The sequence below is a fragment of the Caballeronia glebae genome, from assembly GCF_001545035.1.
In the GTDB taxonomy this organism is placed as follows: domain Bacteria; phylum Pseudomonadota; class Gammaproteobacteria; order Burkholderiales; family Burkholderiaceae; genus Caballeronia; species Caballeronia glebae.
Genome location: NZ_FCOJ02000045.1, coordinates 1 through 57,671 on the forward strand (window position 1 = coordinate 1; position 57,671 = coordinate 57,671).

Here is a 57,671-nt window from a genome sequence, read left to right on the forward strand (position 1 = left end):
CCCGAGGGACTCGCTACAGGCTTTTATGCGCGTCCGACGATCTTCTCCGACGTACACACCGGAATGAGCGTGGCTCAGCAGGAAATCTTCGGGCCGGTGCTGGCGATCTTGCCTTATGACACGGTAGACGAAGCCGTCGCTATCGCAAACGACACCGTCTACGGACTCGGCGCGCATGTGCAAGGCACGGACAGGGCGCTGATGCGTTCGGTTGCGTCGCGTATCCAATCGGGTCAGGTGCATCTGAACTATCCGGCGTGGGACCCGCAGGCACCGTTTGGCGGCTACAAGCAATCCGGCAATGGCCGGGAGTACGGTGTCGAAGGCATGGAAGAGTATATGGAGATCAAGTCGATCCTCGGTTACTACGATTGAAACCATGCGGGGCATCTGGCGTCACATTACGTGACGTCAGATTGCGTCACCTCGAGCGCCCGAAACCGTTCGCCCTCGAAAGGTGTTGAATTGGAATTCGCCGATATTGTCGAGTCATCGCTGACCACGCATCACGTGCTCTGGGAGAAGTTACGACGCGATCTGCATGCCCATCCCGAACTACGTTTCGAGAAGCACCGGGAACGGCCCGGCACCTATGTACTGATCGGCAACGCAGGCGCCGATTCGCCGGGTTTGCACAACCCGAAATACGACTTCAACGACGACATCATCCCGACCGCCGTTGGGTATTGGGTCGCGCTGGCGCAACGTTACTTCTGTACGCGGCAGCAGAAGTGGTGAAAACGCAGCATCGGCGTTTGCCTGCGGCTCGAGAACGACAGGCTTATCGTGCAAAAATTCGGCAATGCCGCGCTTTGGAATCGCGCCAACAGCCGAAAGCCAAGTGTCGGAGCGATACCACCATCTCACCCCCCTCGCTCAACTCCCCACACTGTCGGAGTGACGAGTTTGAACCTCGAAGCGCCGCAAAATCATACGGTTAACTCGCAATTTCGGAAACGTCGCACTCGATTGGCGCGTTCTGTGCCTGGAACTGGCCGTGGAGAGTCAGTTGCCATCGGCCTTGAACGCTCGACAACGTCGTCAGACTTCGAACCTACCCGAACCGAAGCGCGTCGCATGCGCATCCGCAAGCTGCGTCGTCTGCATCGTGAGTTCAACGCAGGCCACTGCCCTCACCTTGACGAAAGCTGATCCAGGGAGATCGCGATGAACATCAAACAAGTGCTGTGCGCTGCCGTGCTCACAGCAGCCGCCGGAACGGGTCACGCCGAGTGGCGATATCCACGTACCTCCTCGCCGGCGATCGGCGCGGATGGCTCGGTCTATGTGGTCGCGGAGACAAGAGTTCTAGTCGCGGGAGAGACGAGCGTCTATCGCTATGAATCCGCGCTTCACAAGTGTCGATGGCGGTCAGTTTCCGCGCTTTTCGGGCGGCATCGTATATCGGCGTCGCGGCAAAGGGCGAACAATCCAGCTAGCGGAAGCAGTAAATGCGCTGTGAGTGATATGACGACGATGCGGGTCGCGGCGTAGAGAGCCCGTAGGGCGACTGGAGACGCGACTCGCATCGCGTCGCGGCAGCGACATGGTAGAAAGGCGTTTGCCAAGGAAGAACAACAGGCGCGACGCCGGCCTCAACTGCCAGGTCCAGTCCGGCACCGCGCCTCCACAGGGTTTCCATGTGGCAGGCCTTCTGGCCGGCCGGAGAGCCGTGTGAGCTGCCAGTATGGCATTGCTCGCGCGGCCCGTCGACTTCACTGGACCCGTCTCTTTGGCGTTCCAGGGGAACCGCCAATGCAGCCGCCTTCAGGTCGCCTGTACCTGTGCGCCCGTTGTCGGGCGCAGGTCTTCGTCTGCCGCCAGTGTGACCGTGGCAATCGATACTGCCGCGACTGCGCCGCTCATGCACGCCGCGACAGCGTGCGCGAAGCCGGGCAACGCTATCAGCGTTCCCGCCGCGGACGCTTTGCACATGCCGCACGCGCCCGGCGCTATCGGGTCCGGCGGCAATTCGTGACGCATCACGGTTCACCTGACTCCCCCGCCGATGGTGTACTGCAACCGGACCGCGACGACGCCGTTGCACTCGCCAACGCCGCCGTTCGCCCGGCGGCGCCGCCTCAGTTGAACTGTCGTTTCTGCGGCACCTTGCTCTCACCGCTGGATCGCGCGATGACCGTACGTGAGGCATTTGTTCAGGAGCAGTCGTTGTTACTCCCGCTACCTGCCAATCCGTTTCCGGTCGAAGAGCAAGTGGCCGTGAAGGTCGGCAAGACGCCCTACGTGCGCTTCGATCTGAACGACTACACGGTACCCCACACGCACGTGCGTCGCACGCTGAGCGTTCGTGCTGACCTCAACCAGGTTCGCGTGTTCGACGGCGCCGAGATGATCGCCAGCCATCGGCGCAGCTACGACCGAGCTGAACAGATTGAAGACCCACAGCACCTGAAGACGCTCGTCGAGTTCAAGCGTGAAGCGCGTCAACACCGCGGCATTAACAGCCTAACTCGCGCCGTGCCCTCCTGCCAGCTCTTACTGATGCGCGCGGCTGAGCGCGGCGCGAATATCGGCGGGCTGACGACCGCGCTGTTGCGCCTGCTCGATCGCTACGGCGCTGTCGAATTGCAGGCGGCAGTCGAGGACGCGCTGCGCGCGGGATCGGCGCATACGAACACCGTGCGGGCGGCGCTCGAACGTCGTCGCGCGGCGCGAGGGGCACCACCGCCCGTCGTCATCAATCTGCCGGAGCACGTGCGACGTAAGGATGCGCCCGTGCAGCCGCACCGGCTCGATACCTACGATCAACTGACAAGGGAGGAAGGCGATGACGTCGACCACGATCAACAATGAAGTCCTGCGTCTGCGCGCAAAGGCGCTGCGCTTGAATGGTCTCGTCGAGCACTGGGGCGAAATCGACGGCGCCGCATGGCTCGCGCCGCTGCTGCAGTGGGAAGAGGACGAGCGCGCGCACCGCTCGCTGCAGCGACGCATCCGGGCGGCGAAACTGGGCAAGTTCAAAGCGATGGCCGACTTCGACTGGAGCTGGCCCGCGAGAATCGACCGCGCGGCGGTGGAAGACCTGATGTCGCTAACATTCCTCGCCGACGCAACCAACATCGTGTTCGTCGGCCCGAACGGCGTGGGTAAGTCGACGCTTGCGCAGAATATGGCGCACCACGCACTTATCCAGGGCCACACGGTGTTGTTCAAGTCAGCCAGCGAGATGCTCGGTGAGCTCGCTGCGCTCGACAGCGATTCGGCGCTGCGTCGGCGTCTGCACCACTATGCGACGCCGGACATCCTGGTGATCGATGAGGTCGGCTACCTCTCGTACTCGAATCGCCATGCCGACTTGCTGTTCGAACTCGTCAGCCGCCGGTATGAGGCACGCTCGACAATCATAACGACCAACAAACCGTTTAAGGAGTGGTCGGACGTGTTCCCGAACGCGGCCTGCGTGGTGTCGCTGGTCGACCGCCTCGTGCATCGCGCCGAGGTGATCTCAATCGAGGGCGAATCGTATCGGCTCAAGGAAGCGCGTGAGCGCAACGAAGCCCGGGCCAGGCAGCGCAAATCCCGCAAGCCCCCCACGAAGAAGGAAACCGCGTGATGACCCGCCCCTTATTGCCATCGGGGCGCCTTCGCGGATTGCCGTTCACCGTTCCCGACGACTGGACGCCTGAGCAGGCACTCGCCGTGTTCGAACTGCTCGAGGATCTCCTCGTCGTCGTGACCGACTTCTATGGCGCTCAGCTTAACGACCTGCTGCACGAGCAGCGCTCTTCAGAGGCGCACGCGCGTACTCACGAACGCGACCCGCCGTTCTGACATAAATACAGTGCATCAAAGCGAAGGGGCCTGCGAGGCCCCTTCGTGCTTGAGCAAATCACTCTGACTTGCGCCGCCCAAAAAGCGCGGTTTTACAGCGCCGTCAACAACAAGTTCTCCGCGAGCGGAGCATGGCTGTATCTGGCACCCTTTCCGCAGCGCTGGGGCGGAACAAAATACAGTAGTCGCGGCGATGCCTCACCCATTGGCCCGCGGGCAACTGGCGACTCCAGGCAGGCGTGCCATCAGGATGAAAAGCCAGCACTTAACCATTGAGGTTGCCGATGTGCGGCACCAATGCCCCACCGAACATCTGGAGCAGCAACGGCACCGGGTCATCGTGGTGCCGGCAGTCTACGGCATACCGGCTTACACCGCGTTGCGCCTCGTCGCATTTGCCACCAGCGGTGCTGTGCTGGGCGATACGCTTGGATCGGAACCGTCGCCCGGCACGGTGACAGGTGGGGCAAGTTGGCAGGATCTGCTCGGTCTGCTGCCGCCCTATGGGTTCCACGGTACATCCGTGACAGTGTGCACGGATACTTCCGTCTGCCTACCGGATGACACGACCTGGCCCCTCTCCAACGTGGCGATCTGGCAGAGCGACAAGGGCGAGACGCCAACAGTCATGATCTCGGACGCGATGCAGGATCTCGTCGGCTTTACATTCGATCCGGCTCAGGGTTCCACCGAGCGATTCCGCGTGCATGACACAAGCCGATTCGCATCTTCGGGTCCGCTCATCATGCCCGACGGTCGAACAGGCTCACGTTCGCGGGCCCGAACTTCACGCCTAAGACCGACTCCACGGGTAACCTCGGTGTCGTCGCAGCCGATCCGACGCGTCTGCCCGACGGCCGGTTGATCGCCGTCGAGCATAAAGGGGCGTTAGCGGGATTTTCGGTTGCCGATGCGCTGAACATCCACGTTGAACTGGCGGGCGCGTCGATTTCCGCGGCGGCGGCCTCTTGCAATCTCGTGTAAGTCGCGACGGCCGGGGCACTGACCACATTCGATATCGCGAGTTTGCAGCCGGTAGCGATGCTCAAATGGCATGGCGGCGGACGCTCGTCGCCTGTAATTGGCTCGGCGGGTTACGTATATTTAACGGCGGCGACCAGCAGCGATGCGACCAATTGCATGTTCGTCTTTCCGCCGCTCAGCCCACCCGCGACTAGTTTTCATGGTACCGCCTGCGACACAAACAACACGACGTCGGGTGGCCCCACAACGAGGTAGGATCGACGACGTGGCATTTAACCAAAGGGCTGGCCGGCTCGCTCGATCAGCCAGTCGATTTCGCTAATGCTCGATCAATGCCGATCAGGGATCGACCGTCGGTACATCGGCCGAAAGCGCTTCAGCCCGAGCGACGACCGAGGTGCTCGGGAGCGTGCCCATGAATGCGCTGAGCGTCGCCGACGCACTGCAGCAAAGAAACAGCCGACGGGACGGCCAACCTGCATGCATGCATTGCGGCATCACGACCTCCTCCAAATTTTCAGAGGCGGCCATCTGGAACGCAGTCTAGCCGATCTTCCGATGGCATGTCAGGGCCGCTTTTCGCCAACGAGCGCAGGCCGGTCGCCGTCATTGTCTGGGGCTAATCGTCAGCGACTTAAGAATTGAACCACTTGAAACCATTCGAGCTTTTGCGGTCCGGACAAGGTGAATTAGCTCCGCTCGCATGTACCACGGCCACCACGCGAGGCGGTAAAACCAAAGAAGCCAGCCGCGGACACCCTTCTGCCAACGCCGGGGAACTCCCTCGGTAGGGAAGCTCTCCAGGTCGCGATGGCCGATGCAGACCGCTCCGGCGAAGATAGTTGTCGCCCGGGCGGCGCATTGACTCAGGTTTTTTGTTACCAGACGAGGGTCGTTGCCTCATGTAATTTGCTACCTTCCAGATGGCTGGCAGGGGCGACTTATGACGAGGCGACTCAGCATGGCGACAAGACGGGAATTGATTGAGGCGGTCGGCGAGCGTTACCGACGTTCGGACCGGAGCGGCAAACGCCAGATTCTGGACGAGTTTCTCAAATTGACGGGCTATCACCGCAAGCACGCGATCCGCGTGCTATGCAATGAAGCGCAGACGTCGAAGGCGAGGCCTGGTCCGCCCCGGCGCTACACCGACGAAGTGCGTGCGGCGCTGATAACGCTCTGGGAAGCCGCCGACCGAATCTGCGGGAAACGGCTGAAAGCGGTGATTCCGACGCTGCTCGAGTCGATGACCCGGTATGGTCATCTGTCGTTGTCGGACGGCCTACGCGAGAGGCTCCTGGGCATCAGTCCGGCGACCATCGACCGGCTGCTCGCCGACGTTCGTGAACAGGCCTTCGGTGGTCAGCGCAAGCGTGCCGGAGGAGTTGGCAACGCGATTCGCCGCGCCGTTCCTGTTCGGACCTTCGCCGACTGGCATGACCCGCCGCCCGGCTATCTGGAAATCGACCTCGTCGAGCATTGCGGCGGTGTCAAGATCGACGGCGACTTTTCACAGCCTGGTGATGACTGACATTGCGACCGGCTGGACCGAATGTCTTGCGATGCCATTCCGTAACCACGCATTCGTCATTGAGCACGTGGAGCGTGTACGGGCCGCGCTGCCATTTCCACTGCGTGGTCTCGATAGCGATAACGACACCGCCTTCATGAACGAAGCCGTGTTCGACTTCTGCAAAGCGACGGGCATCGAGTTGACGCGTTCGCGTCCGTACAAGAAGAACGATCAGGCATGGGTCGAGCAGAAGAACGGTTCGATCGTGCGGCGGCTGGTGGGATACGGAAAACTGCGCGGGCTGGCGGATACGGAAGCGTTGGCCTCGCTGTACCGGATCTCGCGACTTTACATCAACTATTTCCAGCCGTCGTTCAAGCTTAAGTCGAAGACACGCCACGGGGCGCGCGTAACGAAGCGCTATGAGGCGCCGCTGACGCCACTCGAGCGTGTACTCCGTTCACCCTCTGTCCCTGAGGCGACCAAACTGGCGCTGCGCGAGCAGTTCCGCTCGCTCGATCCTGTCGACCTTTTACGCCGTATGCGCGAAGCGCAGCGACGTATCGCCGCATGCACCGCCACAGAAGTAGCTGCAGCAGACGCCACGTTAGAACGCGACGTGACGATGGATGACTTTCTGGCGGGTTTGGCCACAGCGTGGCAGGGGGGCGAAGTGCGGCCGACGCATCGCAGGAAGGCCACGGTCGCGCACGATTGGCGCACACGTCCCGATCCGTTCGAACACACATGGCCGAAGATACAGCAATGGCTGGAAACGGAGCCCGCGATCACCGCGAAGCAACTGCAGAACCGGCTGATTGTGATGGCGCCGGAGATGTACTCGGGCGCTCAGCTTCGAACGCTGCAGCGACGCGTTGCAGCATGGCGATCAAACCGCGCGAGGGAGCTGGTTACCAAAATCCTTGGTGAGCCCGCTGCGATGGAGGCTGGCGCCGCTACGCAGCGCCAGCCTCCATCGCAGAACAATCCCGAGGTGACGACTACACCGGAGTAACATCATTCCGTGAGGCAACACGGGCGGCCATCGTAATTGACAATCTACAATCACGGAACTCGCGAAAGAACCTCAGATGTCTCTAGGCTATATCATTCAGAACTTAGCCGCACGCCATTCATGGCCCGCCTGGGTTGGCGATGACGAGTGAAAACCTGCCTGCACGTCCAGAACGCTGAGTCTATGAAACGGAGATCGACGGTCATTTGTGAGCACGACGGACGAGTTCTTCTCGTCGCACGAGCGCGAGGTCGGTGGGCCTTTCCCGGCGGCCGAGTGAAGCCCGGCGAGGAGCTTACCGATGCAGCCGTCCGCGAGTTGAAAGAAGAGACCGGGCTCGACGCTGTACATGTGCGATATGCGTTTCAGTTTCGCGGCTTGCAGACTCGGCACTTTGTGTTCGTCGTGAGCGTCGGTCTTAAGGCGGAGCCGGTGCCCGCGAACGAAATTGCACGATGCAAATGATGCCGTCTAGAAGAGTTGCGTCACATTGAAGCCAGCATTCCCACCAAGGGAATTGCGGAGATTTTCCTGAGGCAGGCGCGGACCAGCCATCGCGTTACGCTCAAGGGTGCTATTGACACCGCGTCGGCGAAGCTGAGGCCACGAACGACGACCGCGGCGACAATGAAGGCCCATGGGCACCACAGGAGAAAGTGTTCAGACGAGGTGGCTTTCGACATCAACGCTCAATTGAGCAAGCTAGCCAGTGCCTTCGCCATTTCACTCGTGGGCGGTCGCGTCGGCGAACGACGTTGGAGGGAACTACTTGGACAGCGATAAAAAACCATAAGGGCCGGAAATCCAGCCCTTGTGGCACGCGCCTGGCGTCATAAGTGCTCTTCACCTCTGGTCGTCTACTCAGCGCGTTAGTACTACAGCCTCATCCCTACGTGGGCGGGGGCAGGGTCGGGCGTATTCTCTAACGTGTTAATCGAGTTGATGACACGGTAGGCTTCCACAAGCGCTTTTTCCTTGTCTACATCATGCCCGCCAACGACACGGGCCATCTCGGCATGAGACAGTTCCTTTTCCTGTGAGAGGTCAACAACAGTCAGTGTGCTCATTTCGATTCACCCATTACGAGTAGTGTGGCGGCAAAAGGCCGGGACTGTGATTGAGCGGTTTGAAGCAACGCTCACTAAACGTTAATCACGTTCCGTGCCAAGCCCGACCTTGGAGCTTTATTAACCTAACTGATTGTTTATAAACATAAAAATTTATTTTATCTTCTGGGTGGAGAGGCCTCAGAAATAGTGTGTCGGAGTGCGTCAAACACACGGCAGGACATCTGTTGGTATTGACGATGAAGGATGATGCGAAGACGAATTTGCAATTCGACCCACACATGTCTTGCGCACTGCCGACTGAACCGCGTGGCCCGAGATCGGAGACAAGGCTAAGTGCCGCGCTCTAGACAAGGCATGACCACGTCAAAAATCCCTACCCAATCTGAAAAAGAATGTCGCGGTCCGGAGACAACCGTCGTCAGCGGCGTTGGCTGCATTTTTTCTCGCTGACGCCCTCACGGACGTCGAATTCGTCTCGTGAACTGTTTTTGGCGGCTGCGATGCTTGAACGCATGCGGCACGCCTAGATCGCCTGCCGTGCGTCGGGATGATTTTGGAAACGGGAACGAGCAGTCAATTTAGTAGCACGGGTGACGGTGAGTCAACCTCCGTCCGATGCGCGGAGGCAGCCAAGTGCTGCTGTTCCCGTCTGCGGATCCCGGTTGGGGTCGCAGTACCTGCGCGTGATTACGGCGAGCGGGATGTGCTGGCATGTACGCGCGAAACACCGTGGATCCTCGGTAGCGTACCTCCGGTCGAGCGCAGCTTCTCCGGGGTGAGCTTTTCCGGCGTGAGCTTTTCCGGGGTGAGCGTAGATTGCGCACCGCACCAATCTTTTACATCACACCGTGATATATTTTGGCCGACGTTCGCAAGGATTGGAGATTGAGCGTCGTGTTCGCACTGGCCGGCATAGTCCTGGCAATCTTGTGTGAGCGCGGAGGGATGACGATTTGACTCGCGGTAGCCTGAAGGTTGCGCCAATGAAGCGCACAGAAACGCGAACTGTTGTTGTCGAACCTCGTGATCACGCGTCGCGGCACGAAATCGGCACGACGCGACGTGACTCTCATGTGTTGCTCGCGCGTCGACCGCTTCAATGTTGTCTTGATGAACTCGGCAGAAGATCAAGGAACACCCCGCCGAGGCGGGAGGTTGGATTCTCGATGAGATGGCCGACGCAGTCATCTTTGCGGACCAACTTGGAACGATCGTGCGCTGGAATCGCAGCGCAGTCGCCCTATTCGGATACGCTTGGCGCAGAAGCGTTGGGGCAAAGCCTTGACTTGATTATTCCGCCCCGCCTGCTAGATGCGCATTTGGCGCAATTTCGAGAAAGCGGTGGCAGCGGGCGCGACTAGACTGAATGGACGAGCGACCTTCACCCGCGCGTCTCATAAAGACGGTCGCGAGCTTTACGTCGAGATGACCTTTGCATTGGTTTTGGATCCACATTGCGGCGTATGCGGCTCGACCGTCGTTGCGAAAGACGTGACCGCGGGTGTGGATCCGAGAACAGTGCCGTCCTCCTTCGTGATGTCGACTAGCTGAGCTTGGACGCGGCACTTGTACGACTTAAATTCAGGAGCAACCCACATGCTGACTCAGCGAACGAAGGATATCGTTAAGGCCACGGCGCCGGTCCTCGCGCAGCACGGCCCATCATCCAACGCTTTTATTCTCGACTCTTTGAAGCCCACCCAGAGCTCAAGAATGTGTTCAACATGGCGCATCAGGATCAGGGGCAGCAGCAGCAAGCGCTTGCTCGAGCCGTATACGCCTATGCGGAGAATATTGAAAACCCGAGCAGCCTCGCCGCTTCGAGCGGTACATCGGTCATTTAATGCCGCCCGATAGCGGGTAGACGTGACGCCCTAACGAAGGATGAGACGTTCTGCGAGAACTGCGGCACCCCGGTCCGCCGCGCGGACCAAGTGCCAGAGACATACGTCGACGCACTTCGCGCATGTGCGGGGCACCGAACTGTCGGTACGCCGCGGACATCCAACGTCTAGGCTGTCGGCGCGCCATCGCCACTTCACGGATCGCAGTCATGCCCGCGGCTGCCGCGGAGGCCCGATTCGATCTTGCAACGCCGTCTGCCGCCTAGGGCGCGGCACACGGCGCGAACATGGGCACACCCGGTACGGTAGAGACCGTTGGTCCGCAATGCTTCGCAAAAGAATCAACCGCCGCCAAGGTAATCTGTTTTGGCACCGCTTAGCGCACAGAACTCAAACGGATCTCCTTCGAGTCGACGAATAACATTCCTCCGCCGAGCGTTCACCAAGGCGGTTGGGTAGCTCAGACCGCCCCCAAGCAGAAAGCTCTCTATTCGTCCTTCACGGTTCTGCGGCGTCGCCGATATGCTAAGCTCTAACGCAGTGCGCGTAGCGCGCGATCAATTGCTTTTCTCTGATGTATGAAGAGGGGAAGCGACCATGAAAATCCTATGGGTCGATGACCACGAAATTCTTTGCGTTGCGCTTTCCGAATATGTCCAAACACACGCGTCGGAGCTCAGCGCCCCCCCAATCGACATTACGCCCGTTTTTACGCTTGCCAGCGCGCTTGAAGAAGTAAACAAGACACCTTCCCCGGACCTGGTATTCCTGGATCTCAATCTGGATGGTGAGAACCGTGGCGCCACGACAATAGAACGTTTCCAGGCGGGAAATCCATCCAATATTCCCGTGGTCGTCTGCACGGGACTTGCTCCGGGAAACGATCATGAAGTTGAAATTTTGCGCATGTGCATGCGTGACTACGCCGCTCGAGGAATCCTTTTGAAAGGAGGCGCGCACAAAAAAATGTTCATCGGACTGAGCAGGATTTTAGGAGGTGAACTCTGGATTCCGGAAGAAGTCTTGCTTCGCTTTGCCTGCTCGACACAAGCGCCCTCAGCTAGCAGGAATCAACATCATCTTGGACTTTCTCCACGAGAGTGGGACCTTGCGCGTTGCATTGCACGTGGGCTCTCAGGGAAACAGATCGCAAGAGAGCTTAACGTTTCCGAGGGACATGTGAGACAGGTTTCCTGTGTTATTTACGACAAACTCCAAGTCAGAAACCGGGTTGAAGCTGCACTTAGAGTCAATGCCGAGCTGACCCTTGGAAGGGGGGCAACAGATAAGGGATCGTCGTGAAGATCTCTGCTACACCGCTCTTTATGTTCCGCTGCCATCACTTTCACTCGCCTTTGGTGAATGGTTTTGGCTTATGTTTTGCAAGTATGGTCAATAAAGTTCGTTCCGAAACCGGTTTCGACAAAAGCTTCATGCCACTGACGGCTACTTTTTTGAGCACGGCCGATGACGTGTCTCCCGACCATAGGACCGCGGGGATCCAACGGTCGGTAGCGGCGCGGACCGCCGCGATCGCAGCAACACCGTCCTCGTTTTCCAGCCGGTAGTCAGAGAGGATGAAGTGCGGACCACTTGACAATGCCTCAATGCGCAACTGCTCGATCACGTCGTGTGATGATTCCCCCGCCACGACGTAGCATCCGTGCTCGATCAGGCGCATCGATATTTCGATTCTCAGGTCGCTATTGTCCTCAATGATGGCCACGACCATATTGGTCAAGTCCGGGGCGCTGTTTTCGACCGTTTGAACCTCGAGCAACTCCGACGGTATGAGTCCCATGAACGGGACCGTAACCGAGAAACGCGATCCCCGCCCTGGGGTCGAGTCCATGTCCAGCTTGTGGCCAAGAAGGTTCGCGAGACCCTGGACAATGGACAGACCCAGTCCGAAGCCTTTTTCCCGATTCCTCTCGGGGTTGGCGACCTGTACGTAGCTTTTGAAGATGTCCTTTTGTCTGCCTTCGGGGATACCGATGCCGTTGTCCCAGACGCTTACCGATATGCGGTCGCCACGCCTCTGGCAACTCACCAGAACATGTCCCTTCTTTCCTCCCTGTTCGGAAGGCGTGTAACGGACCGCATTGATCACCATATTCCGCACGATCCGGTCCAACGCGTGTCGATCCGTACGGACCAGATAGGGCCGGCTATGGAGCCTTAACTTCAGCCCCTTCGCCCCGACCAGCGGCTGCATATCCGCAACGATGCCGTGTAAAAGGGAGGGCAGCGCCACCTCCTGGATTTCAACATTCCAGGTGCCGGACTCGAGGCGGCAGATATCCAGTGCGCCGTTAATCATATCTTCCATCGCATCGACTTGCCTTTGCGCAAGCGAGACGTCTTCGACCAGATTGGTCGATTTAATGCTCCGCTCGATGTAATTTAACTTCAGGCCGAGCGTTGTGAGCGGTTGGCGCAAGTCATGGCTTATTGCAGCGATAAGCAGGTTCTTCTCTGCTTTTGCAGCTTCGGCCCGCTCTCGCGCCTCCGCGAGAATAATCTCTTTAACCAATGCGCGTTTCTGGCTGTAAAAAATAAACCATGCGAGGAAGCAATAGCCAATCAGTTGAGCCGTATAAAAACCCAGCATTGCTGGCCGGTAAATGAATAAAGGCGGTCCCAGACTAACTCCGAACGGGATAGCGCCGAGTACGAATGAACCTAAATTCGCACGAAGACTGGGTGCGAGCAGCAGCAATGTAAATGTATGGCTGATTAGCGTGTACTCAAGGAAGCCAGAACTGGCCAGTTTGACATAGGGAGCATGGCCCGAGAAATCGGGTGGGGTTAGCCCAAAGCTACCGGCGGCCCACCAGAACGATGTCAGTGTGACCAATGCAGCCCATGCCCAGTGCAATCGCTCGACCGCGTTGACGCCGGCTCGCTTTGGGAGCGCGGCGGTCTTTTTCAACAAGTATGCTGCCATTGGAGTTGCCACCCCCCACAGTCCCACGACCCAAGCGACACGGAACCAAAGATAACGATCCGACGTTTTGATCCACGATCCATATATGCACAACAGCGAGGCTCCGACTGACACTAGCACGATCCAACATACCGCTCGACGGGACAGCGATTTCAATAACTCGCGTTTGACAAAGAGATTCTGCTCGGCACTGAGTGCTGCAACAGCTCCCAGAAAAAGATTCATAAAGTCAGCGAATCTGCGGTGCCCGATTGTGTGAGCCGGTTCACCCGCGCGCGGTGATGTTCTGGCCCCGGGCTTTTCGCCGGCGTCAGAATCACGTCGTGTTTGAATACTGGACGCCATAGCATGCCTCGGGAATCAGGTGCAGCTACGCTGGCGATCGCTTTCGTCCACCTTCGGCGATGTTTTCGGCTTGTGTTTTGCAAGTATGGTCAATAAGGTTCGTTCCGAATCCGATCTCGACAAAATACCGATACCACTTGCGGCTACTTTTTTGAGCACGGCCGATGACGTGTCTCCCGACCATAGGACCGCGGGGATCCAACGGTCGGTAGCGGCGCGGACCGCCGCGATCGCAGCAACACCGTCCTCGTTTTCCAGCCGGTAGTCAGAGAGGATGAAGTGCGGACCACTTGACAATGCCTCAATGCGCAACTGCTCGATCACGTCGTGTGATGATTCCCCCGCCACGACGTAGCATCCGTGCTCGATCAGGCGCATCGATATTTCGATTCTCAGGTCGCTATTGTCCTCAATGATGGCCACGACCATATTGGTCAAGTCCGGGGCGCTGTTTTCGACCGTTTGAACCTCGAGCAACTCCGACGGTATGAGTCCCATGAACGGGACCGTAACCGAGAAACGCGATCCCCGCCCTGGGGTCGAGTCCATGTCCAGCTTGTGGCCAAGAAGGTTCGCGAGACCCTGGACAATGGACAGACCCAGTCCGAAGCCTTTTTCCCGATTCCTCTCGGGGTTGGCGACCTGTACGTAGCTTTTGAAGATGTCCTTTTGTCTGCCTTCGGGGATACCGATGCCGTTGTCCCAGACGCTTACCGATATGCGGTCGCCACGCCTCTGGCAACTCACCAGAACATGTCCCTTCTTTCCTCCCTGTTCGGAAGGCGTGTAACGGACCGCATTGATCACCATATTCCGCACGATCCGGTCCAACGCGTGTCGATCCGTACGGACCAGATAGGGCCGGCTATGGAGCCTTAACTTCAGCCCCTTCGCCCCGACCAGCGGCTGCATATCCGCAACGATGCCGTGTAAAAGGGAGGGCAGCGCCACCTCCTGGATTTCAACATTCCAGGTGCCGGACTCGAGGCGGCAGATATCCAGTGCGCCGTTAATCATATCTTCCATCGCATCGACTTGCCTTTGCGCAAGCGAGACGTCTTCGACCAGATTGGTCGATTTAATGCTCCGCTCGATGTAATTTAACTTCAGGCCGAGCATTGTGAGCGGTTGGCGCAAGTCATGGCTTATTGCAGCGATAAATTGGTTCTTCTCCGCCGTTGCCGCTACGGCCTGCGATCGCGCCTCCTCGAGAATAACCTCTCTTATGCATGCGCGTTGCTGATCGTTGCAAATGAACCATGCGATGACACAATAACCAATGAGTTGAGCCGAATACCAGTCAAACATTCCTGGCCGGTTAATAAATAGCAGTGGCGCTATGTTAAATCCGAATGGGATAGTGCCGATCACGAGTGAACCTAAAGCCGCACGAAAACTGGGTGCGAGCAGCAGCAAAGTAAATGCTTGGCCGATCATCGTCATCTCCAGGAAGCCATACCTGGCGAATCTAAAGAAATAACCATGAAGGACCACGAAGTTGGGCGGGATTAACTCAAAGCTAGCCGCCGCCCACCAGAACGATGTCAGCATGACCAATGCAGCCCATGCCCAGTGCATCTGCTCGACCACGCTAACGCCTGCGGATTTCGGGAGCGCCGAGGTCTTTTTTAGCAAGCATGCCGCTATGGGCGCGGCTATCCCCCACAGTCCCAGGATCCAGACGATACGGAACCAAAGATAACTATCCGACGTTTTGATCCACGATCCAAATACGAACCAGAACGGGCTTCCGACCAACAGTAGTGCGATCCAATATACCGCTCGCCGAGACAGCGATTGCAATAACTCGCGTTTCACGAGGAGGTTCTGCTCAGTACTGAGTGCTGCAACCGGGCCCGCAAAAAGATTCATAAATTCAGGAAAACTGCGGCGGTCGATCGTGTGAGCCTTTTCACCCGCGCACAGTGATGTTCCGGCCCCGGACATTTCGCCCGCGTCAAAATCACGTGTTTTTTGAGTACAGGACGCCAAAACAGGCCTCCAGGAATCAAGCAGCTGTACCGTATTGTGCTATTGGTGCGCCAGCAAGTCGATGGACAAGTGTTCAGTTTTTTACCGAACAAAAGTTCGTGATCCACACGGTGATCCCTACCTAAAATTTGTGCCAGCTGTGCCGAGCATTGGGTCGAAGACCGCCAAAGCTGTCGAACGAGGGTAAGTGTGAGGCTGATCTCTCGCCCTGGGCAGTATCGGTCGCTCTTGTTCTGCTCAAGCAGAGTTGGCCGATTGCGATATTGGGTGCTCGCTCCGTGTGTGCCGCGTCGAACTGCATTCACAATTCGGCGCACGCCCTACCTTTGAAAAATCACTCTAGCGAATAATCGTAAAGCGACACAGAACATTTATCGCCCACAAAGGAACATTTAATGCCGAACATAAAATTGCCGACATAACCACAACTGCCACGGTTACACGGCGTAAGAATGCACCATAATTCGACACAAGGATGGCGTCACGTTTTCCTCTTGTCAAATGTCTAATTACGAGTACAGCTCATAACAGGCCGATGCGGAACCCCCGTGCTACGTGCGCGACGCTTTCCACCTCACGTCCAGGGAGATTGACATGATCCGCAGCACAACCCCGAGTTAAGCGAGCTGAGTCGCGGACGACCTCGTACCCCCTTTCAACCAGAACTTTCAGTTTGTCTGCGTAGCTGGCCGCAATGCCCAGTTAGGCATCCTGATTGCCACAGGCAATCGTAAATCAAGGAGCTCCGTTATGAAACCCCTTTCATGCCTTGTCCTCGCTAGCTGTGCATTCGCCAGTCCAGTCGTCAGCTTCGCTCAGAGCACCGCACCCGTCGCCCGGGCGCAGGTGCGTGCGGAACTGATCCGAATCGAGCAGGCCGGCTATCGCATGGGCGACGGCGACCAGACGAAGTATCCCGAGCAAATTCAGGCTGCTGAAGCGAAGATCGCTGCACAGGACAGCCTGCAGGCGGGCAACAGTGAAGTTGGCGGCACGACGACCAACGGCACCTCAGCTTCCGGCAGTGTCCAGCATGTGTCGGAGCCCTCGCCATCGTCGTGCGTCGGCCCCGCAAGCTACTGCAACGTTTTCTTCGGTAATTGACCGCCGATGGCTCGCACGACACCGCCCCGACGTAGCACGAATAGCACGAATAGCACGAATAGCACGAATAGCACGAATAGCACAGTTAGCCAGTGACATGATGAACCCGCGCCCGATGCGCATTGCCTGCCACATGGTGTTGACGTCGTTGACACTTTACGTCGACGACGTATTGCTGCGCACTAACAACAGCGTTGCTGACGCGATGATGCCGATTCTCGGGACGTCGGTCGCACATTTCCTTCGCCGCTTAAACCATCCGAGCATCAAGCCGTTTTCGATGCGCTTTCGCGAGCTATCGTCGCGTGAATGGACGGGCGATCTAGAGTCCACGCGCCTTTTCACTCGCGGTTATGCTTTAGGCAGCATTCAGATTGGTGCATTCGGGCGCCTATGCAAACCGAGGGCTTCTATTTGTTCTCGAGTAAGCCCCGCGAAATGAAAGGCGTATGCGCTGCAGAGACCCATCGCGACACTGCCGGCGGCACAACAGCTTTACCACGAGCGAGCGCGAAGAACTCGCGCGCCTTCACCACTAGGTTCGCCGGCCCGAGATTGAGCGTGAGATGCCGGTGGACACCGATGTCACCAACGTGATCACGGCCGCCAAGGAAGACGAGGGAGATCCAAATGACCGCGAGTGTAAGTCGGTTCTTTCGGGCGGAGCGGACGTTCACACCTCCGAGTTAACGTCTGGTTGAACGTCTCGTCCTCCCGCAAAATGCGCAACCCGCCCGGCGTCCATACAATCGAAAGGGGCACTTACATGGCGATGCCGAGCTATGCGGCGCCGGATAAATCTATGATTCTCAGGAGGCTGCGGTCTTTTTACGCATAAGCGTTATTCAGGAACTTGTTCCGGCGAGTCTCGATCGGTGTTTTGCGCTCGGCATTGAGAGCATCCAGCACAGCCAGGTTCGCACCCACATTTTTCGATTGTCACCGTCTCCGGCTGGCCATTTTGGTCGACTGACTTTTCGAAGTAGTGCCGCGCCGCGGACTAGTCACGATCGGCGCGCAGGAAATCATCCGTTTTAGCCTCCTCGACTGCGCGATACAAATAATTCCGCTGGCTTCGGACCTCGATATACGTTCCATCCATTCGCCAACGGCGGCCGGACAGCTTTCTTGTGGCGGCCAAAGCCCCTTTCCAGAACCGGCAACAACTGATGACCCCGTGGTGCCCGGTCGAATGGCCACTGCAGAAGACGTTATCGGGCATCCCCGAAATTTGGTCGCTCGCCGCAACAGACGCACAGGTCGCATCTGAATGAGCTGCCACGTAGCGCGCCGTTATGACCGCCGCCAGCCGATACCTCTGATCACTCATTTAACCGGCCAGGCGGCAGAATGAATATTGATGCGCTCTTCTGGGCGACCCTTTATCGCGCCGAATTTCCGAGAGGGAGGGCGGTGTCCATTCCATCTCGGCCGAGACGCGTCTAACCGTGGACGGGGCAGCGGCACTGAGAGGCCTGCTTCAAAAGCGCATAGCAGACACCTTGGCCCACAGCCGCCCCCCCGTCCCGCCTGCACCTTTTCGAAAGGTGTCGTGGCAAGGGTCAACCGCCCTACCGCCGCGGTTACGCGGCGCCGCGCATAGGCTTGGCATGAAGACGACTATCTGCTCACGCGTCTGCGGAGCCGCTCACCCTGTCGCCGTGGATCTTAACCTGCGGTCTGCGATGACGCGATCCACGGCTAGCATCAGAAAGTTGTTGCGTATTCACGCATAGCGCGTCTAATGAGATGTATGAGCAACGACCGTGTCAGCGTCTGCACGCGCGCTCGAAGCACCTGTTGCGCAGCCTGCGCAGCAATCAGCGGGGCGAAACCATGCAATATCCTCATGTCCAACGCAGCGCTGACGCGGTCTTTCGTGCCAGCTTCCCCGATTTTCCGGTGTCGATGTTACGGGCAATTCGATCGAAGAGCGGGAGTGCAACGCGCCAGAAGCTGTGGAACTGATGTACCACAACACCGAGCAACTCACGCCTGCCCCTACCTGCGATACCTCGGAGTTGCGTGAGCTTGAAATAGACGGCGAGGAAGGAATCTGGCTGTTTGTGCTGTCTGTGAAGATCAATATGTAGCGGGCGACCTCACGAGCGATAGGTTTCGGACTCAGCCTGAGCGAGAGTCGTCTGGAGCAAGTCAACGCCGCCGCTCGGGATCGGCATTTAGCTCGCTCCGCGTTTTTGCGCCCGCTGCCCTACACGAACTGGACACGCAAAAACGACGATGACAGTCTTCGAAGCCCGAAATGAAATTGAATTGGCGTTCGTCGTGCATTAACCCTCAATGCTCGCGGCTTTCGGTTCGTACGCGGACGGTTCGTCGACGCGAGGCAACCCTTGCCTCGAAGCGCTTGGTCGCCTGTCAATGTGCCGTGCGCACCGTGCTCGCGGACAGGCACCGTTGTGCAGGCGTTCCTTGTTCTCGTTTCGATCAGCCGTGCCTTTGCTATGCCGACGCTACCTGCCTGAGGAGGGCATATGAGCTTCACCCAGGGATTTCCCTTGAAAGACAAAGAACCACCGTCCGTTGCTTTAACGGCGCTCCAGTTGGCCGCCGACGCCACGCGCCGATCAGGTCCGAAGCCTTCCGGCGAGCCATCCTTGTCGCCGTCCGAAGCCGCGCGAGATGAGCATGAAAACACCGTCGCACACACAATGCCAGACGACCCAGAAGGAGATTTCGCCTAGTCATTTGACGAGGCCAATCCCGTTCGCATTTATGTCACGGCGGGCGCACTCGTGCGCGCTGCACGTGTTCTGCCACGTCCTCTTCGAGATGTTCGCGTGCCGATCGAGGGCGACGGACACCATTAAATCGTCGCCCTACGTCAGGAGGAAATCGTGAAACGCGATATGAATCGCGTACTGGCAATATTGAAAACTTTGGAGGGAAACAAGACTCCTCATCTGAGCGAATCTGACGTTGAAGCCGCGCTCGAGGCAGCGTTCGATTTCCCCGACCGAGAAATCGGGTATCACTTGAACTTGTTGGCCGATGCATATTTCGTACGCTCGACGGGTAACGACTGGCGTGACCGGGGCCCCCCACGATGTTGAAGGCGGAGGTTCTGAACGCCTTCGAAGCCCCCTGAAATGGGGTTGAGTTCCCTAAACGTCATTCCGCGTTCATGAACGCGGCACGTGAGCCAGTCGAGACACAGAACCACCAGAGGGTTCTCGCGGTTCGCCGAAGCGCGCACCGTTCCACAACACGACGAGCGGGCGTGACGGTCGAGTCATCTGGTTTCATAACAACTCCCCGGGCGACCATTCTTGGGCAGAAAGCAGCATGGATCACTTCAGTGACGCACTCGTTCAATATCATGATCGCAGTAAGCACCGCGTCAACCGTTACGCTCCTGGCCCCCATGAATTCGACTGGATGGCGCAGCCAAATCCGTATCGGGAGTTTCACGGCGCACCCCGCGTGAATCTGCCGCTAGCCGCGGACACGTTCCACACTCGTTACAACGATGTGCGCTGCGGCGCCCTGCCGTTCGCATACAGAATTGATCTGCGTAATCTGTCGATCCTTTTCGAGCTGTCGTTGGGCTTGTCGGCATGGAAGACTTATCGCGCTACGCGTTGGGCGCTGCGCTGCAACCCTTCGAGTGGCAACCTCCATCCGACCGAGGGCTATTTGCTATGTCCGCATTTGCTTGGTCTGCCCGCGGGCATCTACCACTACCTGAGCCGAGACCATTTGCTTGAACGTCGCGCCGCAGTCGATGACTCGCGGTGGACCACGGCGTTCGCGGGCAAAGGTGTTCTGGTCGGACTAAGCTCGATCCATTGGCGCGAAGCATGGAAATACGGCATGCGGGCGTGGCGCTACTGCCAGCACGATTGCGGCCATGCCATCGCCGCGGTAAGTTACGTAGCGGCCGCTTTGGGTTGGCAAACGCGGCTATTGGAGGCGCCCGCGGACGACGAGGTGGCGCGGTTGCTCGGATTGGACCGCAGTGAGGATTTCGGGACCGCCGAACGAGAGTCGCCGGATGTTCTGCTCTGGGTCGGCCATCCTGACGGACGGCCCGATATCGATCGTATGCTGTCTGCTTCGGACGCGGCGGCGTGGTACGGATGCGCGAATCAGTTAAGCGCGAAACAGGTACGATGGCCCGATATCGATTCGATCCGTATCGCAACGTTCAAGTCCCGTACCCGGGAGCTGAGCACCGCCTCTGCCGAGCGGCGCCGGTTGCCAGCGGCGCCCGCCCTTGACCTCAGTTTCGCGCAGGTCGCTCGACAACGCCGTAGCGCTGTTGAATTCGACGGCACGACGAGCATCACCAGCGCCGCGTTTTTCGCAATGCTCGAATGCCTGATGACGTGTTCTGACACACCGCCGTGGAATTCGCTCGTCTCTCCCCCCGCGGTGCATCCTGTGCTATTGGTGCATCGCGTCGGGGGATTGGAGGCTGGCCTGTATGTGCTGGTTAGAAATCCGGAAGCATGGTCGAGCCTGCAGGCCTCAATGCGTCCCGAATGGCTATGGGAAAAGACGGGACCGGACCACCTGCCGCTCTATTTTCTGCTGCCATTCGATTTGCGTGCATCTGCAAAGTGGATCTCCTGTCATCAGAATATCGCGGCCGATTCCTGCTTCGCGCTCGGCATGCTGACGCGGTTTGCAAGCGCTCTGCAGGAACCCTGGCGTTACCGCCATCTATTTTGGGAATGCGGCATGCTCGGCCACGCGCTCTACCTCGAAGCCGAAGCCGCTGGAGTACGCGCTACGGGGATTGGATGTTTTTTTGATGACGAAATGCACGCGCTGCTTGGGCTCAAGGATCACGAATGGCAAAGCCTTTATCACTTCACAGTCGGTGGCGCGGTGGAAGATCAACGCTTATCCTCCGAGCCACCCTACCAGCGTCAGAGGTGAATGCCCCACAACTTCTACTAGCGACATACGCCGCGATGGTTAGTTAAACGCTTCTTTCCGGCCACCACGGTCGCGGTCATTGTGCTTGGCCCGGGTAAAGTCGCTCATCAGCGACTCGTAAGAGGGTGTCGATCGTGTCGCCGTCGCGGCCGATTCGGAGACGCCGAAACTGACCGTAACGGAGACGATTCGCCCGGTCTCGACGTAGGACGCCTCCGCGGCCACGGCGCCCCGGCCGCGCTCGGCGATCGAACGAGCTGCATCGCACGGCTTCATGCGGGAGCACCATAAACTCTTCGCCACCAACCCGCGCCACGCGGCATCGGGACGAATAGCGTCGAGGCATTTCTGCCGCTTTCTCGCAATAACGTGCCGGGTATCGTGTGCCAACTTCAGCCTACATTCAGTTATCCTACAGAGCCATACGAGAAGATCGCTACTGGAGCTCGCAGTGCCAACAGTGCTCATTGAAAGACAAATGCACACCAAGCACCGAACGCCGGGAATGCGCTGGGAGCGCGAAGGATTGCGAAGGGATGCAGGCCGGCGTGATCTCGCCCCGGACATGATGCGCATCCGAGGACAGACTGTCGACCATCCCTTCGGCACGATCAAGGGCTGGATGGGAGCGACTCACTTCCTACGCGCACGATCGAACGGGTGAGCGCAGAGAGGAGCTTCCACGTGCTCGCCTACCACATGAAGCGGGTTATCAAGCTTATCGGTTCGGAAACGATTACGAGATCAATGCAGGCGCGAAGCCAGCGCGGGGCGGATGGGTGCTTGCAATATGTTCCATTCTGAGCTGGACTTTTGAACCTTCGTGGTGCCGCAATCGAAATGTCGCACTCTGCCGCCGAGACAGCGTGTCGTCAGATTACCGACGTCCATGCGTACACGGTCTGGGCCACCAGAGCAATGCTCAAAAAACGAGCACCATGTGGTTGTGGCACGGTTATCGCAGGGTCGCGCGAATCTTCGACACATCCGCTTTGTCTGACTGTTGGTCTCCGCGCTCTTCATCGGGTTTTGCATCCACTTGCGTCGTCTCAACTGCACTAGCAAGGACCGCAAGCGCGGATATGGCGGTCAACAATGCAAAGGCATCGACGGGCTTCTGCAGGAACAGATTGTGCGAGTCAGAACTGCACAAGCCGACGAATGAGGCAGCAAGAATCACTCCGTGCCGTGCGAAGCCGTCGCACGCTGGCCGATCGGCACTCGAGGCGTCGCGCGCCGTCGCGATCGTGGGTCTCGCACTCGACTTCACATCGATCGACCCGATCAAGGCGCTGTTTTGGAGCGCCCTCATCAATGACGTCGCAGCGGTGCCGATCATGGTGCTGATGATGCTGATGGCGTCGAATCCGAAGGTCATGGGCACGTTTCTCACGCCCATGCCGCTGCGGAGACCCGGATGGTTTTCAACCGGGGTGATGAGCCCCGCCGTAATCGCGATGATCATTTTCATCTCAAAGGTCATTCAGATCGGCACGCGGTAGCCGTAAAATTCGTGATCCTCGTTGTAGCCCCCCTGGCCCGCGCCAAGATCGGAAAAGTCGTGCACGAACTCGATGGCGGCAATCCACTTGACCATTTTGAAACCGAGTTCGTTCTCGCAGCGCAGCCGCAACGGGGCGCCATGCAGCACGCTCAGCGGCGCGCCGTTCATTTCGTAGGCGAGGATCGTCAATTCGTGTCTCATGTTGGCGATGCTGTGCACGTCGTAGTAGCGTCCACCGTCGGCGCCGTCGGCCAGGGAATAGAACACCGCGTAACGGGCATCAACGGTAGGCTTCACCACATCAAGGAGATGACGCATCGGAACGCCGCCCCACCTAGCGACGCCTGACCATCCCTGAATGCAGAAATGGGTGGTGATCTGTTCCTGCTTCGGCATGGCTTTGAGCTCAGCATAGGAGAGTTCTGCCGGCTTTTCGACGAGCCCATCGATTCTCAGCCGGTAGTGCGCAAAACCGTCCTCTACGAGCCGGTCGAACTCGTCGGAGGCTGGCATCGTGCCGTTGGGCCAGAAATACGGTGAGATGTCATGTTCGGTGAGTTGGCTCGTCGGATCCCACCACTGCGTGACGTTATTGAATGGCCGGGCCAGGAACGCGCCGATCTGCTGAACGCGACGCGCATGACGAAGCGTAAACGGCGACGCCAGCCACCAGGTGACGGCCACGAGCACCATGGCCATAACGAACATCAGCACGCCGCTCCAGTTGCCGCCGTTCACGCCGGCAAACATCATGTTCAGATTCACGCGTGCACCCGTGATAAAGACCAGCGTCACATGCGCGAGGATATAGAACAGGAACCAGCACAATGCGATGAAATGGATCGAACGCGCCCGCTGCCGATTAAACGCCCGGCCGATCCAGCCGAGCCGGTTCGAAATCGCCGGGCTCTGCATGAAGCCCGTGAGGATGGAGGTCGGCGCCGCGACGAACACTGTTATGAAATAGGTGATCTGCTGGAGGCTGTTGTAACGCAACCAACTCTGATCAGCCGGGAATGTAAGCGACAGATACTGAACGGCGGTCGAGGCCGCGTTGGGAATCACTTCCCATGTCGTCGGCACCAGTCGCAGCCATTGGTCAGTCGTGAACAGCAGGATGTAAAAGATGATGCCATTGATCATCCACAGGAGTGTGATCGAAAAGTGCCACCATCGGGCAAGACCGATCGAGTGACGGATTCCGGGAATACCCAGCCACGCGGGAAGCGTCACCGAATCGTCCTTCGCGGTCCACACCCGGCCGGCGGGCACCGCCTTTTGAAATCGAAACCATTCCGTACCGGGCGTGCAGTCGCGCTTCCAGTACAGTCGCGGATGGTCGGCGAGAATCTGAAGTCCCGCGCGAATGATGAACGCCATGAAAAATAGGTTCAGGAAATGCTGCAGCCTGAGCCAGGCGGGGAATCCCGTGTTGACGGCCACCGCGGACAGCGGGATACCTGGGTAGCGCACCAGGAACACTTGCACCGCCGGGACCTGCCGCAATCCTTGCGCGATGGCCACGCCCATTACAAGCAGCACGAACGCGAGCGGCAATGCCCACAATACGTTGACCCAGCGCTCACCGATCCGCATCTGGGGCACCACCCCTTCCTGCGGCGGCAGCCAATGATTCAGCCGAACACGGTCGTCCGCGTGGCTGAGTTGCGACCTTACGGGGTCATGCTTGGGCCCCGGGTGATTATGTGTCAACCCATCTCCTCTTTGACGTCACCGAAACGACCGTTCGGGGACCGCGCTGCGACCGCCTTGATTCAAGTTATCCGATCGGCCAACCATGTCTTGGCGTCATGTCTTAGGTTTCAATGTCCGGTCGCCATTGAACGATGACGAACGTGGGCAACCTATTCAACGACCGGCCGAGCGCCAATACTGTGTCCCGCCATGCCTTGATTTCGTCGAGCATTCGCGGGGCGTGGCGCTTTGCGGCTCGCCAGCGTCTTCTGTGATCTATGTCCCCGCAGACCGCCGGAGCTCCGCGCAACCATCCAGATCTCGCTGCCATGGCCACGGCAGCGTCGGGCCATCGCGACGATGATGATCATCCGGGCCTAAGTTCCGGCATCAAGCGCCTATTGGTTCCGGCGTCATCCTCAGATAGAGCAAGAAGGGCTCCGTGTTATTCATCTGAGAATCACATTGTTTAGGCGGTTGTCGTTCCATAAGGCCTACGATGCCGCCACGCGGAAATTACTGAGCTTGGAAATCGACAAGCCGACGCCAGTATTCGTCTTGCCGCCCTTCGGGACTTCCCTCCTGCTGCCACAGAATGTAGGCCCGCTCCCGAAGATGCTGATCAAGTGCGCGATGCCAATACTCTTCCGCGCGCCCATCAGGACACCCGTCCTTCTCCCAGAGCAGGTACGCGCGCTCGCGAACAGCCTGTTCCAAACCGAGCCTCGTTTCCGAGCTTCTCTCCAGGTCATCGCCGTAGGGAGCCATCTGACCACCCCGATCCGTATGCATCCTGGCCGTCAGAGTGCCGAGTTCAACGTCAGGAACAAGCCGCCCGTGCGCTGCTGCTTCAAGCGCCTTGGCTTGATATTCGGAGTCGTCGGCGACGGCTCTCGACTCACTCAAGGTAATCGGGTACGTGTGCAGCACGGTGCCGTTGCGACTTATTACGTCAACCAATCGTTCCTTCATGACTGCCTTCCTAGTATTCGTCCGTTTGGTGTAAGAGTCCGGACGGGTCTGCCGGGTCGTTCTCGATCGCGGCGCTGTCGAGTGTCGCGGTTTTTCCTGACTTTGAGCGGGCGTGCCCCGTCGAAGAAAAGAGGCTCACTCAAAGGGGCCAAGCAACACGTCGATCGCCGCTCGCCCACCGGATAGGACCATCGTTCAGCGGAGGAGCCGTTGCGCAGTGGTCCGGCTTCCGCGCCGGCCGAGTACTTCGAGGTTAATGCGGCCCTTGGCGAGGGCACCGCGGCCTTCATTAAATCGAGTATCGATTTTGCGGACCGCGGACGTATCGACTTTTGGCGATTTCAAGTACCTGTTCGCGAAATTCGTCGAAGGCCGCCAAAAAGGACCGTTCGTCGGATTCCAGTGGGGGTTGCAGGCCGTTGAGCGTTCCGCGGTCCACCTGGAAGGTGATTTCCCTGGAATCGTCATATCCCCAGAAAAGCACGCAATGCCTGGCAGCATCGTAGCTGCGGCTCGGATTCGGAAAATGGAGAGCCACGATCAGATTTTTCATCCCGGTAGCAGGAAATCGCCACTTGCTAATGGTGGAATCGCGGAGCGAGTAGCTGATGTGCCTGTGGACAGGCCCGCTAGCGTCCTCAGTTTTAAGAAGGAAGAGCCGCGCCCGACGGTCCGGGTTGTAAGCGGTCTCATTCTCCGCGAAAGGAATTGCCGCGTTGGTATCTAATCGCATACCTGCCTCTCAAACCAACCGACGGCGCGAAGGCCGTCTACTCACTGTACACCTTTGCCGCCGCGTGAAATCGCTTTATTCCATCCCATTCCCAGAAGGAGCATTGCCATCGGGCGATCCCCACCATCGATTACCGTCGATACAGGGGACGATCTAAAACCTAGTCGCAATTGGGGCTCATCCTTACATGTAGGCGGAACACTGGCGGAAGTTCTCAACTTTCGTGCGAGTCGACCGGATTCCGTCGAGTAAGCAGCCGCGTCGGCCCGACCCGCATGGTCCCTGTGTTGGCGACCCTCGTCGTGGACCTCGCCAATGCGTCGCGCGAGCGTCCTTCATCAGGACGTCTCGCCCTGTCAAAGATCCGCGATGAGATGCTTGCGCGACGAGTAGTTCAACCCTCTCGCGCAGCATGAGGAGGACTTCGCTTTCGAATCACGGGTGCTGCTGGAAAAACGGCTCGTTGGGCGGTTACAGGTGGGGCGACGAAACGAGGGCCGGCGCGTATTCCTTCCACGCCCTGACTGTTTCAGTGATCGACGCCCTGAGACGGGCGCCGAGAAAATGCTGAGCTGCCTACTGGCCAATCAACAAGGTCAATTGAATCTTCGGCAGCTTTTCCAGCAGGCTGTCCAACCACAGCTGTGCACACTAGCGACGCGGCGGCTTGTCACCGCCGTTGCCGCTTCGGGGATAACAAAAACCCATCGGAATAATCGCGACCTGCGACTCGTCGTGAAATGTGGTCGCGTCGATCCCGAGCAGGGTTCCGAAGACGGTCGCCGCTCGCGTCGTCCCACGGGATGCTCGATGCGTGCACGCGCGCCCGGCGCCTCTCCGACAAGCAGGATGCGCGCGTCGACTCCCGCACGCACGATCGGACGAGGCCCGAGTGGCAGGTGCGGCACACATGCTTGACAGGCACGCACGTCAACCAAAACGCATCGAGCGAAGAACGCGAGTGCTTATTCCGGACACTTCATTTCCAGGTCATCGTCATGAAGTTTGCGTCGCTCACCAGCGAACCCCCACAAGCCCTCCGACGAAAGATGTGATATGGCCACCTCGTCTCTCCTTGACGTACAGGCCGGTCAGGACAACTACCGTGTGTGGATCGCCGGCCTGTCTGCCGTGCGTGTTGCCATAGTATATTCCGCACGACGCCGGAAACCTGGACCGTGGCGGGAAACGGATAGCGCGCAACCGGTCTATCGCCAGATCCACGCCGGTGGGTCGCTAGCCGGAAATGACTGGTCGGAAGCCATATCGACCGTATCCAGCGCAGGGAAAGACGGCTCCCACTGCTTCAGGCCGTCCTGTTGCTGACCGGCTGTCCGACGGGGGCGCGTCTGCCGCATACCGGCGACCGGCCCGGGTGTCAGTCGTGGGCCGTGTGGATGGGCAACGGGTCTCATGGTCGGTCTCTAACGGGTTTCGATGAACTCGCGGACGGATTGGCGTCGACGCAGGCGGGTTCGCTCGCAAAGTTCAGTTGTGCGCCGACTCACGCCTGGCGTCTGTCCGGCGCCCGACACTTGCGCGGTCGAGCAATGACGTTGGGCCAGCAAGACCTGGAGGTCAGGTCGCGTGTCGCGCGCGGATTCGATCGACAGCAAGCACACGATAGCGGAAATGTGCCCCGGCATCACACCGCCCGGCGCGCGAGCATCGATCGGATCTGGCCAATTGCATACGCGGGGTTCAGGTTTTTTGGGCAGATGTCGGTGCAGTTCAGGATTGTGCGGCAACGAAAGAGCCGGTACGGATCTTCAAGATTGTCCAGTCTCGCCTGGGTGGCCATGTCACGCGAATCGACGAGAAACCGGTAGGCCTGCAGCAGGCCAGCCGGTCCGACATACTTGTCCGGATTCCACCAGTACGACGGGCAGGCTGTTGAACAGCACGCGCAGAGGATGCACTCGTACAGGCCGTCGAGCTGGTCGCGCTCTTCGGGACTTTGCAGGCGCTCCCGCTCCGGGGGCGGCGTATCGTTGATCAGATACGGCATCACCGAGTGATACTGGTTGAAGAACGAAGTCATATCGACGATCAGGTCACGGATCACGGGCAGGCCGGGCAAAGGCCGAAGGACAATCCGCAACGGCAGATCGTTCATGTTAATCTGGCATGCAAGACCGTTCCTGCCGTTGATGTTGATGGCGTCGGACCCACAGATGCCTTCGCGGCACGAGCGCCGTAGCGAAATCGATTCGTCGACCGACTTCAGCCTGACGAGGACGTCCAGCAGCATCCGGTCGCGCGGATCGACGTCAACCTCAAACGCCTGCATACGCGGCCTAGTATCCGTCTCCGGGTCATACCGGAAGATCTCGATCACGCGGCCATCACTCATCGTGCATCTCCACTTGTGTTCCGGATTCTGAGCGGATCGTGCAGCTCATGGCATTTCGCTGTCACGGATCAATAAGGCAGCCGGCGAGCTGGCTGCTTTTCACTCTCATCGTCAATGCCCGCCGGAGCCGCACGCTACGCTGCAATGACCCGATGGAGCTGGGCAAATCGCTCATCCGCTGGGCCTTCGAACAGAGGGTCCGGTTGTCCGCCCGCATCAGCACGCTCGATGGCATGCCAGTCGGCATCGTCGAGGTAGCGTATCGCGGCGGGAAACAGCGTCAGCTCTTCGACAGTCATGTTATGCCGCAGTCGCTCCGCGTAGAGACGGACGTGGATTTCGACCAGTTCCTGGGACATGTTTTCTTCACGGGCCGCCGCTTCCAGATCCTGGAGCAGTTCGTGACCCTGCGAAATCAGTGTGACGTGTTGCGCCTCGATTTCCCGCGCAAGCTCGCCGGACAAGGCGTTCTTGCTCCGCAGTTTCTCCACGATGCGATCTTCGATCGCATGATGGGCCACATCGGGAAAGCGTGTCAGGTAGTAAAGCGCATCCACCAGCAGCGCGATGTTCGGTGCTCCCGGATCGCTGCGCAGCGACGGCTCGTCGTTGAGCAGCTGCACCAATCGTCCCAGTCTGCCGTGTTCGGCCTGCAGGCGCTCAATGACCGTGGACATGGGGCGCCTCGTCTTGGTTTTGGTTCATACCCATATTCGCCGCGTTCGTGTCGAGTGCCAGCGCCGAATGTGAATACGCCGCGCCAGCACGCATCTCGGCCGCGACCCAGATCGCCTAATCTCCTCTCCGGTCGCGCCGCTTTTCAGAGCGGCCGCCGTGTGGCGTATGCAATAAGAGCACTGGATCACGTGGGCGACGGCCACGGCGATCAGCTGTTTCGTCTTCGCTGCCAACCCACATCGGCAAAGACGCTGTCGCTGAATGCCTTGAACGCGGCGAGTGGTCCGGACGCAAATTGCCTGCGCCTTGCTGCGATTGCGGGGTCTGACCGCGAATACATTTCTTGTTAATGGCCTGGCTCCCAATGCTGATCAATGACAGCGCCCCAACGTGGACGCATGATTCGCCCCGTGCCCAAACGCAGGTGACGCTCGCAACTTGGTGGCGGCCGTCGGGCGATGCGCCCGCGCTCATCTGACACCCTCAGGACTTCGGATCAACCCTTGCTGATCTTCGCCTTGTAGCCTGCGTCCTCGAACGCAACCAAGAATTCCTCGGCCATCATCCAGGAGTCGACCTTGACGTTTCTGGCATCAACGTCGACATCGACTTTCGCGTCAGGGTCGACCGCGCTGATGGCCCGGGCGAGGGTCTGTGCGTCCCAATCACCCGTCATCTTCTCCACCTCGAATTCAATATGTTCGAATTCCATGCGCGGCTCCGTATCTTCAGGCTATCGACCCACAAACGTTATTCCACCAGCGGGGGCATCTCGGAAACGTGCCGCACGGGGTACTGTCAATTCGTGATGAACTCATCCAAGGTCGTCAGAGACGTACGACGCTCAATTCTCTTGTGCATCTTGGACGGTCGGTAAATCAATTGAATTTAAACTATGTCACAACGTGATCTATAGTGGAATGGATCGGAGCACCAGAAAAGTGCGCAGTTTAATTTCCGGCAGTGCCCGCGCACCCTCACATCAGTGCACTGCACGTAAAGCCGAACGGAGGGCATCCAGCATGACAACGAGATACAAGGCTGGCGATCTCGTGATCAGGGCGTTGTCCTGGAGCGCCGTCATCAATGGCGTTACATCGGTGCCGATCATGGTGCCACGATGCTCGGGTCGATCGACGTGAAATCGAGCGCGAGGCCCACGACCGTCGCGAGCAAGATAACCCCGTAGAACGGTTTGTCCAGTTGCGGTTCGAGCGCGAGGCTGTTTTTCCACCCGAAGGTGCCGGCCATCGCATAGGGGCCGAGGCGGCCAGCGCGAGCAGCCCCGTGCCGATGATGCCGAGGCTGAAGAGCAGAGCGCGAGCCCGCCGGCGATCGGTTTCAGCACGGAGGCACCCTGCGCCGAAGTCTGGATGTCGGTGATGTGGTGGGCATGCAGCGTGATCGCAGGGCCCCGCAAATCCGAGCCGCAGCGGCATGGAAACATCGATCGGGATGGCGCTTTCCAATCTCATTGCGTTTTTCATCACGCTGACTACCTTGTGGAGGATTTCTCGTCGGCGCCTGCTGTGCTTTCTTCCATAGGACGCGTCAACAACTGGTGCGCCCCCTCGGCTCTTCGAGGGCTTCTTGCAGAGTGCGGCGCCGGAACGAAGGCATCACGCTGCTGCAATATCTGCTCCTTGTGCATATTCGCGGGCACCCCGGCCTCAATTTGCGGCGACCGCGAAACACGGCGGCTCGTTGACAGCAACGCCTCAGAGAAAGGATTCTAATGTCTGATGTCCGGGAAAAGGTCGCGCGCGTGTGCTACCGTCGGCCGAGCGAATGAGGCCTCCTCTAACCTGTCGCGATCGCGGCGACCGGTCACTTTTCTCCCGTTCCGCACGAGGATCGCGTCGGACGAAGGGATCTTTTAGGCGTCTTAGGAGTGTGGCGCGGTCGGCCATGACCGTGTCTCACGGGCGGCTAAGGCGGAGTATCCGTTTAGCGATTCGACAATTCAACCAATCGACTCAAGCCGGGAACGCTCCCGTAGAAAGGTAGCGATCGCCCCGATCGCACACGATGAACGCAATCGTCGAGTTCTCCACTTCGTGAGCAATCCGCAGCGCGACCGCGCACGCGCCACCGGCTGATATTCCACAGAAGACGCCTTCAACCGCCGCAAGTTGGCGGGCGGTCACTTCCGCGTCCGTTTGGCTAACACACTCAGTTCGGTCGATCCGATGCGCTTCAAAGAAGGCGGGAAGATACTGCTCGGGCCATTTTCGTATGCCCGGAATACGTGCCCCGTCTTCTGGCTGCACGCCGACTATTTGCACATCGGCGTTTCGCTCTTTTAGATATCGGCTGACACCCATGATCGTTCCGGTCGTTCCCATCGCCGAAACAAAATGAGTAACGGCACCCGTTGTGCCGTTCCATATTTCGGGGCCGGTGGTTTGATAGTGAGCGAGAGGATTGTCTGGGTTCGAAAACTGGTCCAGTACAACCCCACGTCCTTCACGCGCCATCTGCTTAGCTGCGTCACGAGCGAACTCCATGCCGCCCTGGACCGGAGTTAAAATAAGTTCAGCTCCGTACGCTCGCATACTCTGGCGGCGTTCGAGCGAAACGTCCTCCGGCATGACGAGCATCATTCTGTAGCCGCGGCAGGCAGCCGTCATGGCGAGTGCGATGCCCGTGTTGCCGCTTGTAGCCTCAATCAACACATCACCGCGGCATATCTGTCCGCGGCGTTCAGCTCCTGTGATCATCGACAACGCAGCGCGATCCTTCACCGAACCCGCTGGGTTGTTGCCCTCAAGCTTGCCCAAGATGACGTTGTTGCGCTCCCGAATTGACTCATCGAGAAGCCGTACGAGTCGAACTAAGGGGGTCTTCCCTATGTTCTCGGTGATTATCGGATAGATCATGTGCGGTAGGCTCAAGCAATCGGCGGCACGGTTTCGGCGGACGGACGTGTCCCATTCAGAATTATTTGCATGCGCGCGCCTTTAGGAACGGACGCCGCGTTATGCATTTCTCCACTGTCGGGTGCACGCAGGTCAACCGACAGCTAAGCGGTCGTCGTTAGACGGCCGTCGCGCCTCTACGCACCCAACGGGCCGGAACTTGCTGGGCCATCTCAGTCATTATGTATCACAATGTGATATAAAACCAACGAGTTTTGCGTTTCTGTTTTGAGCCGAATGCCGACGAGCCGTCGACTGGGGTAACTACCGTCGCGGATCGGGTCGAAGGCGCGTGTCGTTGGGCGCATCGTTTTGAAGGCCAAAGATGGCATAGAGCAGCTTTCTCCAATTTATTCGTTGTCTCGAAAGCCACTTTCGCAGACGCGAAAACAATCGCAGCGCTCTTGATCGTCGGCGCGCCGCTGGCAGCGCGCCGAGACGCCTTCGCCGCTCGGAAAATGGCAATATTCGGCCGGCGTTCCGCTGAAACGATGTTTAAGACAAAGCGTCCCGACTGGGAAGCCCGTGTGGGCGTTGGGGCCGCCTGTCGGCCGCCCCTATTAGCAACGTCTTGCAAGTCAAGCGATATGAAGGCGCGGATTCCAGTTCACGCTATGTTTTGCGAGCGCGTTGATGATGGTAAGCAGCTTGCGCATAGCGGCAACCAGCGCGACTTTCTTTCGATTGCCCACGACATTCAGGCGCTGGTAGTAGGCGCGCAACACCGGGTTATGTCGCACCGCGGTCAGCGTCGCCATGTAGAGCGTGCTGCGACACATCGGCGCGCCCACCCCAGATGGTTCGCTGCCGTCGCATGAGGCCGGAATCCCGATTGAGTGGCGCGACGCCCACCAGCGCGGCGATGCGTCTACGATCGAGCTTGCACAACTCGGGCAACTCGGCCAGCAGCACGGCCACACTGCAGTCTCGGACAAGTCCGTGCGCGCGCACGCAATGATTCAAGCGAGCTCATCGGGACCTCCAGCAAGTTGGTCATACAATGGTGTCGAGCCGGTGAGGTTGGACCGGCGCGTCATTCTGGCGCACGTGCGGCGACAGGCACATGGCAAGAGGTCGTGGCAGTTGACGCGCTTCACGGCGCCGCTCCACGCGAGGCGCACAGCGTCGCGGTGCGGCACGCTGCTTTCGAGCGCATCGCCATCTCAGCCCCGCAGTTGCGCGGCGCCGTAACGATCGAACGCGCGCAGCAGCGCCGCCGTGATGGTGTCCAGATTCGCACTGCATTCGGCCGCGCGACGCGATAGGGCTTGTTGAGCCAGCTGACCCGCAATGCCGATCGCCTCTGGTCGAACGTGGCTACAGCCCCCACAAAATGTCTTCGTCCTGTCGCTGGGCCTGCCGCAACATATCGAGGAATGGAACTGCACGCTGGCGCAGGCCCGTAGCGGTACGCAGTGCGCTGTCTGCACCGGTCATATGAAAATTCGGACCATGTTCTTCAGCGGTTTTCGCATCATCGTCGAGGGTGGCTTCAAGGCGGGCGATCGCTGCGGGCATTTCGTCATGCACAATAACGCCCCTTTCACCGAGTCGTTTGCCAATCGCCCCGAGAAGGTAACCCGCCAGATCGCGCAACATTACGACATCCGGCGTTGCTTTCGATTGAAATGTGACAAGCATGGTTGTCCTCCCTGTGGTGATCTCCGCCGTGCGAAGCCTCGCTCGGCGTCAACGTTAGTTGAGTCTCCCCAAACCTGTTCTGAAATGACGACAACCCCCGCCTCACTTGAATATATCACATTGTGATGTATAGTGAATATCAAGCGATGCAGAAAGGAGGTGCATGATGCTGATTAATAGCAACTTCGAGGTCGGCTTTCTCCTGGTTGTATTTTCTTTGCTAGGCGTCGTTCTGATTGGCTCGATGTTTGCTGCGCTGCATCTTGAACGTTGGCATCCGAGATTGGTTGGCGCGACAGTGGGTGCCCTTGTCGGGTTGGCGGTCATTGAAGCTACGACGATGATCACCTGAAGGATCGCGGCCGCACGTGAAAAATTGAGCGGGCGTCGTCAGTTTGTGACGGACCGCCATTCGTCGCCGCAAGGTTCTACCGTCCTCGCGCGCGGATGATAATCATCACCTCCCGTGCCGGAGCTCACAATGGCTAGGCACGCAGTGGAACTGCGATGCCCGTGTATCGTGCCTGGCGACCCATGAGCGGCCTTTAACGGTCGGGGCCGGCGTCGCGTGCCCAGGCTCGGCATCCGGAAAGACTCCGAACGACACGTCCCTCTCGAGTAGGATTGCGGTAAGTCGAAATTCGGTTAGCCGCGAGTCTACCGAAAGCAAGCGCGCGTGCGTGTGCCGCAGCAAGTCGCTGTAAATCAGCGTCGGCGTTCTCAAGTCGCGGATGAGCAACAGCATCTAGCGCCGCTTACCGTTGGCATTCAAGCAACCCCCTGGCTTCGCGAAAACGGCGGCGAGCGGTTCCTATTTTTGACGCAGGGACGTATCGCAGGCGTTGCCGGCAGCAAAGGCTTGAAGATGCTGTGGGCGTGGCGACAAGTCGCGCTAAGATTGATCATGCTCGGATCGCGTGCATCGGTGCGACGCAGAGCGCTTTGTTTACCAAAATCATTGCCTTAAATTGTTCGCCGCGCGGTGACGAATTTATCCGATTAACGTCGATTAACGAGCAGAGGATTTTGTATGCTTCAACGGTGGTAGGCCGACGTCGTGACGCAAGCACTTGCTCTTGCCAGTATCAAGAGATGCAAGATATCGGTCACGGATCGCCTCAATCTAGCGGGCATGGGTCGCGTGCGAGTCTTGATAACAAATGTGACTCTGCGATATAGGCGTATCTGACAGACTTTGAGGCCTCGGAATGAACAAGCTTGCACGTGAGGCGACGCATAAACTGAAGAAAACCGACTTCGAGCAATTGTCCGAGTTTCGTTTTCAAATGCGGCGGTTTGAGCGGTTTTCAGAGAATGCCACGCACGAAGAAGGCATCACCCCGCTGCAATATCTTCTGCTTCTGCATATTCGCGGATTTCCTAATCGCGACTGGGCAACCGTTGGCGAACTAGCAGAGCGGTTGCAGGCGCAGCATCACGGCGTCGTTGCGCTCGTGTCGCGCTGCGAGGCACTCGGTCTGGTAAGACGCCAAGTCAGCGACACCGATCGGCGGCAGGTTGAAGTGCATCTCGAGAAATCTGGGAACGAGATCCTCGACAAGCTCGCGCAGTTGCATCGCAAAGAACTGAAGTTACTTCAAGGTGCGTTCCAAGTTCCGCAAATCAAATACTAGGCATCAAGGACACAAACTCACGCAACCGCTTGCTGCGGGCGCATCCGGGGAGCGCGCCGTCCGTCGCAAGCTTATTGTCACACTGTAAATCTTGCGTCGTACGCCGTTCGAACGGCTTTGCGCCCGCTGCAGCGACGCGCGGTCTATGGACGGCGGTTACTTGCATTACATCACAATGTGATATTTTGCAAAGTTTTGAAAAATTGCCCGAACACGTCGCCGACTTCGTCCGTTCCGATGTCCGCAACGTGCGACGAAAAGGGAGCGAAAGGAACCTCATTTTTGACCGGGCTGCCTTTGTCTGAATGTTTGGTCCTCCTCTGGTCTTGCGTCGTGCGGACGGTACCGGCGAGCCGTTTATCTGGCCGCCAGTTCGCACCTCCGTTCGCGGTTCACCTGACTGTCCGCGTGCAAAAGAGGCACGCACTTTGCGCTGTCTTCGTCTCAACGTTCAGCGAGCAATCTACCGCCCCGCAGACGCGGGGCACGTTTGCCTTACCACATGGTGCGCTTCTTGGAGACACTCTCATGTCTGCGACCGTCGGTGACTTTCTGATTGATCGCTTGCACGCGTGGGGCGTGCGGCGCATTTACGGCTACCCCGGCGATGGCATCAACGGAGTGTTTGGCGCCCTCAATCGTGCGAAGGGAAAGATCGAGTTCATCCAGGTACGTCATGAGGAGATGGCCGCATTCATGGCCTCCGCGCATGCCAAATTCACCGGCGAACTCGGCGTATGCATCGCCACGTCGGGACCGGGCGCTTCGCATTTACTTACTGGCCTCTACGATGCACGCATGGACCACATGCCGGTGCTTGCCATCACGGGCCAGCAGGCCCGCGCGGCACTTGGTGGTCACTATCAACAGGAATTGGATCTTCCCGCGATGTTCAAGGATGTCGCGGGTGCCTTCGTACAGCAGGCGAGCGTGCCATCGCAGATTCGCCATCTCGTCGATCGCGCGGTGCGCATCGCGCTTTCGGAACGCAAGGTGACGGCGCTCATTCTACCCAATGATCTGCAAGACCTCGAATATGAGGCGCCGGGCCGCAAACACGGCACGCTGCACTCCGGCGTCGGCTATCGCAAGCCAAAGACGATGCCCTATCCCGACGATTTGCAACGTGCCGCCGAAGTCCTCAACGCCGGGAAAAAGGTTGCGATTCTCGTCGGCGCGGGCGCACTCGAGGCCACGGACGAGGTGATGGCGGTTGCCGAAAAACTTGGAGCGGGCGTTGCGAAAGCGCTGCTCGGCAAAGCTGTGTTGCCCGACGATCTGCCGTACGTCACCGGCTCCATCGGCTTGCTTGGCACCGAGCCAAGCTACAAGCTGATGACCGAGTGCGACACGCTGCTCATGATCGGCTCGGGCTTTCCGTATTCCGAGTTCTTACCGAAAGAAGGCGCCGCGCGCGGCGTGCAGATCGACATCAAGGCCGACATGCTATCGATCCGCTATCCGATGGAGGTCAATCTCGTCGGCGATAGCGCTGAAACCTTGCGTGCTCTGTTACCCCTCCTGCGAGCGCAGACTAATCACGCATGGCGCAAGGATATCGAAGGCTGGCTCGGCGACTGGTGGAAAACGCTCGAGAAGCGCGCGCTTGAACCCGCAAAGGACGGTGTTAATCCGCAGCGCACGGTCTGGGAGCTCTCCCCACGCGTGCCCGCGAACGCGATCGTCACCAGCGACTCGGGTTCATGCGCGAACTGGTATGCACGCGATCTGAAAGTGAAACGCGGGATGATGTGCTCGCTATCGGGTGGCCTCGCGTCGATGGGCGCGGCCGTTCCCTACGCGATCGCAGCGAAGTTCGCGTATCCCGAACGGCCCGTGATTGCGCTCGTCGGAGATGGCGCTATGCAAATGAACAACATGGCCGAACTCATCACTGTCGCCAAGTACTGGAAGCAATGGTCCAGTCCGCACTGGATCTGCATGGTGCTGAACAACTCGGACCTGAACCAGGTCACGTGGGAACAACGCGTCATGGAAGGAGATCCGAAGTTTGAGGCCTCGCAGGATATTCCTTCAGTGCCTTATCACAAGTTCGCGGAGCTCATCGGCTTAAAGGGCTTGTACATCGACGATGCTGAACGCATGGCGGCCGTGTGGGACGAAGCGTTCGCGTCGGATCGCCCGGTGGTGATTGAAGTCAAAGCTGACCCAAATGTGCCGCCGCTGCCACCCCACATTACGCTGCACCAGGCAAAGGCGTTCGCGACGACCCTGATGAAGGGCGACCCCGATGAGGGCAACGTGATTCTCGAAACCGCACGGCAAGTGCTCGGCGCGGTGTTACCCGGGCACAAGAATACCTAACGGACGGGTGACGCGCCATGATCTTGACTAGACGGGATGCCGCGATCGAGACAATTCGTGCGCGTGCCTACTCGATCCCCACCGACAAGCCCGAAGCCGACGGCACGTTCGCGTGGAATGCGACGACGCTTGTCATCGTCGAAGTCGTGGCGGCGGGCAAGACGGGCATCGGCTACACATACAACGATGCGAGTGTGGCGAAGTTGATCGAAGCGACGCTCGCGCCGCTGCTGATTGGCGACGATGCATGGAACATCAATGCGCTGTGGTTGCGCATGTTTCAGCACGTACGCAATATCGGCCGCTCCGGCATTGCAGCGACGGCGATTTCAGCGATCGACTGCGCGCTATGGGACGTGAAAGCTCGTCTGCTTGATGTTCCGCTCGCGCGATTGCTCGGTGTAATGCGCGAACGCGTGCCGCTCTACGGCAGCGGCGGTTTCACCACATACAGCGACGACGAAATGCGCGAACAGCTTTCGCACTGGGTTTACGAGGACGGGTGCCGCTGGGTCAAGATCAAGATCGGCAGCGAGCCGCCGCGCGATCCGCATCGTGTGCGTGTCGCGCGTGGGGCCATCGGTGATGGTGCGGGTCTTTTCGTCGACGCGAACGGCGCGCTCGACGGCAAGCAGGCGCTCGATTACGCGCAACGCTTCTCCGAGCAAAATGTCGTGTGGTTCGAAGAACCGGTTTCCTCCGATGACGTCGCCGGGCTCGCTGCGCTGCGCAACGCGCTGCCCGCACGCCTGGAACTGGCTGCGGGCGAGTACGGCTACACGCAGGACGACTTCCGTACGTTGCTAGCCAACGAGGCCATCGATGTCTTGCAAGCGGACGTCACACGCTGCGGCGGTATTACAGGCTTCATGAGCGTGGCCGCACTGTGCGACGCGTTTCATCGGCCGCTCTCCGCCCACTGTGCTCCGGCGATGCATCTGCACGTTGCATGCGCGGCGCCGCGTCTACGTCATCAGGAATGGTTTCACGATCACGTTCGCATCGAGCAGATGCTGTTCGACGGCGCGCCGCGCGCGATTGATGGCGCAATTGCCCCAGACCTGTCGCGGCCCGGCTGCGGCCTCGATTTCAAGCATGCTGACGCGCAGTGCTATGCGGTTTAGAAACAGAGCACAACGATGAACAAGACAACGACCGTCGGCATCGCCGTGGCATGCGGGCTCGCCGCGCTGATCGGGACCAGTAAGCGAGCGAACCGTCGTGCGCCTGCGCAAGCACATGTCGATACCGCGCGCACTTTCAACCACAGTTCCGCGATGCTTGCCCTCTCCGTGCTCGCGGACAGCGCGATGGAGCACTATCGCGGCTCCTTCGACAACCCGGCGATGTACACGCCGATCGTTGTCTCGACACTGTCTCTGCTCGCCGGCCTGCATGGTGGGCGCGATCATGAGCCGCAGCGTCATCCAGTCCGCAATTCGGTGTATGTCGGCACAGCGCTCGCCGGGCTCGCAGGCACCGGATTCCATGTGTACAACATCACCAAGCGTCCCGGCCAATGGAGTTGGCACAACCTCTTCTATGCGGCGCCGATCGGCGCACCGATGGCACTGTTGCTCTCAGGCGCGCTCGGCGCGGTCGCCGAACGCCTGCGCGATGAACCGCAGCACGAGCCGCGCCTCTTCGGCATGCCTGCGGGCCAGGCGCTGGCGCTGCTCACGAGCGCCGGACTCGTCGGCACGCTGGGCGAAGTCGCGCTGCTGCATTTTCGCGGCGCATTTCAAAACCCGGCGATGTACGCGCCTATTGTGATCCCGCCCATTGCTGCGGCGCTGCTCGTGAACACCGCGATTGGCGCACCCCGATCGCGCTGGTTCACGCGGCTCTGGCTGCACATGACCGCGGCGCTCGGCATCATCGGTGTCGGATTTCATGCGCGAGGCATCGCGCGTAATCAGGGTGGATGGCGCAACTGGAGCCAGAATCTGTTCAACGGCCCCCCACTGCCTGCGCCGCCAAGTTTTTCGGCGCTCGCGCTGGCAGGACTTGCTGCACAGCGCCTGCGGGAGACCGAGCGATGAATCTTCCTCGCTATCCCGAGTACAACGTGCTGGACAAACGCGACACGCCCTCGTGGGACGACGTCACGCGCGCAGTCATCGACGAGCGGCTCGCAACGCCGAGAGAGCCGCGCTTCTTCGATGCCGTGCAGTGGAACGCGGTGCGCGCGCTCTGCGCGTGCATTGTGCCGCAATGCAAAGGAAGAGACCCAAGAAACGATTTTGATCGCGATCCCGTACCCTTGGCCGCGCTGCTTGACGCGAAGCTCGGCAAAGGCGGCGGTGATGGCTATCGCGATGCGCGCCTTCCGCCGATGTGCGACGCATGGCGCATCGGCCTCGCCGCACTCGACGCCGAAAGCCGAGCGCGTCATGAATTGCCCTTCGCTCGCATCGACGATGATGCGCGAAGGACGTTATTGAGCGACATGCAGCACGGCAAGCTGAGCCACGGCGCGTGGCAAGGCATGTCAGGCGAGCTTTTCTTCAAGGAACGCGTGCTCCACGACATTTGCGGCGCTTATTACTCACATCCACATGCGTGGAGCGAGATCGGCTTCGGCGGCCCCGCGAATCCGCGCGGCTATGTGCGCATGTACTTCGATCGGCGCGATCCCTGGGAAGCAGCGGAAGCCGAGCCCGGAAAAGAACGCGAGGCGCGCAAGGAGAATCGCCGTGTCCGATGATGCCCTCGAGGTGCCGCGCGGCAAACACGGACGTGCACCGGATGTCTTTCACAAAGGCGCATGGCTGCCGATGCGCCAATATGACCCGGACGAAGCGGTCGACTTTGCGATTGTCGGCACCGGCGCCGGCGGCGGCACGCTCGCGTGCCGTCTCGCGGAAAAGGGCTTCAAGGTGGTCGGCTTCGATGCGGGCGCGTGGTGGCGGCCGCTCGAAGAGTTCGCCTCGGACGAAACGCATCAATCCAAACTCTTCTGGACTGACGAGCGCATCTGTGATGGTGAAAATCCGCTCAAGCTCGGCAACAACAACAGCGGCAAGGCCGTTGGCGGCAGCACGGTGCACTTCGCGATGGTGTCGCTGCGCTTTCGGCCCGAATGGTTCAAGTCGAAAAGCGTGCTCGGCTACGGCGCGGACTGGCCGCTCGACTGGCGCGACATGTGGCGCTACTACGGCGAAGTCGAGCAGGCGCTGAAAATTGCGGGACCCGTGACCTATCCGTGGGGTCCGAAGCGGCCACGCTATCCGTATCGGCCGCACGAACTGAACGCTGCTGCGCTCGTGCTCGCACGCGGCTGCGAGGCGCTTGGCATCGACTGGACAGAGACGCCGCTCGCGACCGTTTCCGCGCCGCGCGGTGAGGCGCACCCGTGCGTTTATCGGGGCTTCTGCGTGTCTGGCTGTGCCACCAACGCCAAGCAGAGCGCACTCGTCACGTGGATTCCACGCGCTGTTCGCGCCGGTGCCGAAATCCGTGATCTCGCAATGGTCGGTCGCATCGTCATGGGCGACGATGGCCGCGCGACGGGCGTCGAATACTTCCGCGAAGGACGCTGGCAGTTTCAGCGCGCGCGCCATGTCGTGGTCGCAGGTTACGCGATCGAAACGCCGCGTCTGTTGCTGCTGTCCGCGACCGACCGCTATCCAGACGGGCTCGCGAACAGCTCTGGACTCGTCGGAAAAAATCTGATGGTGCAGACCAATCAGGCCGTGTGGGGCACGATGGACCAAGAGATCCGCTGGTACAAGGGGCCGCCGTCGCTCTCTCTGACCGAGCACTGGAATTACGAGGACAAAGGCAAGGACTTCTTTGGCGGCTATTGCTACATGAGTCAGGGACCGTTGCCCGTGGCGTGGTCGGCCACGCAAAACGGACGTGGTCTGTGGGGACAGGCCTTGCTCGATGAGATGCAGAAGTACAACCATCAGGCGGGCCTGAAGATCGTCGGCGAAACCCTGCCGCAGGAACGCAATCGCGTGACGCTCGCTGAGGAGAAGGATCAGTACGATCTGCCGATCGCGCGCGTGACGTACTCACTGTGCGATAACGACAAGCGGCTCATCGCCCATTCGCTCGATTTCATGAGCCAGGCGCTCGAAGCCGCGGGCGGGCGCGATGTCTGGCGCGAAACCGACGACACCTGCCATCTAAATGGCACCGCGCGCATGGGCGATGACCGCGCGACGAGCGTCGTCAATGCGGACTGCCGCAGCTGGGACATCGACAACTTGTGGATCTGCGATGGCTCCGTGTTTCCGACGGTGGGCGGCGTCAATCCCTCTCTGACGATTCAGGCGATCGCACTGCGCACGGCGGACCGGATTGAAGCTTTAGCCGCGCGCGGAGAACTATAGCTTGAGTCTCATGACCCGTCGCAAGAAGAATCACGATAAGGATAGGGGGTGCGTATGAACAAGCCGCAAATTGTGGTCATTACGGGCGCTTCGGCCGGTGTGGGGCGTGCTACGGCACTCGAATTCGCGCATCGTGGCGCCGACGTTGCACTCATCGGCCGCGATGAACAAGCGCTTGAAGGGACGGCGGCCGACGTGCGGGCGCTGGGCGTGCGAGCCCTGACAATCCCTCTCGATACCAGCGCGACAGGTGCACTCGACGATGCGGCGGTGCAGGTTGAAGCCAAGCTTGGACCCATCGATGTCTGGGTCAACAACGCGATGGTCACCTCGTTCACACCCTTTGCCGAGATGCTCGAAGCAGACTTCAAACGCATCACCGACGTCACCTACCTCGGTTTCGTGTGGGGCACCATGGCCGCGCTCAAGCGCATGCTGCCGCGCGATCGGGGCGTGATCGTGCAGGTCGGATCGGCATTGGCGTATCGCTCGATCCCCCTGCAATCCGCCTACTGCGGCGCGAAACACGCCATTCGAGGCTTCACCGATTCGCTGCGCTGCGAACTGCTGCATGCGAAGAGCCGCATTCATTTGACGATGGTGCAAATGCCGGCCTTGAATACGCCGCAATTCGATTGGGCCAAGTGTGAGTTGCCGCATGCCCCGCGTCCGGTTGCGCCTATCTACGACCCCGAAGTTGCGGCGCGTGCCATCTACTGGTCGGCCACGCACCGACGGCGTGAGCTATGGGTCGGCGCACCGTCGATCAAGGCGATCGTCGCAAATATGTTGTTTCCGGGGTTACTCGATCGGTATCTGGGACGCACGGGCTATGACGCACAGCAGGATCCATCGCTCGGTTCGAGCGGAAGGCCCAACAACCTATGGGAACCGGTGAGCGCGCTGCATCGCATTCGGGGCCGTTTTGAGCAACAATCAAAGCATGCGAGCCCGATGCTTTGGGCCGACACGCATCGTGGCCTGCTGGTAAGCGGAGCACTCGCGCTTGCCGCGTGTCTAGCATGCGCCGTGCGGCGCCGGAGTTAGTCATGGCCGCGCGTATCGAGGACTATGCACTGCTTGGCGACGGGCGAACCGCCGCCCTCGTCGCCAAAGATGGCTCGATCGATTGGCTATGTTGGCCCACGTTCGAGTCCAGCCCCTGTTTTGCTGCGCTGCTTGGCGACGCATCCAACGGCCAATGGCGCATAGCGCCCGTCGAGCCGGTGCAGCACGTGAGACGGCGGTATCTCGGCGATTCGCTGGTGCTCGAAACAACTTTCGAGACCGCCAGCGGTGTCGTTGAGATGACTGATTGCCTTACGTGGTCCGAAGTCCCTCCTCGGCTCGTACGCAGCGTGAAGTGCGTGGCCGGATGCGTTGCTCTCACAAGCGAATTGGCAGTTCGCTTCGACCACGGCCGCCTGAAACCCTGGTACCGCCGGGTTGGACGAAGAGTGGTCGCGGTGGCCGGTCCCCATTCCATCTGGTTCGACGGTCCTCTTGCGCCTGCTTGTGATGCGCAATCGGTGCAAGTCGAATTGAATCTGACGGCCGGTGACCGGTGCGACTTCGTGCTGACCTGCTGCCGGTCCCATGAGCCGCCCCCTGCTGCATTGAACGTGGACCAGACGCTGCATACGACTCTGCTCGATTGGTCGCAATGGGCGGACCAGATCGATCTGGGTAACGACCGATACGCCGACGCGATTCGATCCTCGCTTGTGGCGCTCAGGGGGCTCACGAATCGCGTGACTGGCGGTATCGCGGCGGCGGCAACGACTTCATTGCCTGAACTGATCGGTGGCGACCTCAACTGGGACTATCGTTATTGCTGGCTGCGCGATGCGAGCTTTACGATGCTCGCCTTGGCCGGCACCGGCTTGCGCGCGCAGGCCCAGGCCTGGCGAGATTGGCTGCTGCGGGCGCTCGCCGGTGAGCCCGCGCAGGCGCAGACCGTTTATACGACCGACGGCGATCGTCACCTGTTGGAATGGGAGTGCGCATGGCTGGGTGGCTACGAGGGCTCACGTCCCGTGCGCTTTGGCAATGCTGCGGTGACGCAATCGCAGCACGATATCTACGGCGAGCTCATCGACGCGCTTTACGTCTCGAGATGCCATGACATGCCGCCCGGCGACGAAGTCTGGTTTCTCGAACGTGCGCTCATCGAGCATGTGCGGCGCGTCTGGAAAGAACCAGACAATGGACTATGGGAATCGCGCGGCGGGCTTCGGCACCATACGCTTTCCAAGATGATGACGTGGCTTGCACTCGACAGGGGCATCAAGAGTGCGCTGAGTGACGGCCACGACGTCCCCATCGACGACTGGAGACGTGACGCGCATGAGATTCGCGAGAGCGTGCTGACATACGGCTTCCACAGCGGCGTGGGTGCCTTCACGCAGACCTACGGCGGTGATCGGCTGGACGCCAGTCTGCTGCTCTTGCCGTTGCGAGGCTTTCTGCCTGCGGACGACCCTCGCGTCGTCGCGACGGTCACCGCCATCGAGCAGCACCTGATGCATGACGGTCTGGTCTACCGCTTCCTAGGCGATGACAAGCCCGGTCAGGGTCGACCTGAAGGGGCTTTCATCGCCTGCAGCTGCTGGCTTGCACAGGTCCGACAGATGCAAGGCCGGCATGAGGAGGCTAAGGAGCTCTTCGAACGGGTGGTCGCGCTGCGAAACGATGTGGGGTTGCTCGCTGAAGAGTTCGATACCGATCTGAAACGCCAGTGCGGCAATTTTCCGCAAGTACTCTCCCACGTTGCGTTCATCAACGCCGCCCGGTACTTCGACGACCCCGATCATTCGCTGAACGCCCTCTGAGACACAGCCACGAGCATGAACACCGACGCGGCCAACGGCACTCCTTCCAGAGAAAACCTTCACGGCGGCTGCTGGCGCGTCACCGCGCTCGCGCTCGCACTTGTATTCGCCGCCAGTCCTGCCCTCACGCATGCCGATGCGCCGCTCAATTATTTTCTTCACGCCGACGGTCCGGCGGCGACGCCCACGATGCGCCTCGGCTGGGCGCTTGCCGCGTTAGTGACGGTCGTCGCGCTGATCATAGTCGTGCTGCTCGTTGGCGCGATTGCGCGCCGGAGGTCGGGAGCGGAACGCGATGAGCGACATGTTCACGCCGAAGGCGGTGGCATGCATTGGGTGTGGATCGGCACGGCAATTTCGTCTGTCACGCTCTTCGCTGCGCTCGCCTATGTTCTGTTCACGCTCGAATCGGTTGCGTCGCCTGGCCGCGAACCGACTCTTACCATCACTGTCACCGCGCAGGACTGGTGGTGGAAGATCGACTACGCAGGCGAGCCTGCAGTCACCACCGCAAACGAAATTCACATTCCGGTGGGCGAGCCCGTGAAAATCGAACTCAAAAGCGCGGACGTCATTCACGCGTTCTGGGTGCCGCTTCTTGCGGGAAAGACCCAGACCATACCTGGCGTCGTCAACGAACAATGGATTCAAGCAGACCGCGCGGGCGTGTATCGCGGGCAATGCACACAGTTTTGCGGCGCGCAGCATGCGCATATGGCCTTCGAAGTGATCGCCGAGCCGCGTGCGCAGTTCGATGCGTGGTATGCGTCGCAAGCGAAGCCATACGCGCCTGTGAGCGCCGCCGTCGACGTGCGCGCGGGCGCCGAACTCTTCAAGGAACGCTGCGCGGGCTGTCACGCCATTCGCGGCACCGATGCGAACGGCGCGCAGGCGCCGGATCTTACGCATCTGAACACTCGCCGGCTGATTGCAGCGGGCACGTTGAGGAACACCGCACAGAACCAGCTCGACTGGATTCAACACGCGCAGCGCATCAAGCCCGATTCGCTGATGCCATCGATCGCGCTCTCCGCCACTGACGCCGCCGCGCTGACGGCCTACCTTCGGACCTTGCAATGACCGAGCACGCACCTTCGCCGCCGCCCCTACGACGCACGCTCACACTCGGCCGCATCGAGCCTGGCAGCGATGAAGAACGCGCCTTGCGCGAAATCTGGGAAGCGCCGCCGGGATGGCGCGGCTGGCTGTCGACGGTCGATCATAAGAGCATCGGGCTGCGCTATCTCGTCACAGCGTTCGCGTTTCTGATCGCGGGCGGCATCGAAGCACTTTGCATGCGCGTGCAGCTCGCGCGCCCCGATGCGCACGTGCTCACGCCGGAGCAATACAACCAGCTCTTCACGATGCACGGCGTGACCATGATTTTCCTCTACGCGCTGCCCGTGCTGTCGGGCTTCTCGAACTATCTGTGGCCGCTCATCCTCGGCGCGCGCGACATGGCGTTTCCGCGCCTCAATGCCCTGTCGTACTGGATCTTTTTGTTCGCAGGCCTCTTTCTCTATGCGAGCTTCCCCTTCGGTGAAGCGCCCAACGCGGGCTGGTTCAACTACGCGCCGCTCGCGGGTCTTACCTACAACACCGGACCGAACATCGATGTCTACGCGCTCGGGATGGTGCTGCTCGGCATCTCGACCACCGTCGGCTCGATGAACTTTGTCGTCACCTTCCTGCGCATGCGCGCGCCAGGCATGTCGGTCGATCGCGTGCCGGTGCTCGTGTGGGGCACGCTGACGGCCTCGGGCGGCAACCTGCTCGCGGTGCCGTCGGTAAGTCTCGCATTCTTTCTCCTGTGGCTCGATCGGCGCATCGGCACGCACTTCTTCGACGTGATGAACGGCGGGCGCGCGCTGCTCTGGCAGCATCTCTTTTGGATCTTCGCGCATCCATGGGTCTACGCGGTGGTGTTGCCGGCGATGGGCATTGTCTCGGATGCGCTGCCGGTGTTTTGCCGCAGGCCGCTGGTTGGCTATTTGCCGGTCGCGTTGTCGACGGTCGCGACCATGACGGTCGGCTTTGTCGTGTGGATTCATCATATGTTCGCGACGGGCATTCCCGCGCTTGCGCTATCGTTTTTTGGCGCAGCGAGCATGGTGATCGCGATTCCCAGCGCAGTCGCGACCTTCGCGTGGATCGCGACCATCTGGACGGGACGGCCCATATTCCGGGTGCCGTTCCTTTACTTTGCCGGGTTCGTGTTCTTGTTCGTGATCGGTGGCCTTTCCGGCGTACTGACTGCCGCCGTGCCACTCGACTGGCAGCTGACAGACACCTACTTCGTGGTCGCACACCTACATTACGTCTTACTCGGGATCAACGTGTTTCCGGTGATCGGCGGCATCTACTTCTGGTTCCCGAAGTTCACGGGACGCATGATGAGCGAGCGCATCGGGCGCGTCGGTTTCTGGATCCTGTTTGTGGGCTTCAACGTCGCGTTCTTCCCAATGCACATCGCGGGTCTGCTGGGGATGCCGCGCCGAATTTATACCTATGCGCCGGACATGGGCTGGAACACGGTGAATATGATCACTTCGATCGGCGCGTTCGTGTTTGCGCTGGGCGTGCTGATCTTCCTGGTCGACTTCGTGTACAGCGTGCGCCGCGGACCAGCGGCGGGCGACAACCCGTGGGACGCGCCCACGCTCGAATGGTCGACCTCGTCGCCGCCGCCGCCCTACAACTTTGCCGTCTCGCCGCGCATCGCGAGCCGCCATCCTTTGTGGGAAGAACGCCTCTCCGGCAGGATGCGCTCGCAACTGACAGTGGGCTACGTGCTGAACCGTGGACGCGAAGCGCTCGGCACCAGCGCGCTCGACGGCGACCCTGACGTCATTCTCAAGATGCCTGAGGATTCGTACGCGCCGTTTTGGCTTGGCGTGGCTTCGCTCGTGTTTTTCACGGGACTGGCGCTCACCGCGTGGTGGCTCGCAGGCGTCGGTTTGCTGGGTTGCGCCGCGGCGATCGTCGTCTGGCTGTGGCCGAGGCGGGAGCTTGGCCAGCGTGATGATTCACCTGACGATGACGCGCCCAGGAGAAACAATGCCCCCGACCCACGCGCCGGAGCCACGTCATGAGCGACTTTGTGGAAAGCCTGCCGGAACGCGAAACACTGCCCATCGGTAGTCCGGGCGAGCGTTCGGGCGGATGGTGGGGCGTCCTCACGCTAGTTGCGACCGAGGCGGCGCTGTTCGGCTACCTCATCTTCTCGTATCTGTATCTCGCCTCGCAGACCGCGCAGCAGTGGCCGCCCGAAGGCATGCCGAAGCTCGGCCTCGGTGGCGCGAATACGTGCATCCTGTTGTCGAGCAGCGTATTCGTGTGGGCGAGCGAGCGCTTCGTACGGCGCGGCAAGCGCGGTATGGGCGTGTTGATGCTCCTGATTGGGATCGTGCTCGGCGCGATCTTCGTCGGCATTCAACTCAAGGAATGGCACGATCATCCTTACGGTTTGACAACACATCTCTATGGCTCGCTCTACTTCACCATCACCGGTTTTCACCTGATGCACGTGCTGGTCGGCCTCATCGTGCTGGCGTTCCTGACGCTCTGGACCGCACTCGGCTACTTCGACCGGGCGCGCTCGGCGGCGCTGACCATCGGCGGGCTGTACTGGCATTTCGTCGATATCGTATGGCTGTTCATTTTCGCGACGCTTTATCTGTCGCCCTATGTGCTCGCGAGATGATGATGAACGACCCCTCTTCCGTCATTAAGCAGCGGCACGAAGCGCGTCCAAGCGGCGTGTCGCTCACGCTTGGCCTGTTGCTCGCGCCGGCCGCTTGGTTCGTCCAGACGAACCTCGCTCAGACGATCGCCGCATGGGGGTGCTTTCCGCATGAACGACCCGTCAATGAGCCCGCAATCCCGTGGCTCCAGCATGGCGAGTTGATCCTCGCATTGCTCGCGCTGCTTATGGGGCTCACAGGCGCGGCGATCGCGTGGCGCAACTGGCGACGTACCGGCATATTCGCGTCCGCGGTGAAAGAGCAAAGCGCAATTGATCGACACACGGCGCGCGACGTGTTCATCGCACGCGCGGGCGCTCTGGCGAGCGCGCTCTTCCTGTTCGCGCTGATCGCCACCGATCTCGCCTGGCTGGTCGTTTCACCATGCGGGGGGCGATGATCTCCATGATCTTCAAACAACATGCGTTGCTCAGCGTCACTGCGATGGCGGTGGGCCTCACGGCCTGGTGTCAATCCACCTGGGCGCAGGAAACGCCCGCCGCGCAGTTAGTCGCACGCGGCGCGTATCTCGCGAAGGCCGCCGACTGCGCGGGTTGCCATACAGCGCTGCCCAAAAAGGGGCAGCCGCAGCCGCGCCCCTTTGCGGGCGGCTTGCCGATGGGCTCGCCCTTCGGCACGATCTGGTCGAGCAACATCACGCCCGACAAGGAACACGGCATTGGCGGTTACAGCTATGAGGACTTCGCACGCGTCTTGCGTCAAGGTGTCGCGCCCGGCGACAAGCATCTCTACCCCGCCATGCCCTACCCTTCGTTTTCGAAAATCAATGATGAAGACCTGCGCGCGCTCTACGCCTATTTCATGCATGGCGTCGAGCCAGTAAACCGGGCCGCGCCCGAAACGAAGCTACCGTTTCCGTTCAGTCAGCGCTGGGCGCTCTCGCTGTGGAATCTCGCCTTCGCGCCAAATGATACCTTCACACCGGATCCGAAACGCGACGCACAGTGGAATCGCGGAGCGTATCTCGTGCAGTCACTCGGACACTGCGGCGCCTGTCACACCCCGCGCGGGCCCGCGTACAACGAGATCGGCTACACGCAAGAGTCGAGCGCTTACCTCACGGGTGGCACCAACGATCACTGGTATGCGCCAAATCTCAGGGGCCTCGCGGGCCCAGGGCTTGGCCGCATCTCGGCGCAAGACATCGCCTCATTCCTGAAAACCGGACACGGTGCGGGGCTCATCACCTTCGGTAGCATGGTGCAGGTCGTCGAAGACAGCACGCAGTATCTCAGCGACCAGGATCTGAGCTCGATTGCGTCCTATTTGAAGGCCCTGCCTGCACAGGGCAGCGGCGGCACCTACGATGCGCAATCCAGACTGGCACAGCAAAGTGTTGCCGCCTTGCACACCGGCGATCAGCAACGGCCCGGCGCGGGACTCTACCAAGGCATGTGCGCGCGTTGTCACCACAGCGATGGAAGGGGTGAGCCGCTCAAATATCCGCGGCTCGCAGGAAACCCCGCCGTGCTGGCGGAAAAGCCGGATTCGCTTGTGCGTCTCCTTTTGCAAGGCGGGCATGCGCCAACAACCATCCACGACCTGCCGTCAAAGGAAATGCCGGCTTTTGGACCGAAGCTCACGGACACCGAAATTGCGCGCGTATTGACCTTCGTGCGCAGCGCGTGGGGGAACAATGCGATGCCGGTCACCACGCGCGATGTCCGGACGATGCGCGATGCAGTCGCGCCCCACCGCTGAACGACCTGGTGTGTAAGAAACTCCGCAGAGCCTCCTCGTTTGCGTTAAGCTCGCTCCGTCTGGACAGGAAGCGCGCGCCGGATGACGGCTGAGGGTTCTCCTTTTAGCACCGTAAAGTGGCTCTGCTGATTCTTTCGCCAGAAGCGAATATCGAACGTCTGTTCCCCGAGGTGTAGGTCTCTCAACGTGACGTCCGCAAGCCAGTCTGGTAAAACCGGGTCGACGTAGAGCATTGCGTTGGGCGCGTCGGGTTGAAGGCCAAGAATGGCGTAAAGCAACGAGAAAACAGATCCCGCCGCCCAGGCCTGAGGCACGTTCGCGCCGAGATACTGGACGGGAAAGCTTGACGCGTCACGATGCAAACCGGCATAGAGCTCGGGGAACTGATTGAGCATGAAGAAGCGGCCCGCCGACCATACGTCCTGGGCGATCTCTGCGGCCTCTTTTGCATAGCCGTAACGCTTGAACCCCTCGGCAATGAGGCCATTGTCATGCGGCCAAACCGCGCCGCGTTGATAAGAATAAGGGTTGTATGCAGGATGAGCGGCCGATAGCGTGCGAATACCCCACCCACTCCACATGTCCTCGCGCATCAGCCGCGCCACCACGCGCCCTGCACGCTCAGGTGGAACGATCCCAGACCACAGGCAGTGACCGGGATTCGAGGCCACCGTCATGACCTTATTCTTCTCGGCATCGAGCGCGAGCGCGTAGAAGCCAGCTTCCTCGTCCCAGAAAGCTTCATTGAATCTGGCGAAAAGTTTAGCCGCCTTCGCACGCAGGTTCGTCGCACGCGCTTGCTCATGCAGCACGTCATAGACCTTCGCCATTCGCATCCATGCATCGTAGACGTAACCCTGGAGTTCACAAAGCGCTTTGGCACCCCCGACTTGCGCCCCGTCGGGATAGACCACCGCGTCGCCGGAGTCTTTCCAGCTTTGGTTCTCAAGTCCGTCCGGCGAACGCGTCTCGTATTCCTGGAAGCCATCGCCATCCCGGTCGCCGTATTGGTCGATCCAGTCCAGACACCGCTCCGCGGTGGGCAGGTGTCGTTTCAGCAGATCAAGGTCGCCTGTGCAACACCAAGCGATATGCAAAGTAATGAGATAGAGCGGCGTCGCGTCGGCCGTTCCGTAGTAGGGCGTATGAGGCACCAGGTTGAAATGAGCGAGTTCGCCGAGGCGCAGCTCGTGCATGATCTTGCCCGGTTCGGCGTCGCGATAGTCGTCCCGATCCTTCGCCTGTCGAGCGCCTAGCACCTCTAAGGTTCCACGCGCAAACGAAGGATAGACCAGCGACGTCTGTAGGGAAGTTATCAGACTGTCACGCCCGAACAAAGCCACGAACCACGGAAGTCCGGCGGCCGGTACGACATGCGTGTCGGCTTTGAGTGCGGACCCTTTGATCGGCAGGCGCAACGCCGCGAGGTCATCCGTGGCCTGCTGAAACACACTCCTGAGCGTCTCATGACTGCTCTCGAGCTTGAGGACGGCGCTATTCCACTGTGCAAGCCGCTTACGGCTTTCCGATAATTCGCTTTGAGAGCTGGCACAGAACACTGGTGCGCGAAACTGATCACGCCCTTCTGAGAGATCGTATCGCAGACAGCAATGCCAGCGGGCGCCGGGCTCTATCGCAATGTCAAAGGTCATGCGCCCATTCGCGTAGGCGGCCAAAGATTCGCTGTTGCACGCGCTCACCTCAACAGCACGCAGAAAGTCTTGGTTTCGGTACGTGGTGACCAGTCGCTGATCGGATTCGGACCACGTCGTTGAGATGCGTCCACGGCGCACGAAGCGACCGGATTTCACCTCAAAGAGGTCGGCAAAGTCACTGCGAATGCCGATCTCGAGATTGAAGCGCACGTCCGAGGTGCCGTAATTGATCACGTCGAGATCCTCGTGGAGGCCACCGCTGATCTCACGACTCACCGTCAGGCCGACCGTATGAGCTTCGATCGGGCCAGCTTCGGTGAGAAAGGCACGATTTGTCAAAAAAATCTGCGCCGCAAAGGCGGCTGTCGCGCCACCGTTGAGCAGATCCCACGGTTCCTCGTTTGCGTACACGGTCCAATGGCTGATCACGCAGTATTGTAGAAGTAGTAGCCCTTCTGTGATAGGCCGCTCATCTGGCCATCGGTTCCTGTCAGAAGAACCACGTGGCCCTGGTGAATCGCAATCTGCGGCGGCCCGACCTTCACTTCAAGCGACATAACCATCTCCCTCTACGAAGCACTGGGCGTGACACGCGCCACGTCGACGATCATAGATTCAGCAAAGCACGCTCCACCATTTATATCATAGTGTGATACTCTTGACTGCAGTTCAGCTGCGATTGCTTCCGCTCGACTTCTTCCGTCTCGTTGGGGTCCCCAATCGGACGAACACCTCGGATGTGGATAGTTCTCGATAACTTCTCGGCCATCCGAAGCAAGTTCCTTCGTGGGCTGAAACGGTCAGTCAGTCGAATTCATAGCCTGGCGAAATTGTGGTGAGCGTCGACGACGCTTTGATCCATCTGGTCAAAAAGCGGGAGAAAAACATGTTCTTCCAAGATAAGGTTGAAGCGTGGGCAGCGAGCGCTGGCGAGCGCGTCCCCGTGCCCGCGCGACTCGTGTTGTGGGACGGGCGGCAAATCATTCTCGGTCATTCGGGCGAACCCAAAGTTGTTCTGTATGTGAAGCAAGCCGGGGCGCTACGGCGGTTGCGGCGGCCCACGATCGATGCAATCGCGCAAGCATACGTCATCGATGAGATCGACATTGACGGCCGTATGCCCGACGCGGTCGCACTGGCGTATGGGCTGGCGCATCGTGACGTTCCTTCAAACGCCTACGCCCCACACTTTTCTCTAGCTGATCACAGCAAACAATCTGATCGCAAGGCGATTCAATTTCACTACGACGTGTCGGACGATTTCTACCGCATCTGGCTTGGGCGAACGATGGTCTATTCCTGTGCGTACTTTGAGAACGGCACGGAAGATCTCGACACGGCTCAAGAGAAGAAGATCGACCACATCCTAAAAAAGATCGCGCTGCGACCGACGCAATCGCTCCTCGACATCGGATGCGGCTGGGGCTCGTTGGTGATCCGGGCAGCCCTGCGCTTCGGTGCACGATGTACCGGCATTACGCTTTCCGAGAAGCAATACGAGTTCGCGACGCAACGGGTCCAGGAGGCAGGACTCGCGGATCGGGTGGAAATCCGGCTCCAGGATTACCGGGATATCGACGGTCAGTTCGACCGCGTCACCAGCGTGGGCATGTTCGAGCATGTCGGGCGCGCGAACCTTGGAGCGTATTTCGCGAAGATCAGTTCGTTGCTGGCGCCTGAGGGAATCGCAATGAATCATGGAATCACATCGACGGACCCAGATATCGCCTGGTCGCCTGCCGTTGATGGCAGTGGGTTCATGGACAAATACGTGTTTCCGAACGGCGAACTGTCACATATCGGGCAAGTCCTCGACGCGATGCAGCGCGGTAATCTGGAATCAATCGACGTTGAGAATCTACGGCGCCACTACGCTCGCACGTTGACGTTGTGGGCAGAGACGTTCGAAAAAAATGCGGATTCGATTCGGCAATTGGTGGACGAACAAACGTTTCGGGTATGGCGAATCTATCTCGCAGGGTGCGCCTACGGCTTTCGTTACGGTAATCTATCCATCTACCAAGTCGTCTGCCGAAGAGCTGGCGCACAAGCCGACTCACTCGCATGGTCTCGCAGGTATATGTACGAGTGAATTCCGGAGGCATTTCGCGGCGATCTCGACGCATGGATCCGTGGCGGTTGATAGGGCTCTGGATGCGCTTTAGCTTCCTAGCACTATCAGGATGAAACGCCCAATCAAGCGCCGCAAACCAGCCCACGATGCCCCAGCCGAACAGGTTATTGGAGAGTGCAAGCATCAGCACGGAGCGTCGCTTCCTACGGTCGGCGAGGATCGCCGGCAGCACGCAAATCACAACGGCTACTGCGGTCAGTAGAATGTCATAAAGTGCGTGCACGATGTCTTTTCTCCAACCGCACGATCCGGCAGCACTCGTTTGCCTTTCCACATTTGCTAGCTGTTCTGCTTGTTGCATCACGAGCGAGGGGCGAAACCCGAGTTCGTCCCGCCGGGCCGTCAAGAACCGTAACAACCTCACTGGCGATCGAATTTCGAAGCGCCGCTGCTCCAAGAGCCGACCAAACACATCTTCAACATCATGCCATTTTTGGCGGCGTAGCCAGGCGCACAGAAAAGGAGGTCGAAAAATCAGTCGTCTCCCTGCGAAGGCCCTATTCTCGGCCGGACGACCTTCGCCTCCAACCATCGCTGAACGCAATGGAGCCCGTGCCAGAGAGACACGCTTCTCCGGCAAATCACAGGGGCTGTTGGGGTTGTAGATCCATCGCAACAAGTACGCTGCACGAAACTCGGTCGAGTAGCCGACCATCATCTTGTCCGGTCCACCATCGTGCAAGAAGGCCGCTCCGATGGTGCCCAACCACAATGAGGTCGATCTTCAGTTCCTCGGCGAACCGGGGGATCTGATTCATGGGATTTCCGATCGCGAAGTGGCCGGACGCCGCTACACCGAGTTGCGACAGTTTGCTCACTCCTTCACGCAATACTTCTTTCGCTGACATCTCCTCGAAATCGAAGGCAACTGCCGGTACCGCGTCAAGACCTCGCGCCCACGCGGCATCGTCGACCACAGCAAGGAGATGCGTTTCAGCGCCAAGCTGTCGCGCGAGTTCAGCACCGAGACGTAACGCGCAGCGTCCCTCTCGTGTGCCGTTGTAGCACAATAAAATGCGCCGATAGGTGGCCATGGTCCCTCCCCGCACTCTGGCGTTGAAACGCGGCTTCGAATACCTCGAAGCGTGATTTACCGACGTTGAGAGGCGGTAAAAAACCGTAGGAGCATGCCGTCGGCTGTGATGCCATAGCCGAGGAAAGACGCCCTCCGCAAAACCTGATTCAATCTCAGAGACTCAGCGCTTCAACGCCAGCGTGAGTGTTCCGCCCGGGCCTGGAACCGCCGGCCTTTAGATTGACAAGCGCACCGATGTTCGCACCCCACGTTCTCTGTTGAACCGGCACCGAGCGCACCCCTTGCCCCAAATGTATCACATTGTGATGTATGCGCATTGGTCTTCGCCTGTCATCGATCTGAATGATCGTCGCTCTTTTCAAATGTTTCATGTGGGCAGATGCCGTCGGTGTCGCTGAATATGAATGCCGTCGAGCATGGTACCGGGTGCCGGTCTATGGCGCCAGGCGTCGCCGCGTGCGCATCCTGATTGGGATCGTAGTAGGTGCACGCGATTACCGTGGGCGGGATGCGCTGCACGTGCGCGCGAAGCACCGCGAAATCCCTGGTCGCGTAGCTATTGTCTAGCGTCAGCCGTCTGGGATGAGCTTTTCCGGGTGAGCTGTGTTTGCGCACCGCATCAATCTTTTGCATCATATCGTGATATATTTTGACCAATGTTTCCGGGGAACGGATATGCTGGTCACAAGCGAATTTGAAACGGCCCGCCTGAGCGTCGTGCTCGCCCTGCCCGGCGTAGTCTTGGTCAGTGCCCTACTGAGCACACTTCATCTGAACAACTGGCCTCCCGAAACTGACGAGCGCAGCCCTCGGAGCCCTCATCGGCCTCGCGTTGATCGAAGTTGTTCCCGCCGTTTCATAGAAGCGGGCGTACGATTTTGCGCAACGAGCGACTTGGGGCGTCGGGAACCCAGAAGATCGCAGCTATCTAGTGCGAACACGGAGGGATGGCGATTTGACTCGCGGGGGCCCTATGGTTGCGTCAAGGAAGCGCACAGAAACGCGAACTGTTCTTGTCGAATCGCGTGAGTACGCTTCGCTGCACAAGATCAGCACGACGCGACATGACTCTCATGTGTTGCGCGCGCATCGACCGCTCCATCATTGGCTTGCTGAACTCGACAGATGACATCATGGAAGACTCGACCGTGGCCGGAGATTGGATTCTCGACCAGATAGCCGACGCAGTCATCTTTGCAGACCGACTTGGAACGATCGTGCGCTGGAACCGCAGCGCAGTCGCTCTATTCGGATACGCCGGCGCAGAAGCGATGGGGCAAAGCCTTGACTTGATTATTCCGCCCCGCCTGCGAGATGCACATTGGCGCAGTTTTGAGAAGGCGGTGACAGCGGGCGCGACTAGACTGAATGGACGAGCGACCCTCACCCGCGCGACTCATAAAGACGGTCGCCAGCTTTACGTCGAGATGACCTTCGCATTGGTTTTGGATCCACATGGCGGCGTATGCGGCTCGGTTGCGGTCGCCAGAAATGTGACTGCGGGTGTGGAATCCGAGAAAAGTGCCGCCCTCCGTCGTGATGTCGACTCGCTGAGCTTCGGCGCGGCACTTGTACGACTTAAATCCAGGAGCAACCCACATGCTGACTCAGCGAACGAAGGATATCGTTAAGGCCACGGCGTCGGTCCTCGCGCAGCACGGCTACACCATCATCCAACGCTTTTATTCGCGACTCTTTGAAGCCCAACCAGCGCTCAAGAATGTGTTCAACATGGCGCATCAGGATCAGGGGCAGCAGCAACAAGCGCTTGCTCGAGCCGTATACGCCTACGCGGAGAATATTGAAAACCCGAGCAGCCTTGCTTCCGTGCTCAACAATATCGCTCACAAACATGCCAGCCTCGACGTCCGGCCTGAACACTATCCCATCGTTGGTGAGCATCTCCTTGGCGCGATCAAGGAGGTGCTCGGCGATGCGGCTACCGATGACATTATCGCTGCTTGGGCTCAGGCCTACGGCAACCTTGCAGACGCGCTCATGGGCATGGAAGCGCAGTTGCGCGAAAAGTCGGCGAGCCAGCTCGGCGGCTGGAACGGCTGGCGAACGTTCGTCGTGAGGGACAAACAGCCTGAAAGCAGCGTCATTACCTCCTTCGTCCTGGAACCCGCTGACGGTCAACCGGTCATCAATTTCGAGCCTGGTCAATATGTCAGCATCGCAGTAGACGTACCGACACTTCAACTTCAGCAGATCCGGCAATACAGTCTGTCGGACATGCCGAACGG

Annotated in this window: 46 protein-coding genes and 9 pseudogenes (1 of these 55 running past the window's edge); 32 read left to right on the forward strand and 23 right to left on the reverse strand. The window is 59.5% G+C overall.

Going from position 1 to position 57,671, the window contains the following annotated elements; all coding sequences use genetic code 11:
* From AWB82_RS25720 to AWB82_RS39220, 8 genes and pseudogenes are all read left to right on the forward strand, one after another.
* The coding region (locus AWB82_RS25720; RefSeq protein WP_143756842.1) for an aldehyde dehydrogenase family protein at window positions 1–375 on the forward strand (375 nt) is incomplete at its 5' end.
* Window positions 376–576: 201 nt separating this feature from the next.
* Window positions 577–738: pseudogene (locus AWB82_RS36825) on the forward strand (amidohydrolase); the annotation flags it as partial.
* Window positions 739–1,755: 1,017 nt separating this feature from the next.
* Window positions 1,756–2,814, forward strand: a complete 1,059-nt coding sequence (locus AWB82_RS25730; RefSeq protein ID WP_235023436.1) for a Mu transposase domain-containing protein — start codon at window positions 1,756–1,758, stop codon at window positions 2,812–2,814.
* A complete protein-coding gene (istB, locus tag AWB82_RS25735; protein WP_086972191.1) occupies window positions 2,789–3,574 on the forward strand; it encodes an IS21-like element helper ATPase IstB in 786 nt (261 codons plus the stop codon). Before AWB82_RS25730 ends, istB begins: the two co-directional genes overlap by 26 nt.
* On the forward strand, window positions 3,574–3,792 hold the full coding sequence (locus tag AWB82_RS25740; RefSeq protein ID WP_086972192.1) for a hypothetical protein: 219 nt from the start codon (window positions 3,574–3,576) through the stop codon (window positions 3,790–3,792). The genes istB and AWB82_RS25740 overlap by 1 nt, the downstream gene beginning before the upstream one ends.
* Window positions 3,793–4,042: 250 nt before the next feature.
* Window positions 4,043–4,657 (forward strand): hypothetical protein, encoded by a 615-nt coding sequence (locus AWB82_RS37275; RefSeq protein ID WP_143756844.1) that lies wholly within the window; start codon window positions 4,043–4,045, stop codon window positions 4,655–4,657.
* 1,062 nt (window positions 4,658–5,719) lie between these two features.
* Window positions 5,720–7,304 (forward strand): annotated as a pseudogene (locus tag AWB82_RS25745) (integrase catalytic domain-containing protein).
* Window positions 7,305–7,487: 183 nt separating this feature from the next.
* Window positions 7,488–7,769, forward strand: a complete 282-nt coding sequence (locus AWB82_RS39220) for an NUDIX hydrolase (RefSeq protein ID WP_407643045.1) — start codon at window positions 7,488–7,490, stop codon at window positions 7,767–7,769.
* 410 nt (window positions 7,770–8,179) lie between these two features.
* Here AWB82_RS39220 and AWB82_RS37280 read toward each other — a convergent pair whose 3' ends face one another.
* Window positions 8,180–8,371, reverse strand: coding sequence for a hypothetical protein (locus AWB82_RS37280; RefSeq protein WP_143756846.1), 192 nt, complete (start codon window positions 8,369–8,371; stop codon window positions 8,180–8,182).
* Window positions 8,372–9,545: 1,174 nt separating this feature from the next.
* Here AWB82_RS37280 and AWB82_RS39020 point away from each other — a divergent pair.
* The 3 genes and pseudogenes from AWB82_RS39020 (at window position 9,546) to AWB82_RS25770 (ending at window position 11,520) form a co-directional block, all read left to right on the forward strand.
* Window positions 9,546–9,659, forward strand: coding sequence for a PAS domain-containing protein (locus AWB82_RS39020; protein ID WP_327345495.1), 114 nt, complete (start codon window positions 9,546–9,548; stop codon window positions 9,657–9,659).
* A gap of 311 nt (window positions 9,660–9,970) precedes the next feature.
* Window positions 9,971–10,194 (forward strand): annotated as a pseudogene (locus tag AWB82_RS25765) (nitric oxide dioxygenase); the annotation flags it as partial.
* A gap of 621 nt (window positions 10,195–10,815) precedes the next feature.
* A complete protein-coding gene (locus AWB82_RS25770; RefSeq protein WP_086972195.1) occupies window positions 10,816–11,520 on the forward strand; it encodes a LuxR C-terminal-related transcriptional regulator in 705 nt (234 codons plus the stop codon).
* 43 nt (window positions 11,521–11,563) lie between these two features.
* Here AWB82_RS25770 and AWB82_RS25775 read toward each other — a convergent pair whose 3' ends face one another.
* Together AWB82_RS25775 and AWB82_RS25780 are read right to left on the reverse strand one after the other, a co-directional pair.
* Window positions 11,564–13,153 (reverse strand): ATP-binding response regulator, encoded by a 1,590-nt coding sequence (locus tag AWB82_RS25775; protein WP_159462624.1) that lies wholly within the window; start codon window positions 13,151–13,153, stop codon window positions 11,564–11,566.
* A 372-nt stretch (window positions 13,154–13,525) separates the two neighbouring features.
* A complete protein-coding gene (locus AWB82_RS25780; RefSeq protein ID WP_143756848.1) occupies window positions 13,526–15,502 on the reverse strand; it encodes an ATP-binding response regulator in 1,977 nt (658 codons plus the stop codon).
* Between the two features lie 750 nt (window positions 15,503–16,252).
* Between AWB82_RS25780 and AWB82_RS25785 the strand changes: the two genes are divergently transcribed.
* Window positions 16,253–16,606: a DUF4148 domain-containing protein gene (locus AWB82_RS25785; protein ID WP_086972198.1), complete on the forward strand. Its 354-nt coding sequence runs from the start codon at window positions 16,253–16,255 to the stop codon at window positions 16,604–16,606.
* Between the two features lie 840 nt (window positions 16,607–17,446).
* Here the strand turns inward: AWB82_RS25785 and AWB82_RS38485 are convergent.
* A pseudogene (locus tag AWB82_RS38485) lies at window positions 17,447–17,775 on the reverse strand (DDE-type integrase/transposase/recombinase); the annotation flags it as partial.
* A 1,326-nt stretch (window positions 17,776–19,101) separates the two neighbouring features.
* Here AWB82_RS38485 and AWB82_RS37285 point away from each other — a divergent pair.
* Window positions 19,102–19,311: a hypothetical protein gene (locus AWB82_RS37285; RefSeq protein WP_143756851.1), complete on the forward strand. Its 210-nt coding sequence runs from the start codon at window positions 19,102–19,104 to the stop codon at window positions 19,309–19,311.
* Window positions 19,312–19,912: 601 nt separating this feature from the next.
* Window positions 19,913–21,511: a nitroreductase family protein gene (locus AWB82_RS25800; RefSeq protein WP_086972199.1), complete on the forward strand. Its 1,599-nt coding sequence runs from the start codon at window positions 19,913–19,915 to the stop codon at window positions 21,509–21,511.
* A 39-nt stretch (window positions 21,512–21,550) separates the two neighbouring features.
* On the opposite strand, the gene AWB82_RS25805 is transcribed toward AWB82_RS25800, so the two are convergent.
* Window positions 21,551–21,787: a hypothetical protein gene (locus AWB82_RS25805; protein WP_086972200.1), complete on the reverse strand. Its 237-nt coding sequence runs from the start codon at window positions 21,785–21,787 to the stop codon at window positions 21,551–21,553.
* A gap of 140 nt (window positions 21,788–21,927) precedes the next feature.
* Between AWB82_RS25805 and AWB82_RS39355 the strand changes: the two are divergent.
* A pseudogene (locus AWB82_RS39355) lies at window positions 21,928–22,315 on the forward strand (transposase); the annotation flags it as partial.
* Window positions 22,316–22,466: 151 nt separating this feature from the next.
* Here AWB82_RS39355 and AWB82_RS37735 read toward each other — a convergent pair.
* The 13 genes and pseudogenes from AWB82_RS37735 to AWB82_RS25880 all read right to left on the reverse strand — a co-directional run bounded on the left by AWB82_RS37735 (window position 22,467) and on the right by AWB82_RS25880 (window position 34,005).
* On the reverse strand, window positions 22,467–22,982 hold the full coding sequence (locus AWB82_RS37735; RefSeq protein ID WP_159462625.1) for a hypothetical protein: 516 nt from the start codon (window positions 22,980–22,982) through the stop codon (window positions 22,467–22,469).
* A 12-nt stretch (window positions 22,983–22,994) separates the two neighbouring features.
* On the reverse strand, window positions 22,995–24,728 hold the full coding sequence (locus AWB82_RS25820) for a molybdopterin-dependent oxidoreductase (RefSeq protein WP_086972201.1): 1,734 nt from the start codon (window positions 24,726–24,728) through the stop codon (window positions 22,995–22,997).
* A gap of 498 nt (window positions 24,729–25,226) precedes the next feature.
* Window positions 25,227–25,682 (reverse strand): DUF2934 domain-containing protein, encoded by a 456-nt coding sequence (locus AWB82_RS37290; RefSeq protein WP_143756853.1) that lies wholly within the window; start codon window positions 25,680–25,682, stop codon window positions 25,227–25,229.
* 289 nt (window positions 25,683–25,971) lie between these two features.
* Window positions 25,972–26,235, reverse strand: coding sequence for a DUF1488 family protein (locus AWB82_RS25830; RefSeq protein ID WP_086972228.1), 264 nt, complete (start codon window positions 26,233–26,235; stop codon window positions 25,972–25,974).
* Window positions 26,236–26,850: 615 nt separating this feature from the next.
* A pseudogene (locus AWB82_RS38495) lies at window positions 26,851–27,356 on the reverse strand (uracil-DNA glycosylase family protein); the annotation flags it as partial.
* Between the two features lie 704 nt (window positions 27,357–28,060).
* A complete protein-coding gene (locus tag AWB82_RS25840) occupies window positions 28,061–28,768 on the reverse strand; it encodes a succinate dehydrogenase iron-sulfur subunit (RefSeq protein WP_086972202.1) in 708 nt (235 codons plus the stop codon).
* Between the two features lie 134 nt (window positions 28,769–28,902).
* On the reverse strand, window positions 28,903–29,445 hold the full coding sequence (locus AWB82_RS25845; protein ID WP_086972203.1) for a hemerythrin domain-containing protein: 543 nt from the start codon (window positions 29,443–29,445) through the stop codon (window positions 28,903–28,905).
* A gap of 24 nt (window positions 29,446–29,469) precedes the next feature.
* Window positions 29,470–29,649 (reverse strand): hypothetical protein, encoded by a 180-nt coding sequence (locus tag AWB82_RS25850; protein ID WP_327345504.1) that lies wholly within the window; start codon window positions 29,647–29,649, stop codon window positions 29,470–29,472.
* 293 nt (window positions 29,650–29,942) lie between these two features.
* The gene (locus tag AWB82_RS25855; protein WP_035510333.1) at window positions 29,943–30,158 is read right to left on the reverse strand and encodes a heavy-metal-associated domain-containing protein; all 216 of its coding nucleotides are present in this window, start codon (window positions 30,156–30,158) and stop codon (window positions 29,943–29,945) included.
* A 413-nt stretch (window positions 30,159–30,571) separates the two neighbouring features.
* A pseudogene (locus tag AWB82_RS25860) lies at window positions 30,572–30,854 on the reverse strand (divalent metal cation transporter); the annotation flags it as partial.
* Window positions 30,855–31,422: 568 nt separating this feature from the next.
* Window positions 31,423–32,325, reverse strand: coding sequence for a cysteine synthase CysM (gene cysM / locus AWB82_RS25865; RefSeq protein WP_086972204.1), 903 nt, complete (start codon window positions 32,323–32,325; stop codon window positions 31,423–31,425).
* A gap of 617 nt (window positions 32,326–32,942) precedes the next feature.
* Window positions 32,943–33,288 (reverse strand): annotated as a pseudogene (locus AWB82_RS39360) (transposase); the annotation flags it as partial.
* Between the two features lie 393 nt (window positions 33,289–33,681).
* Window positions 33,682–34,005, reverse strand: coding sequence for a DUF1840 domain-containing protein (locus AWB82_RS25880; RefSeq protein WP_086972206.1), 324 nt, complete (start codon window positions 34,003–34,005; stop codon window positions 33,682–33,684).
* A gap of 166 nt (window positions 34,006–34,171) precedes the next feature.
* Here AWB82_RS25880 and AWB82_RS25885 point away from each other — a divergent pair, with 166 nt between their 5' ends.
* From AWB82_RS25885 to AWB82_RS25955, 14 genes are all read left to right on the forward strand, one after another.
* Complete coding sequence (locus AWB82_RS25885) at window positions 34,172–34,357, forward strand: hypothetical protein (protein WP_086972230.1); 186 nt, start codon at window positions 34,172–34,174, stop codon at window positions 34,355–34,357.
* 856 nt (window positions 34,358–35,213) lie between these two features.
* Entirely contained in the window at window positions 35,214–35,639 is a 426-nt protein-coding gene (locus AWB82_RS25895) for a MarR family winged helix-turn-helix transcriptional regulator (RefSeq protein ID WP_086972208.1), read from the forward strand.
* A 528-nt stretch (window positions 35,640–36,167) separates the two neighbouring features.
* On the forward strand, window positions 36,168–37,964 hold the full coding sequence (locus AWB82_RS25900) for a thiamine pyrophosphate-requiring protein (RefSeq protein ID WP_086972209.1): 1,797 nt from the start codon (window positions 36,168–36,170) through the stop codon (window positions 37,962–37,964).
* A 17-nt stretch (window positions 37,965–37,981) separates the two neighbouring features.
* Window positions 37,982–39,088: an enolase C-terminal domain-like protein gene (locus AWB82_RS25905; RefSeq protein ID WP_086972210.1), complete on the forward strand. Its 1,107-nt coding sequence runs from the start codon at window positions 37,982–37,984 to the stop codon at window positions 39,086–39,088.
* Between the two features lie 15 nt (window positions 39,089–39,103).
* Window positions 39,104–40,006 carry a hypothetical protein gene (locus AWB82_RS25910; RefSeq protein ID WP_086972211.1) on the forward strand — a complete coding sequence of 301 codons (903 nt, stop codon included), beginning with the start codon at window positions 39,104–39,106 and terminating at the stop codon, window positions 40,004–40,006.
* The gene (locus AWB82_RS25915) at window positions 40,003–40,671 is read left to right on the forward strand and encodes a gluconate 2-dehydrogenase subunit 3 family protein (protein WP_086972212.1); all 669 of its coding nucleotides are present in this window, start codon (window positions 40,003–40,005) and stop codon (window positions 40,669–40,671) included. The genes AWB82_RS25910 and AWB82_RS25915 overlap by 4 nt, the downstream gene beginning before the upstream one ends.
* Window positions 40,661–42,304 carry a GMC family oxidoreductase gene (locus AWB82_RS25920; protein WP_086972213.1) on the forward strand — a complete coding sequence of 548 codons (1,644 nt, stop codon included), beginning with the start codon at window positions 40,661–40,663 and terminating at the stop codon, window positions 42,302–42,304. The genes AWB82_RS25915 and AWB82_RS25920 overlap by 11 nt, the downstream gene beginning before the upstream one ends.
* A gap of 54 nt (window positions 42,305–42,358) precedes the next feature.
* Window positions 42,359–43,351 (forward strand): SDR family oxidoreductase, encoded by a 993-nt coding sequence (locus AWB82_RS25925; RefSeq protein WP_235023437.1) that lies wholly within the window; start codon window positions 42,359–42,361, stop codon window positions 43,349–43,351.
* Window positions 43,352–43,353: 2 nt separating this feature from the next.
* Window positions 43,354–45,135 carry a glycoside hydrolase family 15 protein gene (locus tag AWB82_RS25930; protein WP_086972231.1) on the forward strand — a complete coding sequence of 594 codons (1,782 nt, stop codon included), beginning with the start codon at window positions 43,354–43,356 and terminating at the stop codon, window positions 45,133–45,135.
* A 15-nt stretch (window positions 45,136–45,150) separates the two neighbouring features.
* Window positions 45,151–46,215, forward strand: coding sequence for a cytochrome c oxidase subunit II (coxB, locus tag AWB82_RS25935; protein ID WP_096031460.1), 1,065 nt, complete (start codon window positions 45,151–45,153; stop codon window positions 46,213–46,215).
* Window positions 46,212–48,227, forward strand: coding sequence for a cytochrome c oxidase subunit I (ctaD, locus tag AWB82_RS25940; RefSeq protein ID WP_086972215.1), 2,016 nt, complete (start codon window positions 46,212–46,214; stop codon window positions 48,225–48,227). The genes coxB and ctaD overlap by 4 nt, the downstream gene beginning before the upstream one ends.
* Window positions 48,224–48,838, forward strand: coding sequence for a cytochrome c oxidase subunit 3 (locus tag AWB82_RS25945; RefSeq protein WP_086972216.1), 615 nt, complete (start codon window positions 48,224–48,226; stop codon window positions 48,836–48,838). Before ctaD ends, AWB82_RS25945 begins: the two co-directional genes overlap by 4 nt.
* Window positions 48,784–49,278 carry a hypothetical protein gene (locus AWB82_RS25950; protein WP_235023438.1) on the forward strand — a complete coding sequence of 165 codons (495 nt, stop codon included), beginning with the start codon at window positions 48,784–48,786 and terminating at the stop codon, window positions 49,276–49,278. The genes AWB82_RS25945 and AWB82_RS25950 overlap by 55 nt, the downstream gene beginning before the upstream one ends.
* Entirely contained in the window at window positions 49,275–50,600 is a 1,326-nt protein-coding gene (locus AWB82_RS25955; protein WP_235023439.1) for a cytochrome c, read from the forward strand. The genes AWB82_RS25950 and AWB82_RS25955 overlap by 4 nt, the downstream gene beginning before the upstream one ends.
* Before the next feature lie 44 nt (window positions 50,601–50,644).
* On the opposite strand, the gene AWB82_RS25960 is transcribed toward AWB82_RS25955, so the two are convergent.
* Entirely contained in the window at window positions 50,645–52,684 is a 2,040-nt protein-coding gene (locus AWB82_RS25960) for an amylo-alpha-1,6-glucosidase (RefSeq protein ID WP_235023440.1), read from the reverse strand.
* A complete protein-coding gene (locus AWB82_RS38880) occupies window positions 52,681–52,812 on the reverse strand; it encodes a hypothetical protein (RefSeq protein ID WP_268811042.1) in 132 nt (43 codons plus the stop codon). The genes AWB82_RS25960 and AWB82_RS38880 overlap by 4 nt, the downstream gene beginning before the upstream one ends.
* 329 nt (window positions 52,813–53,141) lie before the next feature.
* Here AWB82_RS38880 and AWB82_RS25965 point away from each other — a divergent pair, with 329 nt between their 5' ends.
* Window positions 53,142–54,347: an SAM-dependent methyltransferase gene (locus AWB82_RS25965; protein ID WP_086972233.1), complete on the forward strand. Its 1,206-nt coding sequence runs from the start codon at window positions 53,142–53,144 to the stop codon at window positions 54,345–54,347.
* Window positions 54,348–54,453: 106 nt separating this feature from the next.
* On the opposite strand, the pseudogene AWB82_RS39025 reads toward AWB82_RS25965, so the two are convergent.
* From AWB82_RS39025 to AWB82_RS37295, 3 genes and pseudogenes are all read right to left on the reverse strand, one after another.
* A pseudogene (locus tag AWB82_RS39025) lies at window positions 54,454–55,047 on the reverse strand (superinfection immunity protein); the annotation flags it as partial.
* A complete protein-coding gene (locus AWB82_RS25975; protein ID WP_086972219.1) occupies window positions 54,971–55,423 on the reverse strand; it encodes a universal stress protein in 453 nt (150 codons plus the stop codon). The gene AWB82_RS25975 and the pseudogene AWB82_RS39025, both read right to left, overlap by 77 nt.
* Before the next feature lie 332 nt (window positions 55,424–55,755).
* Window positions 55,756–56,058 carry a hypothetical protein gene (locus AWB82_RS37295; RefSeq protein WP_143756855.1) on the reverse strand — a complete coding sequence of 101 codons (303 nt, stop codon included), beginning with the start codon at window positions 56,056–56,058 and terminating at the stop codon, window positions 55,756–55,758.
* A gap of 431 nt (window positions 56,059–56,489) precedes the next feature.
* Between AWB82_RS37295 and AWB82_RS25985 the strand changes: the two genes are divergently transcribed.
* On the forward strand, window positions 56,490–57,056 hold the full coding sequence (locus AWB82_RS25985; RefSeq protein WP_235023441.1) for a PAS domain-containing protein: 567 nt from the start codon (window positions 56,490–56,492) through the stop codon (window positions 57,054–57,056).
* Window positions 57,025–57,671 carry the 5' portion of an NO-inducible flavohemoprotein gene (hmpA, locus tag AWB82_RS25990; protein WP_086972220.1) on the forward strand. The gene runs 568 nt beyond the window's last position, so 647 of the gene's 1,215 nt are visible here — the first part of the coding sequence; the start codon lies at window positions 57,025–57,027; its stop codon lies off the right edge, out of view. The genes AWB82_RS25985 and hmpA overlap by 32 nt, the downstream gene beginning before the upstream one ends.

What these genes read in the sequence shown, in the direction of transcription:
- coxB (WP_096031460.1), top strand. Translation starts at nt 45,151, where the DNA reads ATGAACACCGACGCGGCCAACGGCACTCCTTCCAGAGAAAACCTTCAC.
- AWB82_RS39220 (WP_407643045.1), top strand. Translation starts at nt 7,488, where the DNA reads ATGAAACGGAGATCGACGGTCATTTGTGAGCACGACGGACGAGTTCTT.
- AWB82_RS25730 (WP_235023436.1), top strand. Translation starts at nt 1,756, where the DNA reads ATGCAGCCGCCTTCAGGTCGCCTGTACCTGTGCGCCCGTTGTCGGGCG.
- AWB82_RS37735 (WP_159462625.1), bottom strand. Translation starts at nt 22,982, where the DNA reads ATGAAAATGATCATCGCGATTACGGCGGGGCTCATCACCCCGGTTGAA.
- AWB82_RS37295 (WP_143756855.1), bottom strand. Translation starts at nt 56,058, where the DNA reads ATGCAAAAGATTGATGCGGTGCGCAAACACAGCTCACCCGGAAAAGCT.
- AWB82_RS25845 (WP_086972203.1), bottom strand. Translation starts at nt 29,445, where the DNA reads ATGTCCACGGTCATTGAGCGCCTGCAGGCCGAACACGGCAGACTGGGA.
- AWB82_RS25770 (WP_086972195.1), top strand. Translation starts at nt 10,816, where the DNA reads ATGAAAATCCTATGGGTCGATGACCACGAAATTCTTTGCGTTGCGCTT.
- AWB82_RS25975 (WP_086972219.1), bottom strand. Translation starts at nt 55,423, where the DNA reads ATGGCCACCTATCGGCGCATTTTATTGTGCTACAACGGCACACGAGAG.
- AWB82_RS37290 (WP_143756853.1), bottom strand. Translation starts at nt 25,682, where the DNA reads ATGAAGGAACGATTGGTTGACGTAATAAGTCGCAACGGCACCGTGCTG.
- AWB82_RS25985 (WP_235023441.1), top strand. Translation starts at nt 56,490, where the DNA reads ATGACTCTCATGTGTTGCGCGCGCATCGACCGCTCCATCATTGGCTTG.
- AWB82_RS25785 (WP_086972198.1), top strand. Translation starts at nt 16,253, where the DNA reads ATGAAACCCCTTTCATGCCTTGTCCTCGCTAGCTGTGCATTCGCCAGT.
- AWB82_RS25840 (WP_086972202.1), bottom strand. Translation starts at nt 28,768, where the DNA reads ATGAGTGATGGCCGCGTGATCGAGATCTTCCGGTATGACCCGGAGACG.
- AWB82_RS25930 (WP_086972231.1), top strand. Translation starts at nt 43,354, where the DNA reads ATGGCCGCGCGTATCGAGGACTATGCACTGCTTGGCGACGGGCGAACC.
- AWB82_RS25740 (WP_086972192.1), top strand. Translation starts at nt 3,574, where the DNA reads ATGACCCGCCCCTTATTGCCATCGGGGCGCCTTCGCGGATTGCCGTTC.
- cysM (WP_086972204.1), bottom strand. Translation starts at nt 32,325, where the DNA reads ATGATCTATCCGATAATCACCGAGAACATAGGGAAGACCCCCTTAGTT.
- AWB82_RS37275 (WP_143756844.1), top strand. Translation starts at nt 4,043, where the DNA reads ATGAAAAGCCAGCACTTAACCATTGAGGTTGCCGATGTGCGGCACCAA.
- AWB82_RS25800 (WP_086972199.1), top strand. Translation starts at nt 19,913, where the DNA reads ATGGATCACTTCAGTGACGCACTCGTTCAATATCATGATCGCAGTAAG.
- AWB82_RS25830 (WP_086972228.1), bottom strand. Translation starts at nt 26,235, where the DNA reads ATGAAAAATCTGATCGTGGCTCTCCATTTTCCGAATCCGAGCCGCAGC.
- AWB82_RS25880 (WP_086972206.1), bottom strand. Translation starts at nt 34,005, where the DNA reads ATGCTTGTCACATTTCAATCGAAAGCAACGCCGGATGTCGTAATGTTG.
- AWB82_RS25885 (WP_086972230.1), top strand. Translation starts at nt 34,172, where the DNA reads ATGCTGATTAATAGCAACTTCGAGGTCGGCTTTCTCCTGGTTGTATTT.
- AWB82_RS37285 (WP_143756851.1), top strand. Translation starts at nt 19,102, where the DNA reads ATGAGCTTCACCCAGGGATTTCCCTTGAAAGACAAAGAACCACCGTCC.
- AWB82_RS39020 (WP_327345495.1), top strand. Translation starts at nt 9,546, where the DNA reads ATGGCCGACGCAGTCATCTTTGCGGACCAACTTGGAACGATCGTGCGC.
- ctaD (WP_086972215.1), top strand. Translation starts at nt 46,212, where the DNA reads ATGACCGAGCACGCACCTTCGCCGCCGCCCCTACGACGCACGCTCACA.
- AWB82_RS25805 (WP_086972200.1), bottom strand. Translation starts at nt 21,787, where the DNA reads ATGAAGCCGTGCGATGCAGCTCGTTCGATCGCCGAGCGCGGCCGGGGC.
- AWB82_RS25900 (WP_086972209.1), top strand. Translation starts at nt 36,168, where the DNA reads ATGTCTGCGACCGTCGGTGACTTTCTGATTGATCGCTTGCACGCGTGG.
- AWB82_RS25910 (WP_086972211.1), top strand. Translation starts at nt 39,104, where the DNA reads ATGAACAAGACAACGACCGTCGGCATCGCCGTGGCATGCGGGCTCGCC.
- AWB82_RS25945 (WP_086972216.1), top strand. Translation starts at nt 48,224, where the DNA reads ATGAGCGACTTTGTGGAAAGCCTGCCGGAACGCGAAACACTGCCCATC.
- AWB82_RS25895 (WP_086972208.1), top strand. Translation starts at nt 35,214, where the DNA reads ATGAACAAGCTTGCACGTGAGGCGACGCATAAACTGAAGAAAACCGAC.
- AWB82_RS25950 (WP_235023438.1), top strand. Translation starts at nt 48,784, where the DNA reads ATGGCTGTTCATTTTCGCGACGCTTTATCTGTCGCCCTATGTGCTCGC.
- AWB82_RS37280 (WP_143756846.1), bottom strand. Translation starts at nt 8,371, where the DNA reads ATGAGCACACTGACTGTTGTTGACCTCTCACAGGAAAAGGAACTGTCT.
- AWB82_RS25915 (WP_086972212.1), top strand. Translation starts at nt 40,003, where the DNA reads ATGAATCTTCCTCGCTATCCCGAGTACAACGTGCTGGACAAACGCGAC.
- AWB82_RS38880 (WP_268811042.1), bottom strand. Translation starts at nt 52,812, where the DNA reads ATGTCGCTTGAAGTGAAGGTCGGGCCGCCGCAGATTGCGATTCACCAG.
- AWB82_RS25905 (WP_086972210.1), top strand. Translation starts at nt 37,982, where the DNA reads ATGATCTTGACTAGACGGGATGCCGCGATCGAGACAATTCGTGCGCGT.
- AWB82_RS25925 (WP_235023437.1), top strand. Translation starts at nt 42,359, where the DNA reads ATGAACAAGCCGCAAATTGTGGTCATTACGGGCGCTTCGGCCGGTGTG.
- AWB82_RS25955 (WP_235023439.1), top strand. Translation starts at nt 49,275, where the DNA reads ATGATCTCCATGATCTTCAAACAACATGCGTTGCTCAGCGTCACTGCG.
- istB (WP_086972191.1), top strand. Translation starts at nt 2,789, where the DNA reads ATGACGTCGACCACGATCAACAATGAAGTCCTGCGTCTGCGCGCAAAG.
- AWB82_RS25965 (WP_086972233.1), top strand. Translation starts at nt 53,142, where the DNA reads ATGTTCTTCCAAGATAAGGTTGAAGCGTGGGCAGCGAGCGCTGGCGAG.
- AWB82_RS25855 (WP_035510333.1), bottom strand. Translation starts at nt 30,158, where the DNA reads ATGGAATTCGAACATATTGAATTCGAGGTGGAGAAGATGACGGGTGAT.